Genomic DNA, 57,671 nt, shown 5'->3' with positions numbered 1-57,671 from the left:
AGTGGTTTTGCCTGCACCGTTGCCGCCGAGCAAAGACACGATGCCTTGCTCGGGCACCTGAAGGGACACGCCCTTGAGCACCAAGATGACGTGGTTGTAAATGACTTCAATGCCATTGACGTTCAGAACAATGTTTTTGTCGCTCATGGACTGTGCCTTTTCAAATTCTGGGGGTTCAAGCCAAATGAAACTGCTGCACGCAAGGGTTTCATTTGGCAGCTGCTGGCGGACAGTCGCCCACTGCAGCTGACCACCTGCCGCTTGCGCGGCAGGTGTGGTTTCAGATCAAGACTGGCAATCCGTAGCGGCGCGGCGAGTAAGTTTTTTCTCGGCGGCGTACTTGTCTGCAGACGCTTTGACCAAGGGCTTGATGATCTGCTCATCGGCCTGCAACCAATCCGATGCCCAGACAAACTTGCTGCCATCCCAGGTGTGAACACGAGCCCATGCAGAGCCCATGTGATCAGCACACGATGTGGAAACCGGACGCATAACCCCCTTGAAACCCAGGCCATCCAATTTGGCCTGAGTCAAGTTCAGGTTTTCATAGCCCCAGCGCGCTTGTTCACCGGTCATGACCTTGCCTTTGCCAAAACGCTCTTGTGCTTGGCGAACGCCCTCCACCGCCAACATGGCACCCACCACACCGCGCATGTACAGCACTTCGCCCACTTCGGCTTTGGGTCCAGTACCCTGACCTTTGTCGTGCACTTTGGCCAAGATTTCTTTGGCCACTGCAGAGTTTGGCTCAGCGCCATGTTGCATCATCACGGCGTTGTAACCCTTGGCGGCAGCACCGATGTCCTTGAGATCAGGCTCAGCACCCGACCACCAAGTGCCAAACATTTTTTCGCGTGGATAACCGGTCGCAACCGCTTCCTTGATCGATGTGGCCGTCATGACGCCCCATGTTTGCAACATCACGTAATCAGGACGCTGCTGACGGATTTGCAACCAAATGGCTTTTTGCTCAACGCCAGGCGCTGGAATTGGCAACAACTGCAAAGTGAAACCATGCATGGCCGCGCGCTCTTGCACGATGGGCAACAACTCTTTGCCAAACGGACTGTCATGGTACCCAACAGCAATTTTCTTGCCCTTGAGGTTGTCCCAACCACCCGCTTGCTTGGCGATGTGCTGCAACAAAACGTCACCGGCCACCCAGTAGTGGCCAGTCAAGGGGAAGTTCCACTTGAAGACACCCCCATCGGCAGAGTCGCTGCGGCCATAACCAGAAGTGATCATGGGAATTTTGTCAGCCGGGATTTTCTCGGTCAGCGCAAAGGTGATGCCAGTTGACAAGGGCTGGAACACGGTCGCACCACCGTGCTTGCCTTTGAGGCGCTCATAGCACTCCACACCGCGGTCGGTCGCATAGGCTGTTTCACACTCTTCCACCAAGGTTTTGACACCGTTGATGCCGCCGCGAAGGTTGACCAACTTCATGTAATCGGCATAACCGTTTGCAAAAGGTGTGGCATTGGGCGCGACAGGACCTGTTCGGCCCGTCAAGCTTGGGAAAAACTGAACTTTTTCTTGCGCCATGACTGCTGTGGTGGTGACCACAGCAGACAAGCCTGCGCAAGCCAAAGTGGCCAACATCGCTAACTTTTTGAGTTTCATGGAACTGTCTCCTTCAATCGTGTTTAAAAAAAATCAATGGGCCCATCATTTGAAAAGTGATGGTGCGCAAGCCGAATTCCAGGCAGTCGACTTAAGCACACCAGCGCTATTCAGTGCGGGAAGGGCCACAACCGCAACTTCTGCTTGGCAATGCTCCAGAGCTTGGCCAGGCCATGAGGCTCGGCAATCAAGAACCAGACAATCAAAGCACCAAAAATCATGTATTCGACATGGGAGACCAAGGCCGTCGAGATTTCAACCCCGAAAAGCGCCCCCACAGCCGGCAAAAACTGGTTCAGGAAAATGGGCAACACCACAATGAAGGCCGCGCCAAAGAAACTGCCCATGATGGAGCCCATGCCGCCGATGATGACCATGAACAGCAACTGAAAGGATCGGTCAATCGAGAACGCCGCAGGCTCCCAGGAGCCCAAGTGCACAAAGCCCCACAGGCCGCCGGCCACCCCCACGATGAACGAGCTGACCGCAAAAGCGGTGAGCTTGGCGTAAACAGGGCGAATGCCAATGACCGCCGCCGCCACATCCATGTCACGGATCGCCATCCATTCCCGGCCAATGGCCGAGCGCACCAGGTTTTTGGCAAGCAAACCAAACACCACCAAGAAGCTCAAGGCAAACAGGTATTTGTCAACCGGCGAATCAATGACCCAGCCCAACACTTGGAAATCAGAGACCGCCACAGAGCCAGAAGAGCTGTTGTTTGTGAACCAGCTGATGCGGCTGAATGCCCAATCGCAAAAGAACTGCGCAGCCAAGGTGGCCACTGCCAAATAAAGGCCCTTGACGCGCAAGCTGGGAATCCCAAAGAAGATACCCACCAATGTGGCGAAGAATCCCCCTGCAAGCAAGGCCAAAATGACCGGCATGCCCTCGATGCGCACATAGGTGTTGTAAGCCATGTAAGCGCCCACGGCCATGAAAGCCCCTGAGCCCAGGGAGATCTGACCGCAATAACCCACCAGAATATTCACCCCCAAAGCCGCCAAAGCCAGGATCAAAAAGGGAACCAAAATAGCGCGAAACATGTATTCATCGGCCAAAAAGGGAACACCCAAAAAGGCAAAGGCGATCAGCGCCAAGACGACCCAACGGTCTTGCGCGATGGCAAATATCTGCTGGTCTTTGCGGTAAGAGGTCTTGAACTGACCGTTTTCTCTGTAAAACATGGCGTCTCTCCTTACACGCGGTCGATGATTTTTTCGCCGAACAGTCCTTGTGGACGGAACAACAAAAAGACGAGGGCCAGCATGTATGCGAACCAAATTTCAATGCCACCGCCCACATAGGGCCCCAGGTAGACCTCGGACAGCTTCTCACCCACACCAATGATCAGACCGCCAATGATGGCACCCGGCACCGAGGTCAAGCCTCCCAAAATGATCACCGGCAAAGCACGCAGAGCCACCGTGGTCAGCGAAAACTGCACCCCCAATTTGGAGCCCCAGATGATGCCGGCCACCAAGGCGGTGATGCCCGCCACAAACCAGACGATCACCCAAATGCGGTTGAGTGGAATGCCAATCGATTGGGCCGCTTGGTGGTCATCGGCCACCGCACGCAGGGCGCGACCGGTACCGGTTTTTTGGAAAAACAGCGACAAGACCACGACAAGCAAAGCAGCAATGCAGGCTGCATAGACATCTTCCAAGCTGATCAAAACGCCACCCGGAAACACCGACTCAAACAGGAAAACGGGTTCTTTCGGCATGCCGACATCGATCTTGTAAATCGCACTGCCAAAAATGGTCTGGCCCAAACCGTCCAAAAAGTAAGTGATGCCCAGCGTGGCCATGAGCAAGGTGACACCTTCTTGGTTGACCAGGTGGCGCAGCACCAAGCGCTCGATCAGCCAAGCCAACACAAACATGACTGCAGCCGCCAGTAAAAAAGCAATCAGGTTGCCCAAGAACTTGTTGTCCAAGCCCAACCAGCCCGGGATCCACTCGGAAAAACGGGCCATGGCCAAAGCGGCGAACAACACCATCGCGCCTTGCGCGAAATTGAACACGCCCGAGGCTTTGAAAATCAAAACAAAACCAAGCGCCACAAGCGAGTAAAGCATGCCGGCCATCAGACCGCCAAAAAGTGCTTCGAGAAAAAATGCCATGGTGTATTCTCCTCAGTGACTGGTGCCCAGATAGGCACTGATCACTTCTTCGTTGTTGCGCACTTCTTCGGGAGTCCCGTCGCCGATTTTTTTGCCGTAGTCCAGCACCACCACGCGGTCCGAGATGTCCATCACCACGCCCATGTCGTGCTCGATCAGCACGATGGTGGTGCCGAACTCGTCGTTCACATCCAGAATGAAGCGGCACATGTCCTGCTTTTCTTCCATGTTCATACCGGCCATGGGTTCGTCGAGCAAGAGCACCTTGGGCTCCATGGCCAAAGCGCGGCCCAGGTCCACCCGCTTTTGCAAACCATAAGGCAGCTGACCCACCGGTGTTTTGCGGAACGCCTGAATTTCCAGAAAGTCGATGATGTGCTCGACGAATTCGCGGTTCTTTTCTTCTTCGCGCTGGGCGGGGCCGATGCGCAGGGCCTGCATGAACAGGTTGCTCTTGATGTGCAGGTTGCGGCCGGTCATGATGTTGTCGATCACGCTCATGCCCTTGAATAAGGCCAAATTTTGGAACGTGCGGGCAATGCCCATCTCGGCCACTTGGCGGCTGTTCATGTGGTCAAACTTTTGACCACTGAAGGTGATGCTGCCCTCTTGCGGCGTGTACACCCCGTTGATGCAGTTGAGCATCGAGCTCTTACCCGCGCCGTTGGGGCCGATGATGGCCCGCACTTCGTGCTCGCGCACATTGAACGAGATGTCGGTCAGCGCCTTGACGCCGCCGAATCGCAAACTGATGTTGTTGACGTCCAGAATGACGTCGCCGATTTTCTTGGTCATGCTGCGGCCTTCACGGGTGTGAATGTTTTGGCGTCGGAAATCTGGAGCGTGGCGCTGACACTGCCGGTGCGACCATCTTCGAACTTGACCACCGTCTCGATGTACTGCTCGGTTTTGCCTTCGTAAAGACCATCGACCAGCGGTTTGTATTTGTCGGCAATGAAGCCACGGCGAACCTTGTTGGTGCGCGTCAACTCGCCATCGTCGGCGTCCAGCTCTTTGTGCAGGACCAAGAACCGGCTGACTTGGCTACCGGCCAGCAAAGTGTCTTCGGCCAGATCGGCATTGACCTTTTCCACGCATTCTTTGATCAGTTGGTACACCTCGGGCTTTTGCGCCAGATCGGTGTAACCGGCATAAGGCAGGTTGCGGCGCTCGGCCCAATTGCCCACGGCGTCAAAGTCGATGTTGAGCATCACACACACTTTTTCGCGCTGGTCACCGTAGGCCACCACCTCCTTGATGTGCGGGAAAAACTTGAGTTTGTTTTCGACATACTTGGGCGCAAACATCGCGCCGTCGTTGGCACCGCCCTGGATGCGGCCCACGTCTTTCACGCGGTCAATGATTTTGAGGTGGCCGTGGCTGTCGATAAAGCCCGCGTCGCTGGTGTGGTACCAGCCGTCGGCCGTCAGCACTTCGTCGGTGGCTTGTTGGTTTTTATAGTAGCCCTTGAGCAAGCCGGGCGACTTGACCATGATCTCGCCGTTCGCGGCCACCTTGATTTCCACACCCTTGCACGGCACGCCCACCGTGTCGGCTCGCGCCTGGTTGTCAGGCTGCAGGCACACAAACACAGCGGTTTCGGTGGAGCCATACAGCTGCTTGATGTTCACGCCAATCGAGCGGAAGAAGGTGAACAGGTCGGGGCCAATGGCCTCGCCTGCGGTGTAGGCCACGCGCACGCGGCTGAAACCCAGGTTGTTGCGCAAGGGGCCATAAACCATCAGGTTGCCCAAGCCATACACCAAACGGTCCATAAAGCCGACCGACTGGCCGTCCATCAAGGCCGGGCCAACTTTTTTGGCCACACCCATGAAGTAGTGAAACAACTGGCGCTTGAAACTGCCCGCGTCTTCCATGCGGATCATCACGCTGGTCAGCATGCCCTCAAACACCCGGGGCGGCGCGAAGTAATACGTCGGGCCGATTTCTTTCAGGTCGATGGTCACCGTGGCCGATGACTCGGGGCAATTGACCACATAGCCACACACCAGCCACTGGGCGTAGCTGAAGATGTTCTGGCCAATCCAGGCTGGCGGCATGTAGGCCAACACGTCTTCGGCGCTGGTCAGCTTGTCGAACTCTGCGCCCGCGTCGGCGCGGTTGATCAGGGAGCCATGGGTGTGCACCACGCCCTTGGGGTTGCCGGTGGTGCCCGAGGTGAAGAACATCGCCGACACATCGGTGGAGGTCGATTTTTCGACTTCTTCCTTGAAAAACTGTGGATGCTGCTGGGCAAATACGCCACCGGCTGCGATCAGCTCTTCGAGCGAGCCCAGACCATCTTCGGTGTATTTGCGCAAGCCGCGCGGGTTGTCATAGACGATGTGGGTCAATTGCGGGCACTGTTCACGCACTTCCAGCATCTTGTCGACCTGCTCTTGGTCTTCCACCACACAAAAACGCACTTCGGCGTTGGTGATCGGGAACACGCATTCGGCGGCGGCAGCGTCTTGGTACAGCGGCACGGGAATGGCGCCCAGCGACTGCGCGGCCAGCATGGTGGCATACAAGCGCGGGCGGTTGGCGCCCACCACAATCAGGTGCTCACCGCGTTGCAAACCCGCTTGGTGCAGACCACAGGCGATGGACTCGACCAGTTGCGACAGCCCAGCCCAGCTGGTGGCCTGCCAAATGCCATAAATTTTCTCGCGCAGTGCGGGCGCTGTGGGGCGCTCGGCAGCGTGCTTGAGCATCAAGCGGGGAAACGTTGTTTGCATGAGCTTTCCTGTCTCCAATAACGGTGCATTGAATGCAATGCGACTGAACTTGGGCACGATCGTAGGCATTCGTTTGACGCCAAGTTGTCGTTTGGACGACAATTCAGGGAAGACCCCTAGACCAACTGACCGTCAGCTGACACATCGACAAGCACCATGGCCAAAGAAAACAGCGTCCACCAGCGCCGCCGCGCACCCACCCCGGCCGAATTGCAGGACATCCCCTGGCTGGGCTTGTTGCGCCACGAAGAGCGCCTGCAAATCGTGCCGCAGTTGGTGGTCAGCGACCCCCAAACCGGTGACCATGTGTGCCGCGTGGCCCGCCCTGTGACGTATTGGTTTGGCGTGATTTCGGGCCTGCTGAAAATGAGCACCGACAACGCCAGCGGCCAAACCATGACCTTCACCGGCATACCGCCTGGCGGCTGGTTTGGCGAGGGCACGGTCCTCAAGCGTGAGGTTTACCGCTACAACATCCAGGCGCTGCGGCCCAGCGTGGTGGCGGGGCTGCCGCTGGACACCTTTCACTGGCTGATCGACCATTCACTGGGCTTCAACCGTTTCATCATGCAGCAGCTCAACGAGCGCTTAGGCCAGTTCATTGCAGCGCGCGAAATGGACCGCATGACCAATCCCGAGCTGCGCCTGGCGCGCCATTTGGCGGCCTTGTTCAACCCGGTGCTGTTTTCCGGCGTCGGCGAGGTGCTGCGCATCACCCAGCAAGAGCTGGCTTATCTGGTGGGTTTGTCGCGCCAACGCGTGAACGAAGCGCTGCGCGTACTCGAAGCACACCAGCTCATTCGGGTGGAGTACGGCGGTCTGCGGATTTTGGATTTACAAGGCCTGCGCCAATCCCAGTTAGACGGCCCGACACGCAAGGCATGACCGCATTCTTTCAAACGCCAAAAGAAGAGACAATCGACCCACTTCTTTTGCGCACTCTTAATTCATGACCCAGCCCCTCGCATTCAAACGCGCCCCCCGCCCCGAAGGCAAAGGCGAAGCCGCTGCACCCAGCGGCACCTCGCGCCTGAACAAGCGCATGGCCGAGTTGCGCATGTGCTCGCGCCGCGAAGCCGACGCTTGGATCGAGCAAGGCTGGGTCCAGGTCAACGGCCTGCCCGCCAGCATGGGCCAGCAGGTCACCCTGTCAGACCGCATCACCATCGACAAAGCCGCCGAGCAACAGCAAGACCGGCAAGTGACTATTCTTTTGCATAAGCCCATGGGCTATGTGAGCGGCCAAGCCGAAGACGGGCACGAGCCCGCCATCACCTTGATCAACCCGCGCAGCCACTGGGGCGGCGACCCGTCCAAGCTGCGTTTCACCCCGCCGCACCTGCGCGGCTTGGCCCCGGCAGGGCGCTTGGACATCGACTCCACAGGTTTGTTGGTGCTGACGCAAGACGGCCGGGTGGCGCGCCAGTTGATTGGCGAAGACTCGGAGATGGAAAAGGAATACCTGGTGCGCGTGGCCTACACCGGCCATGAAAACACCGCCGCCGCCTCGGCTGCGTCGGCCACCTATGGCGGCAAGGCCAACCAGCTCACCGTGATTGGCGACTTCGACCGGGTCAGCGCCAACGTGCAAGCGGTTTTCCCGCCAGCCCAATTGGAGCGCCTGCGCATCGGCCTGAGCCTGGACGGCAAACCCCTCAAGCCCGCCAAAGTAGACTGGCAAAACCCCGAGCAGCTGCGCTTTGTGCTGACCGAAGGCAAAAAACGCCAAATCCGCCGCATGTGCGAGCAAGTGGGCCTGAAAGTCGTCGGCCTCAAGCGCATCCGGATGGGTGGCGTGCAATTGGGGCAAATGCCAGCTGGGACTTGGCGGTATTTGGGGCCGAACGAATCGTTTTGACCTCTTGAAATTCACCCACGACGCCCCAAGCTGTGGGGCGTTCTTGTTTTCTGATCTTTTTTACTGTTGAACCGCTATGAGCAAACAAACCCATGCCTTTCAGGCCGAAGTTGCGCAACTGCTGCACCTGGTCACCCACTCGCTGTATTCCAACCAGGAAATTTTTCTGCGCGAGCTGATTTCCAACGCCTCGGACGCCTGTGACAAGCTGCGCTTTGAAGCGCTGAACAACAACGGTCTGTACGAAGACGCGCCCGAGTTGCAGGTGCGCTTGTCTTTTGACAAAACGGCCAAGACGCTCACCATCACCGACAACGGCATCGGCATGACGGCGCAAGAAGCCATCGACCACCTGGGCACGATCGCCAAGAGCGGCACCAAGGACTTTGTGAGCAAGCTGAGCGGCGACCAAAAGTCGGACGCGCAGTTGATCGGCCAATTTGGCGTGGGCTTTTATTCGGGCTTCATCGTGGCCGACAAGATCACCGTGGAAACCCGCCGCGCGGGTGCAACGCCTGCCGAAGGCGTGCGCTGGGTCAGCGGCGGCACGGGCGACTTTGAAGTCGAGACCATCACCCGCACAGAACGCGGCACCAGCGTGATCTTGCATCTGCGCGAAGAAGCACTTGACTACGCCAATGCCTGGAAACTCAAAGAAATCGTCGGCAAATACTCCGACCACATCAGCCTGCCCATCTTGATGGAAAAGGAAGCGTGGCAAGACGGCGAACTGATCGACCCGAATGATGAAAAGGCGGGCCGCCAACCTGGCGGCATGGTCAAGACCGGCGAGTGGGACACCGTCAACAAAGCCAGCGCCCTGTGGACCCGCCCCAAGAAAGACATCACCGACGAGCAATACGCCGACTTCTACAAGCAGATCAGCCGCGACTTTGAGGCCCCGCTGACTTGGACGCACAACCGCGTGGAAGGCAGCACCGAATACACCCAGCTGCTCTACATCCCCAGCAAAGCCCCGCAAGACCTGTGGAACCGCGACAAGAAAGCTGGCATCAAGCTCTACGTCAAGCGCGTCTTCATCATGGACGATGCCGAAGCACTGATGCCCAGCTACCTGCGTTTTGTAAAGGGCGTGGTGGACTCGGCCGACCTGCCCCTGAACGTGAGCCGCGAACTGCTGCAAGAAAGCCGCGACGTCAAAGCCATCCGCGAAGGCTGTACCAAGCGTGTGTTGTCCATGCTGGAAGACTTGGCGAAACACGACAAGGCACCTGAAGCCAGCGAAGAAGTCACCGACGTGTTGAGCGACGAGGATAAAGCCAAGCTCGGCCAGTATTCCAAGTTCTACGCCGAGTTTGGCGCTGTGCTGAAAGAGGGCCTGGGCGAAGACTTTGGCAACCTAGCCCGCCTGTCCAAGTTGCTGCGTTTTGCGTCATCGACCCACGACACCGTGAGCGTCAGCTTTGCCGACTACAAAGCCCGCATGAAAGAAGGTCAGGACGCTATTTACTACATCACCGCCGACACCCTGGCCGCCGCCAAGAACAGCCCACAGCTCGAAGTCTTCAAGAAAAAGGGCATCGAAGTGCTGCTGATGACCGACCGCGTGGACGAGTGGGCGCTCAACTTTGTGCACGAGTTTGACGGCACGCCGCTGCAAAGCGTAGCCAAAGGCGCGTTTGACCTGGGCAAGCTGCAAGACGAAGAAGAAAAGAAAGCCGCCGAAGACGCGGCCGAAACCTTCAAGCCCATGCTGGCCAAACTGAAAGAAGCGCTGAAAGACAAAGCCGAAGACGTGCGGGTGACCAGCCGCCTGGTCGACAGCCCCGCCTGCCTGGTGGTGACCGACGACGGCATGAGCATGCAACTGGCTCGCATGCTCAAGCAAGCTGGGCAAAGCGCCCCTGAAGTCAAGCCCGTGCTGGAGGTCAACCCCGAGCACCCGCTGGTGAAAAAGCTCGACGGCTCGGTGCACTTCCACGACCTGGCCCACATCCTGTTTGACCAAGCCCTGCTGGCCGAAGGCGGCATGCCCGCAGACCCGGCGGCTTATGTGACGCGGGTGAATGCGCTGCTGAGCTGATTTTCAGCCATCCGCACTCAAGGGCCAGCCAAGCTGGCCCTTTTTTTGTTGCACCACACCAGTAACCCACAAGACAAGCCCACCCGCAGTCATCGGCTAAATTGACTTGATGAAATCCCTCCCCGCCGACCCGTCTCTCATCGATTCCCGCCAAGCCGCCTGGCGTTTGCTGGCCACGCTGGGGTTGGTGGTGCTGGGCAACAGCAGCATGTACATCGTCTCGGTGGTGCTGCCTGCGGTGCAGACCGAGTTTGGCGTGGGCCGGGCCGACGCCTCGCTGCCTTACACCTTGATGATGATTTGCTTGGGGCTGGGCGGCCTGATCACCGGCCGATTGGCCGACCGGCATGGCTTGACCCCGGTGCTGTGGGTCGGGGCATTGGCGGTGTGTGGTGGCTTTATCTGGGCCGGCATGTCAGGCAGCATCTGGGCCTTTGGTCTGGCGCATGGGCTGATGGGACTGATTGGCAGTTCATCGACCTTCGCCCCCCTTATGGCCGACACCGCTTTATGGTGGAACCGCCGACGCGGCATCGCGGTGGCCATTTGCGCCAGCGGCAATTACATCGCGGGCACCATCTGGCCGCCCATTGTTCAGCACGGCGTGGAGACTGTGGGCTGGCGGCAGACCTACATCATGCTGGGTATTTTTTGCGGCGTGGGCATGTTTTTGCTGGCCATGTTGATGCGCCAGCGCCCGCCGCTGGTGAACCTGACACCGGCCAACGCCAGCACCGTGCCCGTGGACCGCAGCCGCCCCTTTGGCCTGAAACCTGCGCTTGCGCAGGGCCTGCTGTTTGTCGCCGGTGTGGCCTGCTGTGTGGCCATGTCCATGCCACAGGTGCACATCGTGGCTTATTGCTCTGACCTGGGTTTTGGCGCGGCACGCGGGGCTGAAATGCTCTCGCTCATGCTGGCCAGCGGCATCGTCAGCCGGTTGGTGTTTGGCATGATCAGCGACCGCATTGGCGGCATCCGCACTTTGCTGCTGGGCTCTTTTTTGCAAGGCGTGGCGCTGCTGATGTTTTTGCCTTTTGACGGCTTGGTGCCGCTGTACCTCGTCTCGGCCATGTTCGGGCTGTTTCAAGGCGGCATCGTGCCTGCCTACGCCATCATCGTGCGCGAGCACTTCGACCCCAAAGAAGCGGGGGCCCGCGTGGGTTCGGTGATCATGGCCACCTTGTTGGGCATGGCGCTGGGCGGCTGGATGTCGGGCTGGGTGTTTGACATGACGGGCAGTTACCACGCCGCCTTTTTGAATGGCATCGCCTGGAACTTCCTCAACCTGTGCATTGCCAGTTGGTTGTTCTGGCGGGTGCGTCGGGCTGAACGCGGCGCACCGACTCGCGTTTGAATCGTTCGCGCTTCGCCGACACAGGCTGGGCAACCCAGCCACAAACTGAGCAGGCTCAATGCCAGCGGATTGACCGACGCCACACGCTCAACAGCAGCAAGGCCAAAGCCAGGCCTGCAGCCCAGGGCAGCAGGCCCATGGTGCTCGCCCAAATGGCTTCAGGCTTTGAAGCGCCTTGCGCCACAGCCCGACTTTGCAACCGTTCCATGAGCCACAGCCAAACCATGGCCGCACCCACGATGCCGACGGTGCGGGTCACCAGGGTCAGGCTGCCCGACAGGCCCCGCGCTGAGTCGGGCAAAGTGGCCACGACCTGGTCGGCGTAGACCACCTGAAACACCCCCAGGCCCAAACCCTGCAGCAGCAAGGCCAAGGCCATGAAGGGCCAGGCTTGCGCCATTGGCACCGCACCGATCGAGGCCAAACCCAAGGCCATGATCCCTTGCGCTGCGAGGCCCGCAGACTGCAAATCCATGCGGCGCAGCAGCATTGGGGCCACGCCCGAACCGGCCAGCACCCCCAGCGCCCAGAGGGACAGCATGGCACCACTGGCCGTGCCACCCCAGCCAGCCGCTGGCAAGGCGTAGGGCAAGCAAAGGGCAATCGTGAAACCGCAAAACTGAACCCCCACACTGAGCAGGTTGATCCAGGCGAAATCGGCATCGCGCCGCAATAGGCCCCACAGCCCCCGCACGCTGCCCGCCTGGCTGGCAGCGCTGGGCGTGCTCAGTGTCTGCGCCCGCAGGCGACGCACCAACCAAGGCGTGCACAACCAGGCCAACAGCACAATCGGCGCCCGAAAACCGTACACCCCGGCCCAACCCCAGTGCAGCATGCTCAGGCCGCCGAGCAAAGGGGCCAGCACACCCGCCGCCGCAAACATGGCGCCATACACCGACAGCGCCTGCGTGCGTTGCCCGGCGGCCAGCAAGCCCATGGCCAAGGCCGGAGCGCAGGACAAGGTCAGCGCCACCCCGATGCCCTGCAAAACCCGCCCGGCCAGCAACCAACCATAAGACGGTGCCGCCGCACAGGCCACCAAGGCCAGCGCCGACAGCACCAAGCCCCAGCGGAACACGCGCAAGTGGCCCAGGCGGTCCCCCAGCACCCCGCAAAACAACATCAGGCTGCCGTAGGTGATGACATAGCACAGCGCCACCCAGCGGATGTCGGGGGTGGCCAAGGCGAAGGCTTCGGTCATGGCGGGAAAGGCCATGTTGACCGCGAAGTCGAGCGGAGCGATCGCGGCGCCGCAGCCAACGATGGCAAAACCCAGGTATGGCGTAGGGGGACGGGGCGTTGTCAATTTGCTCACACCACCAGCGGCGCTTCCTGCATCTGCTCGATTTGCTCTTGCAGCATCAGCACTTGGCCGCGCCAGTAATCGGGTGTGCCAAACCACGGAAAGTTGACCGGAAAAATCGGGTCTTCCCAGCGCCGCGCCAGCCAGGCGCTGTAATGGATCAACCGCAGCGTGCGCAGCGGCTCAATCAGGTTCAGCTCGGCCCGGTCGAAGTCGCGTATCTGTTCATAACCATCGAGCAAGGCCGAGAGTTGTTGCGTGCGCTGAGCACGGTCTCCCGACAGCAGCATCCAAAGGTCTTGCACGGCGGAGCCCATGCGGGCATCGTCTAAGTCCACAAAGTGTGGGCCACCACCGGGCAGATCGGCAGGTGTCCACAAAATATTGCCCGGATGGCAGTCGCCGTGCAGGCGAATCAGGCGGCGGTCCGCTGAGCCTTCCGCCATTTTTTCTTGCACCAACGCCAGCGCCGCAGCGAAGGCCTCCCGCCATTCGCGCTCGACCTCCAGCGGAACCATCTGGTGCGATTGCAGCCACTCGGCGGGCTCGAGCGCAAAGGTCTGCACATCGAGCGTAGGGCGGTGCGCAAAGGGCTGGGCCGCGCCCACGGTGTGGATGCGGGCCAGAAAACGGCCAATCCACTCGAGCACCTCAAAATCATCCAGCTCGGGCGTGCGGCCGCCGCGCAAGGGGCTGACCGAAAAATCAAACCCGGCACTTTGGTGCAGCGTCTGGCCGTTCAGCACCAATGGTGGCACCACCGGCACTTCAGCCGCCAGCAGCTCAGCCGCAAAGTCGTGTTCTTCTTGAATCTGTTCTCGGCTCCAGCGCCCAGGCCGGTAAAACTTGAGCACCACCGCCGCGCTGCCTTGCACCGGCTCGTCCAGGTGCGCACGGTACACGCGGTTTTCGTACGAGCTGAGCGCCAGCAAACGGCCGTCGGGCCACAGGCCCAAGTCTTGTAATGCGTCCATCACCCGGTCCGGGGTGAGTTCAGCGTAAGGGTGCAAGGCGTTCGGTTCGGTCATGCGCCGATTGTGGGGCACGGCCAGTGGCAGCTCAGCTTGGCCCGGCATGTCTGCCGGGCGACTTCAACCCCCGGTGAAACGGGCTGCGCGTTTTTCCACAAACGAACGCACACCCTCGGCCGCATCGTCGCTGTTGGACAGCGTTCTTTGCACCGGAATGAAGTCGTGCATGGCCACCAGCGGGCCGTGCTCCAGCGCCTTGAGCACGTTTTGCCGCGTGGCCACCACCGCCAGCGGCGCTTGCGCGGCGATCTGCCCAGCAATGCGCATGGCCTCGGGCAGCAGGCCCGCCGCAGGCACCACCTTTTGCACAAAGTTCAGGCGCAGCGCTTCGGCGCTGTCGAACACATCGGCCGTGAGCAAATGCAACAGCGCATTGCCCATGCCCGCACGCTCGGCCATGCGCAAGGTCGCACCGCCCGTGGCCATGATGCCGCGCTGCACCTCCAGCTGCGAGAACCGGCAGTCGTCGGCCGCCACCACGATGTCGGCCGCCAGCATCAGCTCGATGCCCAGCGTGTAGGTGATGCCCTGTACCGCCACCACCATGGGTTTGACGCGTCGCCGATACCCCTCCATGCCCAGGTTCAGGGGATCCACCAGGCCCAGCGGCACCGACTTTTCGCCGCGCTTCATCAGCGGTGCGATGGTGGGCAAGTCCAGCCCGGCGGTGAAGTGGTCACCCGCCGCACACAACACGCCCACGCGCAGGGCAGGGTCGTCGTCGAGCCGGGTGTACGCCTCACCCAACTCGCGGAACATCTTGGGCGTGAAGCCGTTGCGCTTGGCGGGGCGGTTGATGCAAATTTGAAGGACTGCACCGTGCACGGTGCAGTCGATCTGGCCTTCGGGGTGGGCGGTGGTGTTCATGGCTGCATGCTAGAGCGCGGCGCCCGGTAGGGCTTTCACACGGGTGACAGGCCGACACGATCACACCCTTTGCGCAAAGCGAGCGTCATGGATTGCGTCATGACGAGCCAAGCGTGGACATCCATGGCTGTGCATGCGACGCCAACGAACTGCCGCGTCGCTGCCGGCGGGGCTGTTCAGTAGGTGTAAACGCCCTGCCCGGTCTTGCGGCCCAAACGACCCGCAGCCACCATTTCTTTCAGCAGCGGGCTGGGGCGGTATTTGCTGTCGCCGAATTCCTTGAGGTAGACCTCCATCACCGCCAAGCACACATCCAGGCCGATCATGTCGGCCAGCGCCAGCGGGCCAATCGGCTGGTTGCAGCCGAGCTTCATGCCCGCGTCGATGGCTTCGGCTTCTGCCAGGCCCTCGCCCAGCACAAAGAAGGCCTCGTTGATCATGGGCACCAAAATACGGTTGACCACAAAGCCAGGGGCGTTCTTCACCGTGATGGGCGTCTTGCCCAAGGCCAGCGCCATGTCGTGCACGGCGTCGTGGGTGGCGTCGCTGGTCTGCAGACCACGGATGATTTCGACCAGCGCCATCATGGGCACGGGGTTGAAAAAATGCATGCCGATGAAGCGGTCCGCACGCTGCGTGGCGGCGGCCAACTGGGTGATCGAGATCGACGAGGTGTTGGACGCGATGATCACGCTGGGGGCCAACAGGCCGTCGAGCTGCTTCAAGATCTTGACCTTGAGCTCGTGGTTCTCGGTGGCCGCTTCGATGACCAGTTGGGCACTTTTCAGGTCATCGTAATTGCTGGAGCCCTGAATGCGGGCCAGCGCAGCGGCCTTGTCGGCTTCGCTGATTTTTTCTTTGCTGACCAATCGGTCCAGGCTCTTGGCCACGCTGGCCAGGCCCTTGGCCACGGCCGCGTCCGAGATATCGACCATCACCACCTGAATGCCCGTCACCGCACAGGCCTGTGCGATGCCATGGCCCATGGTGCCTGCGCCAATGATGCCTACGGTCTGGATGCTCATGTTCTTCAATCCTTCGAAATGGGTGGGGAAACTCAAAGCGAGGATCTTAACGGGCCCAGCCCTGACCACAGACTCAGAACCTGCGCTGCGCCTCCAGCCCCAGCAAGAGTTTGCGGCCCGGGCCGGGTTCAAAGAAGCGGAAATTGCCATCGTTGACGATGACCGAGCCCACATGGCGGCGGTCGGTCAGGTTGTCCACCCGAATGAACTCGCGCAGCGTCCAATCCCCCCGATCTTGCTTGAAGTGCACGCCCAAGTTGAACAAGGTGTGACCTGCCGCCGAATCGCTGTTTAGGTCATTGACCATCACCCGGCCCGCATGGCGTGTCTCAAAAACCACGCGGCTGCCCAGCCAGCCCGTGTCCCAAGCGGCTTGCACAAACACTTGCTGAATGGGCAAGCCGGGGAGGCGGTTGCCTGCGGACACCGGCACCCTTGGAAAAGCGACTGGACAACCTACGCGAGCGCAGGTCAGAAATGCATCGCGGTATTCGGCCTGCATCCAAGTCAGCGCAGAAACCAAACTCACAGGGCCATGGCGCCAGTCACCCGACAGCTCCAAGCCTTGGCGCTGAGTGCGTCCGGCATTTTGGAAGGTGGCACGGCCACCCGAGTTGTTTTGCACCACGATCTCATCGTCTGTACGGATGTCAAAGACTGTGGCGGTCCAGCCCAAGCGCTCGGCACGACCCCGCAAGCCAAATTCGGCGCTGGTGCTGCGGGCGGCATTGAGCTGGGTGTTGAAGCCGGAGACCTTGTCGGTGCGGTAAGCCACCTCGTTGAGGGTCGGGATTTCGTAGCCTTTGCCCACACTGGCAAAGGCCTGCAAAGCTGGGCTCCACTGCCAGCGCACGCCCACCACCGGCAAGGTGGCCTGGAAGGTCTTGCGATCACTGTCGTCACCGTTGCCGAGGAATCGGTCCGAGGACTCGTATTCAGTTTGCGTCTGGCGCACCCCGACCATGAGCGTCAGGTCTTGCGTACGCCATTCGGCTTGCACATACGGGTCCATCGTTTGGGCGCGGTTGACCTCGTCGCGACGCAGCTTGCCCTGCACGCCAATAGCTGTCGGATTGGCAGAAGTACCCGTGAAATTTTCAAAACCTTTGCGCACATCGCTTTGGTGGTCAGATGCCAAACCGGCACTGAGCGACAAGCGCCCGCCTTGCCAGTCACGCGCATTTCGCCAGCGGGCATTCCAGCCCCAGTAATCACGGTCCAGATCGATCACACCACCGGAGCTGCCCACGTTGTTTGCACCGGCTTGAGAAGTGAGTGGGATTGACTGGTACTGCATCAATTGCCGCTGCCCGCCGTAACCCATCAATTCCAACTTGTGCCCGCCCCCCAGGGCCTGCTCAAAAGCCAAGCCCAATTGGGTTTGGGCCACCGATTTACGGGTGTTGAAGTTGATGGCGCCGGGGTCTGTTTTGAACACGCCGCTGTCCAGATCCTTGCGCTCCAAACCCTGTGGGTCCAACGCAAAACTGCTGTGCTGGTTGAACACCAACACCGTGCGCCCACCCTCGTGCGGGCGCGAGAGCTTCAGGTTGGCATTGGTCCGGTCGGCCGCCGACTGCGGCCGCGTGCCGTCGGTTTCAAACCGGCTCACATCCAGCGCATAAGACCAACCTGGCTCTTTGGGGGCGCCTGTTTTGCCCGTCGCCTGCGTTGACAGCCGCCACAAACCATCGGACCCCGCGACCATCCCGGTACGCCATTGGGCCGGGTGCTGCCCCTCTTCGGTGTACAGCAGCAACGCGCCCCCCGACGAAGAACCATACAGCGCCGCCATCGGGCCGCGCACCACTTCAATGCGGTCGGCACCGCCCAAAGGGAAATTGGCCACCTGCCCCGAGCCATCGGGGGCGCTGGCCGGGATGCCGTCGACAAACAAACGCACACCGCGCACGCCAAAGGTGGCACGCGCCCCATAACCTCGCACCGAAATTTGCAAGTCCTGGGCGTAGTTTTGCCGGTTGCGAATCACCAAGCCAGGCACACGACCCAAGCTTTCGGACAGGTTGACTTGGGCCTGGCCCTCGCGCAGTTCCTCGCCGTCAACCACATCGACCGACGCCGCACCGCGCCAGACGCCACCCCCTGTGCGTTCAGCAGAGACGACCACCGGCGACAAGGCCCCGGCATCGGCATCGGCCACGGCCGCTGGCTGAGGCACCGCCTGCGCCTGCGCTTGCGCTTGCGCGCCAGCGGCAGACAACAGGACAATGGCCCAGGCCACAGGCGCAAGCCGTACGGGACGGGTGCGGTTCTGGCTGGATGGGGGAGAAAGGGTCATGGGAGCAGCGTTCATGATCGTGGGCGGTTGTATCGGGCATGGAACAAGGGCGGATGGCTCAAGGGCTTGGGCCCGCTCACACCCTTTTTTGATTTTTTTCCTGCGAAACTTGGAGCTGTATCGACGCCAAAAAGACAGCGTTTTCCACTAAGCTGGCTTGAGAATTTGCGCTTGGATGCCATTAGCGAGGTGGGCCCACTTCAATGGGGATGGATGCGTACCAAGCGGCCAGATTTTCTATTTCCTTGTCGGTCAAGGGCTTGGCCATCACCGCCATGACCTCATTGGCCCGTTTGCCGCTGCGGTATTGCTTGAGTTGCTCTTCAATGTAAATGGCCGGTTGACCGGCCAGGTGGGGCGCATTGGGCATGGTGGACAAACCCAAAGCACCATGGCAGGTCACGCACATGCCGGCCTTGATCTGACCGGCTTTGGCGTCTGCCGCTTGGGCCTGACAAGCCAGCCCCGCGCTCATGGCCAAAACCAAACTGATGGCTTGAAAACTTTTTGCGCTTGCTGAAAACATGTTCAACCTTTTCATCCTTGAAAAAAAGGCATCCGCAAAGCGCGGGTGCCTTCATCGATCAAGGCATCAGTTGCCGTAAGTCACGCGGTAAATCGCACCCACAAAGTCGTCCGAGATCAGCATGGAGCCGTCTTTCATGACCGCCACATCCACCGGGCGACCGATGTAAGTACCGGTTTCAGGGCTCAACCAGCCTTCGGCAAACACCTCGGACTTGTCGGCCGTGCCATCGGCTTTGAGCGAAACGAAGTTGATGAGCGCGCCGCTGGCAGGGCTGCGGTTCCACGAACCATGTGAGGCCACAAAGATGCCACCACGGTATTTGGCGGGGAACTTGTTGCCGGTGTAGAAAGTCATGCCCAACTGTGCCTGGTGGGCCGGAAACTCCACCTGAGGGAACACCGCGTTGGCGGGCTCTTTCATGTCCTTCAAATCTGGCGCGGCCGATGTGCCAGCCACTTTGAATTTGCCGTTCCAGTAGGGGTAGCCAAAGTGCTCGCCCTTTTTGGTAGAGCGGTTCAACTCACCCGGCGGCACTTCATTGCCCAAACCGTCGGTTTGGTTGTCGGTCCACCACAGGCTGCCGTCTTTGGGGTTGAAGTCTTGGCCCACCGAGTTGCGCATGCCGATGCTGTAGACCTCGCGGCCACTGCCGTCAAAGGGGTCCATGCGCACGATGCCACCAATGCCCAGGCGGTTGAATTCATCGACCTTGTCACGCGGCTGCACGTTGAAAGGTTGGCCCAGCGTGACGTAAAGCTTGCCGTCAGGACCTACGCGGCAAGTGCGCGCACCGTGGTTGTACGACTCGTGCTCGGTCGGGATCAGTTTGCCTTGGGGCACCACCTCGATCACCGCGACATCTGGGCCTTCATAGAAGAATTCAGCGGCTGGGAAGTTCAGCACGCGGTTGTGCTCGGCCACGACCAGGAAACCATCCTTGGTCCAGCACACGCCATTGGGCACCTTGAAGTTGAGCGAGGGCGCAAACGACTTCACCTCGTCGGCAATGCCGTCGCTGTTGCGGTCGGTCACCGCCCAGACGGTGGTTTTGCGTGTGCCCACGAACAGCATGTTGGTGGAGGGGGCAATCGCCATGTGGCGCGCATCGGGCACCACGGCAAACAACTCGATCTTGAAGCCATCGGGCATCTTGATTTTTTTCAGGTTGTTGCGAATGGCGTCGGCATTGCGGCCGGTTTGCGGCACCACGGGGATGTTCAGATCGGTCGTGGCGACCTTCATCTGCTTCATCGTGTTGAGGTTGTCTTTGCCAGGCTGGGCATGCACCCCAGTGGCCAGCGCGGCTGCAAGCAAAGCAGCACTGAGTCGGTTCAATTTCATCGTCATCTCCCGTTGTTGATCTGTTAAGTTGATGGCTTGTCGTCGTTTGATAAAACTATTACAAAAGAATTATCAAATGCTAATTTATGTCATCAAAAACTCAAAAATACTGGTGATAACCCGCATTTCTCACGGAAAAACAAAACTCAAACCTGAAAAAAATTCCCCCATTTTTTGAAAAAAATTAAATTCCCATTTTTCAGAAGCTCTTTTCGGAAACAGCGATCCCTTGTCGCTCATGCAACACGGTCCACATTTTTCCAGTGTTTTTGTCATCTCTGCCGGCCAAGCGTCAACTGCGAAAACGCTTGCGCGTCAAGGCCAACGCAATCCAAAACGACACCCCCGCAAATCCCGCCAGCACCAACACCAGGCGCACGGGCTCGTCGGGCCAGCGGTCCAAGAACATCGGGCGCACCAAATCCACCGCCACCGACAGCGGCAGCCAGTCGGCGATCACGCGCACAAAGGCGGGCAGTTGCTCACGCGGGAAAAAGATGCCCGAGAGGAACATCATGGGCGTGAGGAACAGGGTGAAGTAGTAGGTAAAAAAGTCGTATCCCTTGGCCAACGCGTTGAAGATGAGCGCCATGCAGCTGAAGGTGATGCCCACGCCCAGCAGCACAGGCCAAGCGACCAGCAGCTTCCAGCTGTGGCTGATGTCCAGCACCAGCATCACCAACAGAATGGCCGTAACGCTGAACAGCGCCTTGAATGCGGCCCAGAGCATTTCAGCCAACACCACGTCGTCCAACCGCACCGGGGCGTTCATGATGCCGTCCCAGGTTTTTTGTACGTGCATGCGCGAGAACGCCGAATACAAGGCCTCAAACGTGGCGGCGTTCATGGCGCTCATGCAGATGCTGCCGCTGGCCAGAAACAGGATGTAGGGCACTTTTTCGCCGCCCATCTCGACCTGCCCGATGAGCGCGCCCATGCCGTAACCAAAAGCCACCAGCCACATGAGGGGTTCGGCGATGTTGCCCACCAGACTGGGGATGGCGAGCTTTTTCCAGACCAGCCAGTTGCGCTGGAACACAGGCCACCAGCGCATGGACAGGCGGGGCGCGGCCCAGATGTTGTTTTGGATTTGACTCATGGTTTAGCCTTCTTCCCGAATCTGGCGTCCGGTCAACTTCAAAAACAGGTCTTCCAAATTAGAAGGGCGGTGCAAGGTGCGCATGGCGGGCCACGCCTCCAGCGCGTGCATGAGTGCGCGGCTGTCCTGGGTGTAGAAGAAAACGGTCTCACCACTCACCTCGACCCGACCCGCCAGGGCTTTCAAGCCCGCTTCTTGCCCCAGCGCCACCGCGCCTTGCCCAAACACTTCCACCACCTCGGGCTCCAGGTGCTCGGCGATCAGGTCACGCGGCTTGCCCTCGGCGATCTTTCGGCCTTGGTCCAGCACCAAAAGGCGCGAGCACAGGCGCTCAGCCTCGTCCATGAAGTGGGTGGTGAGCAAAATAGATTTACCTTCTTGCAGCAGCAGCTGCAGCCGCTCCCACATCAGGTGGCGCGCCTGCGGGTCCAGACCCGTGGTGGGCTCGTCCAGCATCAGCAGTTGCGGCTGGTTGATGAGCGCGCGCGACAGGCTCAATCGCCGTTTCATGCCGCCCGACAACTCGCCCGGTTTGGCTTTGGCCTTGTGGCTGAGCGCACCAAACTCCAGCAGTTGCGGAATGCGTTCGCGGATCACGGCGTCGGGTATGCCGAAGTACCGACCAAACACCAGCAGGTTTTCTTCTGACGTGAAGTCCGGATCCAGCGTGTCGGATTGCGCCACAACGCCCAGGCGGGCTTTGATGGCAAGGGCATCACCCGGCATTTGCAGACCATCGAAGTAGCGGATCTCACCGCCGCTCGGCTCAGACAAACCCAAGCACATGCGCAGCGTGGTGGTTTTGCCCGCGCCGTTGGGGCCGATCACGCCCAGGCATTCGCCGGGCTGGATGTGGAAAGACAGGTCATTGACCACGGTGGCTTCGCCGTAGCGCTTGACCAAGTGTTCGACCGAAAGCAAGGGGTTGTTCATGGCGGGATTGTGCCCGTGGCGGCATGCCTGAGCAGGTTTGCGGGTGACCGATAAAATCATGAGCTTCTTTTTGTACCGCGCCTGCGACCCCTTCATGTCAAGCACCCCTTCTTTTTCGGACCGCCTGGCCGTCCTGCCGCAGTACCTGATCCCCAAACAAGCCCTGACCGCCTTTGCAGGCTGGGTCGCGGGCAGCCAATGGGGCGGCGTGACCACCGGCATCGTCAACTGGTTTGTGCAGCGCTACAACGTGAACATGATGGAGGCTGCCAATCCGGACACGGCCAGCTACAAGAGCTTCAACGCATTTTTCACCCGCCCACTGCGGGGCGATGCCCGGCCTTTGGCGTCGGCGGCATTTGTTTCCCCAGTCGACGGGGCCATCAGCCAGTGCGGCCCAGTGGTGGGTGACCAGGTGTTTCAGGCCAAGGGCCACGGCTACAGCACCCGCGCCCTGGTGGGCGGCGATGCGGCGCTGGCGGCGCAATTTGAGAACGGCGAATTTGCCACCCTTTACCTCAGCCCGCGCGACTACCACCGCATCCACATGCCTTGCGCAGGGCGTCTGACGCGCATGGTTTACGTGCCGGGCGATTTGTTCTCGGTCAACCCCACCACCGCACGCGGCGTGCCCGGGCTGTTTGCCCGAAACGAGCGGGTGGTGTGCGTGTTTGAGGGCGAGCACGGCCCCTTTGTGGTGGTGCTGGTGGGGGCGACCATCGTGGGCAGCATGGCCACTGTGTGGCACGGCGTGGTCAACCCGCCGCGCCCAGGCACCGTGCGCGAATGGACCTACGAGATGGGCAGCATCACCCTGGCGCAAGGCGAAGAGATGGGTCGCTTTTTGCTTGGCTCCACGGTGGTGATGCTGTTCCCGCAGGGCGTGATTCAGTTCAACCCCGACTGGACACCGACCCGCCCCATCGTGATGGGCGAGGCCATGGGCGCACTCAACTCAAGCGCTCACGCCTGAAACCGGCGTCTGTTCAGGCCTAGGCTTCTTTTTGCTGGCGCGCCAGCACGTAGCGGCGCATGGCCACCGCAGGGGCGTCGGCTGCCACCGAAAACTCGTACAAGTCTTCAGCGGGTGTGCTGGCCAAGGCAAGCTCTTGCAGCGCCAGGCCGTCCACATCTTCCTGAAAAGCCACAAACAGCTGATCGTGCATGAAGCGGGTGGTGCCTGGATCGTTCAGCGCAAAGTCTCGCCCGTGCACGATGAAATAGTGCGTGCTGGTGGCGGTCGCCGGCGTGGGCATGTGCGCGGTGCGGATGCGAAACTGCGGCCGCTGCGCCTCGGGCAGATGGCAGTCGTAAAACAGCACCGACACCTCGTGCAGGCCCAGACTGCGAAACTCGGAGCGCACGATGCGGGCCGCCTGGCCCTGACCCGTCAGGCCGGTGGGCACACCCCACACAGGCGGCAGCGTGGTCGGCACCACGTTGCGCAGCAAGGCAAATTGGCCATCTCCAATTTCGGTCTCAAAAGCGGCTTTGGCGTAATCGGGCGTGCCAAAACTTTTGGCGTGCAAAAAGCTCAGATGCGTCAAATCCAGCAGGTTTTCATGCAAGCGCACGTAGTTGGCTTGCAGACTCAAATAGCCCTGCGAGCGCTCCCACTGGGCGTCTGACATCCAGTCTTGCGGCGGCAGTTTGGACAAGTCAGCCTGCTCAGCCTCACCCATCCAGATCCAGACCACCGCGCCGCGCTGAATGGTGCGGTAGGCCCGGATGCCCATGTGGGTGGGGCAGCTTGACTGGGAAGGCACCTCGATGCAATCGCCCTCGGTATTGAAGCGCAGACCGTGGTAGCCGCAGACGATGGTGTCTTGATCCAGCGTGCCCGCCGACAGCGGCATGGAGCGGTGCGGGCAGCGGTCTTCCAGCGCCACCACGCGGCAGTCGCTGGCGCGGTAAAACACCAAACGGCGGCCCAGCAGCGTGCGGGCCAGCAGTTGGTCTTTGATTTCCTCACCAAAGGCGGCCACGTACCAGTCGTTCATGACAAAAGGGGTGTGGCGATCAGCCAGGCGCTGTGAGGCGTTTTGTGCGGCGGTGATGACGCTGATGGGGGGGCGTGTCATGGGGTCAGTCTCCTGGGGGCGGCCTGGCTCGTACGCTGCGAACGGCCTGCACGCCGAAGTTTAGGGCACGGAATTTGGCTTGGGCTGTCCCGTGAGCGCCTTCAACCGTGGCAACATCTGGGCATGTTGCCTTCATTTGCTCACCCTTCGCACACCCCGATCAGCCCTGCACATCCAGCCCAAGCCATGGTCCTTGCTGCCGGACGCGGAGAGCGCATGCGGCCTTTGACCGACAGCACCCCCAAACCCTTGCTGCGCGTGCGCGGCCAGCCGCTCATGCAGTGGCCCATGCAGGCCCTGGCCCGTGGCGGCTTTGTGCGTCAGCTGGTCAACACCGCCTGGCTGGGCGAGCAAATCCCGGCACATTTCGGTGAACGGGTTCACTGGGCCGGCTTGCCCGAGGTGCACATCCGTTATTCGCATGAAGGCCAGGACTTTGGCCGTGCACTGGAGACCGCCGGTGGCATCGTGCGGGCCATGCCTGGCTTGGACACGGTGTTCTGGGTGGTGGCCGGCGACGTGTTTGCGCCCGATTTCGTGTTCAGCGACCCGGCCCTGCAACGCTTTGCCACCAGTGCTGCCCTAGCGCACTTGTGGCTGGTGCCCAACCCCATGCACAACCCGGGCGGCGACTTCGGCCTGTCGGCTTCAGGCCAAGTGCTCAACCTGCCCCCGGGCGCAGCGGGACGTGACCACACCTTCAGCACCATCGCGCTGTACAAACAAGCCTTTTTCGCGGACTGCGGGGTGCCCACAGGCAACCCCGAGGGCGTGGCGCTGGCGCTCGCCCCCTTGTTGCGGGCGGCCATGGACCAGGGGCAAGTGACGGGCGAGGTTTACGCAGGCGACTGGACCGATGTGGGCACCCCGCAACGGCTGTTTTTTTTAAATCGATACAATAGACTACCAATTAAAAAATTAATTGGTATTCATTAATTTAAAACCTCTTAAAAATGACAACCCAACTTAAACTGGCCTCGATGGCCATTTCCATCGCACTTTTGGCGGCCTGTGCTACCCGTCCTGAAAGCATTTCCGCATCTTTTGTGTCGCACGAAAAGTACTCTGGCCGTGACTGCACCCAGTTGAACATGGACATGTCCAATGCCCGGGCTGAATTACAAAAGTTCTCTTCCATGCAAGACACCAAAGCCAACATTGATGCGGCGACCGTGTTTTTTGTTTTAGTGCCTGCTAGCAAGCTCTCCGGCGACCATGCTGGTGATGTGGCCAAGTGGAAGGGCGAAGTGGAGGCCGTGGACACCGCCATGACCAAGGCGGGCTGCAAAAAGTCAACTCCGGTCTGAGCGATTCTTATCCTTGTCAACGGATTGACCCAGCCCTGGATCGGTCGTGCTGGCGACGGAGTCAAAACTTCAGGGTTAGCCGCCTGCATGCGCACAGGCTCTCCTACAATGTGAAGATGAATTCTCACACCATCTGCACACAGCGCCGCGCCCGTCTCGCCGCCCAACTGGGCGCTGGCGGCATCGCCATCATCCCCACCGCGCCCGAGCGCCAGCGCAACCGCGACAGCGATTACCTGTACCGGCATGACAGCTACTTTTATTACCTGACGGGTTTCACCGAGCCGCATGCCACGCTGGTCATCACGGCCGAAGGCGACTGCACCTTGTTTTGCCAGGCCAAAGACCTTGAGCGCGAGATCTGGGACGGCATTCGCCTGGGGCCAGAAGCCGCGCCGGCCGTTTTGGGCGTGAACCGGGCTTTGCCCATCGGCGAGTTGGCCGCGCAAATGCCCAAGTTGCTGGAAAATAGCAGCACCGTCTGGTACCCCTTTGCCATCCACACCGGGCTGGAAAGTCTGGTGAGTGGCTGGCTGCAATCGGTGCGTGCGCGGGTGCGCTATGGCGCTTTGTGCCCTGAGCAGCAGCGCGACCTGTGCAGCCTGCTCGACGAGATGCGCCTGGTCAAAGACCCGCACGAGCAAGACACCATGCGCCGCGCCAGCACCATCAGCGCACGCGCCCACATTCGTGCCATGCAGCGAAGCGCCGCCATGTTGCGCGCCGGGCAAGAAGTGCGCGAATACCACCTGGACGCCGAGCTGCTGCACGAGTTCCGCCAAAGCGGCTCGCAATACCCGGCTTACGGCTCCATCGTGGCAGGCGGTGCCAATGCCTGCGTGCTGCACTACCGCGCCGACACCGCTTTGATCAAAGACGGCGATCTGGTGCTGATCGACGCGGGTTGTGAGCTGGACGGCTACGCCAGCGACATCACACGCACCTTTCCGGCCAACGGAAAATTCACCGGACCGCAACGCGCCTTGTACGACCTGGTGCTGGCTTCGCAAGATGCGGCCGTGGTCGCCACCCGTGCCGGCGCCCGCTTTGTGGACCCGCACGAGGCCACCGTGGCCGTGTTGGCGCAAGGCCTGCTCGATGTGGGCTTGCTCGACAAGAACAAGGTGGGCAACGCGCAAGACGTGATCGCCAACCGCAGCTATTTTCAGTTTTACATGCACCGCACCGGCCACTGGCTGGGCATGGACGTGCACGACTGCGGCAGCTATGTCGAGCCCTCGCAGGTGGGTCAGATCAGCGAGCGGAAAGACCCGTTGAGTGGAGAATTGATCAAGGACCGCCCCAGCCGAATCCTGCAGCCGGGCATGGTCCTGACCATCGAGCCCGGCCTTTATGTGCGCCCAGCACCGGGCGTCCCCGAGCCCTTCCACCACATCGGCATCCGCATCGAAGACGATGCCATCGTGACCGCCACGGGGTGCGAGCTGATCACGCGCGGCGTGCCCGTCAAGGCCGACGAGATCGAAGCCTTGATGCGCGGCTAAAAGGCCCATGCAGCCGACTTTGCGACCCGGTTTGTCGGGCACGCTGCGCGCCATCCAGACCGGCCAAGTGCGCCCCTTGATGGTGGGTAGGCGCAAGCTGGTGTCGGCGATTGGCAAAACCAACGTCTCAGGCCCCATCGAGGTCACGGTACTGGGCTTGGCCGGTGACGCGCAGGCTGATTTGTCGGTGCATGGTGGCCTGAGCAAAGCGGTGTACGCCTTGCCGTCAGAGCACTTGCCGTGGTGGCAAGCACAGCGGATGGCCCAGGGCGCGACGATGTTTGAAGAAACCTTGGCTCCGGGTTATTTGGGCGAAAACCTGAGCTTGCAAGGCCTGCTCGAACAAGACCTGTTCATCGGCGACCGTCTCGATTTTGGTGCTGTCATTTTTCGCATCACCCATCCGCGCGAGCCCTGCGGCAAGTTCAACGCCGTCATGGATTACGCCCTGGCCGCCAAAGACATGGTGCAAAGCGGGCGTTGTGGTTTTTATCTGGCGGTAGAACAACCCGGCTTTCTCCAAGCCGGCGCCACATGCCAAGTGCTGGCGGGCGCTCGCTCGACCCGCGTGACCGAGGCCTTGCGACACAAAGCCTGGAAGCATTAGCGCTGATCCCCGCCATTTGTGCGCGAAAGTCAAAAGCCAACTCACTGGAGAAGGGCATTGGCCAGACTCAAAGGTTTGAATCCCGGGTCTACAATGAAAATATTTCCCGCTGTCGCCTTGCGCGTTGCGTTGACCCTTCCTTTCTAAGCATCTTGCCTGCTGAACCCCAGCAGCCCTGACAGCACATCCCTACAACGGAGCCCCACCCCATGACCAACAAGGTCCAAGCCGAAGAAAAACGTGCCCAACTGCGCAAAGCCGCCCTCGAATACCACCAGTTCCCCACCCCCGGCAAAGTGGCCATCGCCGCCACCAAACAACTGGTCAACCAGCACGATCTGGCCTTGGCCTATTCGCCCGGCGTGGCAGCCCCCTGCGAAGAGATCGTCAAAGACCCCGCCAACGCCTTCAAGTACACCAGCCGGGGCAACCTGGTGGGCGTGGTGACCAACGGCACCGCCGTGCTGGGCTTGGGCGACATCGGCCCGCTGGCCAGCAAGCCGGTCATGGAAGGCAAGGGCGTCTTGTTCAAGAAGTTCTCGGGCATCGATGTGTTCGACATTGAGATCAACGAAAAAGACCCGGACAAGCTGGTCGAGATCATCGCGTCACTGGAGCCGACGTTTGGTGGCATCAACCTCGAAGACATCAAGGCCCCCGACTGCTTCTACATCGAACGCAAACTGCGCGAGCGCATGAAGATCCCGGTCTTTCATGACGACCAACATGGCACCGCCATCGTGGTGGGCGCGGCCATTTTGAACGGCCTCAAAATCGTCGGCAAAGACCCCAAGAAAATCAAGCTGGTCACCTCCGGTGCAGGCGCAGCGGCCTTGGCTTGTCTGGGTTTGTTGGTCAAGCTGGGCATCCCGCGCGAAAACATCTGGGTCACCGATTTGGCGGGCGTGGTCTACGAAGGCCGCACCGAACTGATGGACGAAGACAAGATCCAGTTTGTACAAAAAACCGATCACCGCACGCTGCGCGAAGTGATGATCGGTGCCGACGTGTTCCTGGGTTTGTCGGCCGGTGGTGTGCTCAAGCAGGACATGGTCAAGTCCATGGCCGCCACCCCGCTGATTTTTGCGCTGGCCAACCCCAACCCCGAAATCGACCCTGAAGACGTCAAAGCAGTGCGAGACGACGCCATCATGGCCACCGGCCGGACCGACTACCCCAACCAGGTCAACAACGTCCTGTGCTTCCCCTACATTTTTCGGGGTGCGTTGGACTGCGGCGCCACCACCATCACGCTGGAAATGGAAATTGCGGCCGTGCACGCGATTGCCGAGTTGGCGCAAGCCGAGCAAAGCGAAGTCGTGGCAGCCGCTTATGTGGGCGAGCCCCTGGCGTTTGGCCCAGAGTACCTGATCCCCAAGCCATTTGACCCGCGCTTGATGATGAAAATCGCCCCTGCGGTGGCCCAGGCTGCATTCGATTCTGGCGTGGCCTCTCGCCCCATCACCGACATGGACGCTTACCGGGAAAGGCTGCAAGGCTTTGTGTACGCCTCCGGCACCATGATGAAGCCCATCTTCACGGCCGCCAAACGTGCCCTGAACAAGCGCATCGCCTACAGCGAAGGCGAAGAAGAGCGCGTGCTTCGCGCTGCCCAGATCGTGGTGGACGAAGGCATCGCCCGCCCCACGCTGATCGGCCGCCCGGCCGTGATCGCCGAGCGCATCGAAAAATTCGGCCTGCGCTTGAAAGAAGAACTGGATTACGACATCGTGAACGTGGAAGACGACCACCGTTACCGCGATTTCTGGCAGACCTACCACCGCATGACCGAGCGCAAGGGCGTCACCCAGCAGATCGCCAAGATCGAAATGCGCCGCCGCCTGTCGCTCATTGGCGCCATGTTGCTGCACAAAGGCGACGTGGACGGCATGATCTGCGGCACCTGGGGCGCCAACCCCATGCACCTGAGCTACATCGACCAAGTCATTGGCAAGCGCGCAGGTGTCAACACCTTCGCCTGCATGAACGGCTTGATGCTGCCAGGGCGTCAGGTGTTCATGGTGGACACCCACGTCAACTACGACCCCACCGCCGAGCAGCTGGCCGAGTTCACCGTCATGGCGGCCGAAGAAATGCGCCGTTTCGGTATCCAGCCCAAAGCCGCTTTGTTATCGCACTCGAACTTCGGCTCGTCCAACGAGCCCAGCGCCATCAAGATGCGAAACGTGCTGGACTTGCTGCGCATAAACGCACCTTGGCTCGAAGTGGACGGCGAAATGCACGGCGACGTTGCCCTGGATTCGGCGGCACGCCAAGCCATCATGCCCAACAGCCGCTTGGCGGGCGATGCCAACTTGTTGGTTCTGCCCAACATGGATGCGGCCAACATTGCCTACAACCTGCTCAAGACGGCTGCGGGTGGCAACATCGCCGTTGGACCGGTTCTTTTGGGTGCGGCCAAACCCGTGCACATTTTGACGCCCAGCACCACGGTACGCCGGATCGTCAACATGACGGCGCTCACCGTGGCCGATGCCAACGCGGCTCGTTGACCGTTCTAACAGGTGTGCGTACTCACATGTTCTTTGAATGAGCAAACTGTCTTTGCCTATTTAACGGGCAATCGCTTGCATTTTTATCGCATTTGATACACACTAGCGCCTTCGAGTTTTCGGGTAAACCCGGATGCTCCTGAAAGGTGTATTCATGAGGGTGGCACAACAAGCCTTGGCCCGTCGGTACTGGTTCGCTGTGCTGATGGGCTTTATTTTGCTGGCATGCACATTTTTGGTGCAGGCACGGTCACCCCAAGAGGCGCAACTTCAAACCACTTTGTTGGTCACTGATTTGCCCCGTGAAGGCCAGACAACCTACCAAAATATCCGCAAGGGTCGTCCTTTTCCCTACGAAAAGGACGGTACGGTGTTTGGCAACCGCGAGCGACTCTTGCCACGCGAGGCGAGGGGTTACTACCTCGAATACACCGTCAGGACACCCGGCTTGCGTCACCGTGGAGCCCGTCGCATTGTCTGCGGCGGCCCTGTGCCCACAGAACCGAAAGCCTGTTATTACACCGAAGACCATTACGCGAGCTTTCGCATGATCGTTGACAGACCCTGATTTTTTAGTTTTCAAGAAAGACCACGGAGATGGACATGCCGACACTTAAAGACCAAGAGGCGCCCCTGAAGGGCGTGCGGTCGAACATCGTGCAATCGATTCGCGCGTACCGCGTGAGCGATTTGCAAGAAGCCGCCCAAGGCCTAGGCCACCACTTTTTGTATGCCAACCTGGCCGAAGCCCAGAGCAAACAAGATGTGCTGGACCTCATTGGTGCGCAATTCACACTGCCCTCGCACTTTGGCAAGAATTTTGATGCCTTGTACGACTGCATGACCGACCCCTTGCACAAGTCGGGCCAACAGCCTGGCTTTATTGTGGTGCTGGAGCAAATTCCTGCTCACGTCAAGTTTGACAAGGAAGCCCGCGAGCAATTGCTGGACATCTTCCGCGACACGGCCGATTACTGGGGAGACCGGAAGATACCCTTCCGATGCTTCTATTCTTTTCTGTAGCCCGTTCTGCGCAAAACAGCCAAGCAGGACGGGCGATGGAGGCACAAACCGAGGACGCCATGGTGGTCGACTCGATCGAAGATGGCGAAAAAATGCCCACCGACAAATTGGTGGACGTGTCGCCCTTGGCGCTGCGCATGAGCAGCCCATTCAACGCAGGATATTGGCTCGCCGCCGCCTGATGTTCTGAATGCCCCTTGAATGGGACCAGAATGACAAAAGCCCCGCAGTGCGGGGCTTTTTCATGGCAATTCATCGTCCTCTGTCATCCCGGCCCCCGAGCCGAGATCCACGATGTTCACCTCGGCAGACAAAACGGCCATGGACCTCGCATCCCGTGAGCGGTGACCGATCTTTTTTCAGTGTTCAGACCGCCTGCGCCAAGGCCACGAACTCGGCCACGGGGACTTCTTCAGCGCGGCGCTGCAAATCAAACTGCCCGGCAAAACCCTTTTCATCTAACCACTTGCCCAGGGTATTGCGCAAGATTTTGCGGCGCTGGCTGAAGGCCACCTGCACCAAGGTTTCCAGCGTTTTGAAGTGGACCTCTGGCGGCTGGGCCAAAGGCACCATGCGCACCACGGCGCTGTCCACGCGTGGCGGTGGATCAAAACTCTCGGGCGGCACAAACAACACGTTGGCCATGTCGTAGCGCCACTGCAGCATGACCGACAGGCGGCTGTAGTCCGAGGTGGCGGGTTGGGCCACCATGCGGTCGATGACTTCTTTTTGCAGCATGAAGTGCTGGTCTTCGATCACGTCGACCTGCGCCAGCAGATGGAACAAAATGGGCGTGGAGATGTTGTAGGGCAAGTTACCCACCACCCGAATTTTGCGCAGGGGTGCCGTCGTGGCCTTGGCCAACATTTGCGCTGCCAGCGCCCGAAAGTCGACCTTCAGCACATCCGACTCCACCACCGACAGCTGCGGGTGTTCGCGCAGACGCACCGCCAAGTCACGGTCGAGCTCAATCACCGTCAGATGGCCCAGGCGCTCAACCAGCGGCTGTGTGAGCGCAGCCAGACCGGGGCCGATCTCGACCATGGGCTGACCTGCCACAGGGGCAATCGTGTCCACAATGGCATCGATGATGCCGCCGTCCGTCAGAAAGTGCTGGCCAAAGCGTTTGCGGGCGATGTGCCTCATTGCACAGGCTCGCGCAATTCGACGTAGGCGCGGCCGCGTACATCCTCGGCCCAAGCGACATAGGCTTCGTCAAGTTTCTTTTCACGCAAGACATTGCGCGCCAGCGCGCCTTGCTCGGCTTCGCTCAAGGGGGCATCGCGCCGATCGGTCACCTCGATCAGGTGCACCCCAAAGCGCGAGACCAGCGGCTCGGCCACCTGACCGGGGCGCAGGCGGTTCATGGTCTGCTCGAACTCGGGCACAAACATGCCGGGGCTGGCCCAGCCCAAATCACCCCCCTGGGCAGCGCTGCCGTCTTGCGACAGGCGTTTGGCCGATTCCGCGAAGTCGGCCTTGCCCGAGACAATGTCCTGACGCAAGGCGCTCAGCTGCGCCAGCGCTTGGGCCTGGGTCAGCTGTGGCGTCAAGCGCAACAAAATGTGCCGCGCACGGGTTTGCGTGCCCATCAAAGTGGCGGGGGGCTGTGGGCGCTCCAGCACTTTGAGCACATGAAAACCTGCACCCGAGCGCAACACCTCGGACACACCGCCCACAGGCAATGCCGCAACGGCCTGCACAAACAGCTCGGGATAACGCTCGACCGGGCGCAATCCCAATGCCCCGCCATTGGCCCCTCGGTCGGCTGTTTGCGAGAAGGTCTTGGCCAACTCGGCAAAGTTGTCGCCACTGCGTGCGCGGCGGGCCACATCACGCGCTTGGGCCTCCAGCGGCTTGGTTTGTTCTTCGGTGCTGTTTTCCGGCACGGCGATCAGGATCATGGCCAGATTCAGATCGGCTGGGGCGCGTGCAGTCTGGGCCTTGAGCTGTTCTTGCAAAAACTGCTCGACCTCGATGTCGCTGATTCGGATGCGCGCGTCCACTTCCCGCTCACGCACGCGGTTCAGCAGCAGCTGGTTGCGCAGCTGCTCGCGAAAGGTGCTCAGGGCCACGCCTTCTTGTTGTAAGCGCTGGCGCATGGCTTCGCGCGTGAGCTGGTTGTTGCTGGCCACACCGACCTCGGCTTGGTCCAAAGCGTCTTCGTCGACCACGATGCCCGCGTCTCGGGCTTGCTGGAGCTGGGCTTTGTCATTGATGAGTTGCTCCAGCGCCAGTTGCTTGGCCTCAGGGGCGGCAACAGGCCGGCCTTGCGCCTGCGCTTCGCGCTGAAGGCGCAGGCCCAGGGTCTGCACCTCCTGATGGGTGATGGGTTCGGAGTTGACCACGGCGACAATGAAGTCGACCGAGCGTATGGCCGCAGGACGTGACGCAGCGGAGGCCGGGGTTTGGGCAGACACATTCAGGGGCACCCAGGCTGCGGCCAGGCAGACCGAGGCGCAGGCAAACCACAAGGCGCGAACAGGAAACTGGTATTTATTCATAGTGCTGGAAACGGCTTGGTTCAACGGTGGAGTCTCGCAAGTTTTGGTAACGGGGGATGTTGTTGCGCAGGGCATTGAGTGGGCTGGCCCCGACACGGGCCAGACCAATGAATTCAAGCTGGAACAGCAAACGGCTGGTCGCGGTGCTCACCGTGCTCTGGATGCGCTCGAAAGCGATGCGCCCAATCCAGCAGCCGCCATCGTATTCCAGACCCAGAAGGCTGTCGACCATGCGGCCTTCGGTCAAGCTAAAGTTCAGGCGGCCCACGCTGTACCACCGGTCCGGGCCCAGACCCTGGCCGGGTGTTCGGCTCCAGGCACTTTCCGCAGCCGCATCGCGCCGGCCCAGCAAGTCGCTCAGTGGCCATTGCCAGCCCATGTCGATCTGCTCACTCACGCCCTGATTCAGACGGTAAGCCGCATTCAGCACCCGGTAAGGGCTGGGACTGTAGCGGGCTTGCAAGGTACTGCGGCTGGCGCGGTCAGTCTGGTTATTGACCTGCACTGTGGCATCGAGCGCCCAACGGTCATCCCAGCGCACGCCAGCGCCCAACAACAAATCACTCAGACCCGCAGCCGCAGCGGACTGGCCGGGCAGCACCACTTGTTGGTCAGAAAAACGGATGCGCTGGGCCATGCCCACACGCAACATCTCAGCCCCGTTGTCGGCATCAAAAAAACGACTGGTGACACCCAGGGTCAAGGCGTCGTTGTCCACCAAACGGTCGTGGCCCACGTAGGCGTTTTCGCTGTAAATGGTCGACAAATTGAAATCGGTTGCGCCCGTGTCGTACACCGGCAAAAGGCTTTGGTCCCGAAACGGCGTGCGCGCATAAAAAGCGCGTGGCTCCAGCGTTTGCGTCACGCCCCGGCCAAACCACTGGGTCTCGCGCTCGTACACCAGGCCCGAATCCAATGAGAGGGTGGGCAACACCCGGTTCGCAGAACGCCCCCCCGAATCGAGTGCTTGGTCAAGTTGGTAACGGGTGGCATGCAATTGCAGTTTGGGCGTGACGAAGCCCCAAGGGCGGATCCAGGGGCGGCTGACTTGCGCCAGCACAAAGCTGCGCTCGCCATTGCGAGACACGGGTCGCACCGCATTGCTGGCCAAAGGGATGCGGTCGTAGCTGGCCTCAAAGCGGGTGGTCTCGGCCTGCACAGACCAGTCCAGGCCATCGGCTTGCCACTGTCCATAGCGGAGCCCGATTTGGGGCGCACGGTCATAAGGCGGGGTGATGGGGGCGTTGAAGTCTTGCAGGGTTTGCCAGCGCTGAACCTGCGCGCTCATGCTCAGGTCGCCACGGCCCCAGCTCAAGACCCCTGTGGATGGCAAAAGGCGCTGGGTCAAGACCAGGCCAGAGCGCGGAAAATCTCGCCAATAGTTGTCGTCGCTGACCCGGTTCAGGTTCAGGCCCAAACCGATGCGCCCCACGCTGTCCAGCCCTGTATCCAGACTGCCGTTGTGCTGGCTGGACCAGCCCCAGCGGGCTTGGTTGCGCAGGCTGTCCTTGGGCATCAGGTTCAGCCGGGCCAGGCCACTGTAGTCGGGCTCCAGGTAACGGAATTCAGTGTCCACCGCCACGCCACGCTTGCTCATGAGGTGGGTGGTGACGTTGGCGTCGCGGTTGGGTGCGATGTCGAAGTAGTAGGGCTGGGCCAGCTCCACCCCGTTGGTGCTGGTGATGCCCATCACGGGCGGCAACAGGCCCGACTTGCGCTCGCTGGTCATCGGGAAGGTGACGGCAGGAATGGCCAGCACTGGAAAGTCTTGAAAGCGCAACAGCACCCCTTCAGCCTGCACGGTGGACTCTTCTTCGTCCAGGTTCAAGCGGGTGGCCTTGAGCACCCATGCAGGCAACCATTCAGGCCCGGGCGTGCGCCTGCAGGTGGTGTAACTGGCTTCGCGCACGGTGGCGCGCCGCTCATCGACAAACTCGATCTGCGCCGCCTGACCGTAGGCACCGCTTTTGTAAAGTTCAAAAGTGGGCTGCGTCAGCTTGCCTTGGAAACTGTCAACCTGCAGTGTGAGCTTGGGGCCGGTCAACAAACTGCCCGGTCGGCTCAAGCGCACCTGGCCTGTGGCCTCGACCACGTCATGGCTTTGGTCATAGGACAGTTGCCCTGCCTGAATGCTCACACCCGGCTTGCGGATGCTGGCCTCGCCCTCGATCACCATGTCCAAATCAGGCCTCACACGCAGGCGCTGGCCTTGCAGGTACATCGCCCCCTCTTGCTCCTGGCGCTGCGAAATGGCTTCTTCCAGCAGGGGGCTGCTGCGCAAGACCAGGCCTGCGGGCGCCGTTGCGGCTCCCCCCGGCGTTTGGGTCTGCGATTGGGCCTGCGCCCCAGCCAGCGTGACACTTTGCACCACGAACAGCACCGCCCACGCCACAGACCGCAAAGGGAGATGGGCCACCAGCGGCTGCAAACAAAGGACAGGGAAAAGGGGCACGAGGATGGGGCAGAGTTTGGACACGCGAGTGGTACAGGCAAAGCGCTTGTTGCGGGCTTTGTAAAATGGGATTATCCATGAGCCACCTCACCCAGCCCCCCACTTCAGCCCCCAACCCAAGCCAAGCCGACAGCGTCATCTGGACCGATCCGGCCCGGCACGTGGTTTTTGACCGCTGGTTGTCCGGTTTGGCCAGCGCTCATGGCCTTTTGCCCGCCAGTTTGCGCGTGGCCTCGGCCGACGCCAGCTTTCGCCGCTACCTGCGGGTGGACAGGCACCAGGGCGGCAGCCGCATCGTCATGGACGCCCCGCCCGACAGGGAAAATTCAGAGCCCTTCGTGCGCATCGCCGCCTTGATGCAAGACGCCGGTCTGCAGGCCCCCGAAGTGCTGAACTGGGACCCGGCCCACGGCTTCATGCTGCTGAGTGATCTGGGTGACGCCACCCTGATGTCGGCCATCGACCCCGAGCGCCCACAGGCCAACCACGGCCTGTACATGCAGGCCGTGGACGTGCTGGTGCAGTGGCAACTGGCTTCGCGCCCCGGTGTGCTGCCGCCTTATGACGCCGCCCTGCTGCACCGGGAACTGAGCCTGTTTCCGGACTGGTATTTGGCCCAGCACAGGGGGGTGCAACTCGAAGGCAAAAACCGCGACGTGTTGGACCATGCCTTCGCCCTCATCGTGCAGCGCAACCTGGCCGCGCCCAGCGTGTATGTCCACCGCGACTTCATGCCCCGCAACCTGATGATGCCATTTCAAAATGAGCAGCTCGGTGTGCTCGACTTCCAGGACGCGGTCTATGGCCCCATCAGCTACGACATCGCCAGCCTGATGCGCGACGCGTTCCTGACGTGGGACGAGGACTTTGTACTGGACATCACCATCCGTTATTGGGAAAAAGCCCGCAAAGCTGGGCTGATGGACTTTGAGGACTGGCACAGCGACTTTGGCGCTTTTTACCGCGCTGTCGAATGGATGGGGCTGCAGCGCCACCTGAAAGTAGCCGGTATTTTTGCCCGCCTGACGCTGCGCGACGGCAAGCCCAAATACCTGGCCGATGCACCGCGTTTTCTGCATTACATCCGCACCACCTGCGACCGCTACCGCGAACTGGGCCCACTGCTCAAACTGATCGACGACATCGAGGGCACCACCCCACAAGTGGGTTTTGCTTACGGGCGCATGTGAGCATGCCCCGCTTTTATTGCCCCTCCCCCTTGGCCACCGGCTTGGCCCTGAGTCTGCCACCGGGCGCTGCACGCCATGTGCAGGTGCTGCGCCTGCAGCCGGGCGATGCCATCACCTTGTTCAACGGCGAAGGTGGCGAGTTTGAAGCCACCGTGACCCGCATGGGCCGCAGCGATGTCGAGGTCAACGTGGGTGCGCACCACGCCATCGAGCGCGAAGCCCACCGTGCGGTGCACTTGCTGGCGGGCATCACGGCCAACGAGCGCATGGACTGGCTGGTCGAAAAAGCCACTGAACTGGGTGTGGCCAGCATCACCCCGCTGGTGGCCGAGCGCAGCGTGCTCAAGCTCAAAGGCGAGCGGGCCGAGAAAAAACTGGCGCATTGGCAAGGCGTGGCGGTGGCCGCGGCCGAGCAGTCTGGGCGCAACCGCGTGCCCCCGATCCACCCGGCCGTGACACTGACCGAATGGCTAAAAAAGTCCACACCTGGCGAGCGCTGGGTCTTGTCCTTGTCTGAGGGCACGCAGCCTGTACCCCGCCAAGCCAGCCCAGCGCCAGTGACCGTGTTGAGCGGCCCCGAAGGCGGTCTGAGCCCTGCCGAAGAAAGCGCCGCATTGGCCGCAGGTTTCGCACCGGTTTCGCTGGGGCCGCGCGTGTTGCGCGCCGAAACAGCCCCCTTGGCGGTTTTGGCCCTTTGCACTTGACATTCGCCTGCACAATGCCCCGTTGGCGACTTGGGCCAAGCCAACTGCGTTAGAATGCGCACTTCCGAGGAGCGTTGCAGCGCCCCCTGACTTGCCAAACAAGTCGGCAGCGGGGCGTGAGGCTCGGAAAACTTCAACAGCAACGACGCTCATCCACACGACGTGCGGTGAGCCTGTTTTTCCCCATCAGTGCTTTTCCCATGCGTGTGGTTCATTCACATGACTTGGAGCTTTTCTCATGAATGCACGTATGCCTTCCACCCTCAACGCCGACTGCGTGATCGCCGACATCGGCCTGGCCGACTGGGGCCGCAAAGAAATCAAAATCGCCGAGACCGAAATGCCTGGTCTGATGGCCATCCGCGAAGAATTCAACAAGGCCCAGCCGCTGAAGGGCGCACGCATCACCGGTTCGCTGCACATGACCATCCAGACGGCTGTGCTGATCGAGACCTTGCAAGCCCTGGGCGCCGACGTGCGTTGGGCCTCATGCAACATCTTCTCGACCCAAGACCACGCCGCCGCCGCCATTGCCGCCAAGGGCACGCCGGTGTTTGCCATCAAGGGCGAGACCTTGGCCGACTACTGGGACTACACCCACCGCATTTTTGACTTCGGCGCCGCAGGCACCGAAGGCGAAGGCCCGAACATGATCTTGGACGACGGCGGCGATGCCACCTTGCTGATGCACTTGGGCAAGCGCGCCGAAACCGACGCGTCTTTGATCGCCAACCCCACCAGCGAAGAAGAGACTTGTCTGTTCAACGCCATCAAGGCCAAGTTGGCCGTGGACCCCACTTGGTACAGCCGCAAAGGTGCGCACATCATCGGTGTGACCGAAGAGACCACCACTGGCGTGTTGCGCTTGAACGAGATGGCCGCCAAAGGCAACCTGATGTTCCGCGCCATCAACGTGAACGACTCGGTGACCAAGAGCAAGTTCGACAACCTGTACGGCTGCCGCGAATCTTTGGTCGATTCGATCAAGCGCGCCACCGACGTGATGATCGCCGGCAAAGTGGCCGTGGTCGCCGGTTATGGCGATGTGGGCAAGGGCTCGGCCCAAGCCTTGCGCGCCTTGAGCGCCCAAGTCTGGGTGACGGAGATCGACCCGATCAACGCCCTGCAAGCGGCGATGGAAGGTTTTAAGGTCGTGACCATGGAATACGCCGCCGACAAGTGCGACATCTTCGTCTCGGCCACCGGCAACAAGAACGTGATCCGCTACGAGCACATGGCCGCCATGAAAGACGAAGCCATCGTCTGCAACATCGGTCATTTTGACAACGAAATCGATGTCGTGTCCTTGGAAAAGCTGCAGTGGGACGAGATCAAGCCACAAGTCGACCACGTCATCTTTCCTGATGGCAAGAAGATCACCCTGTTGGCCAAGGGCCGCTTGGTGAACCTGGGTTGCGCCACCGGCCACCCCAGCTTTGTGATGTCTTCTTCGTTTGCCAATCAGACCATCGCCCAGATCGAACTGTTCACCAAGCAAGACCAGTATGACAACGGCAAGGTCTATGTGCTGCCCAAGCACCTCGATGAAAAAGTGGCCCGCCTGCACCTGAAAAAGGTCGGCGCGATGCTCTCCGAACTCAGCGAGGAGCAAGCCGCTTATATCGGTGTGTCCAAGAACGGTCCTTACAAAGCCGACACTTACCGCTATTGAAACCCAACGCATGCGCATTGACCAACTCCTCGTGGAGCGCGGCTTGGCCGCTTCCCGTTCTCAAGCTCAACGACTGATTGCTGGGGGCGTGAAGTGGCAGTTGCCCGACGGAAGTTGGCGTGCCATCGTTAAAAACCGCGACGAGGTGCCCGATGGCGCGGCCCTGGAGTTGCTGGACGACGCCGAGTCGCGCTATGTCTCGCGCGGCGGCCTCAAGCTCGAAGGGGCCTTGAAGGCCACGGGCGTGCAAGTGCAGGGCCTGCGCTGCCTGGACGTGGGGCAAAGCACCGGCGGCTTCACCGACTGCTTGTTGCAGCAGGGCGCGGCCGAAGTGGTAGGCATTGACGTGGGCCATGCCCAGGTGCACCCGCGCATCCGTGAAGACGAGCGCGTGGTCTGCATCGAAGGCGTGAACGCCCGTGAGCTGGCGCCTGGCGACGAGCGCGTGCCAGATGCGCTGAAGGGCTTTGACTTGATGGTGGGCGATGTGTCGTTCATCTCGCTCACCCTGGTTCTGCCGGGCGTGGTGCATTTGCTCAAACCCACAGGACAGTTGCTGATGCTGGTCAAGCCGCAGTTCGAGTTGCAGCCAGGACAGGTGGGCAAGGGCGGCATCGTCAAAGACGACACCCATTTTCCGTTCATCGAAAAGCGCGTGCGCACGGCTTTGTCCGAGCTGGGCATGCAAGTCACCGCGTGGCTGGACAGCCCCATTGAAGGGGGCGACGGCAACCACGAATTTTTTGTGCAGGCCTGCTGGCCTGACCCAGCGGCAGTGGCACCCGCGCGCGAAAAAGCGCGCGAAGCCCACGAGGCCGATCTGGCCGCCTTGGCGTATGCCAAGGCCAACGACTACTGAATTGAAAGTTGAAGTGATGTCTGGTTTGAAACTGCCCATCAGCCTGGAATTTTTCCCGCCCAAAACACCCGAAGGCGCAGACAAACTGCGCAGCGTGCGCGAACAGCTGTACAGCCTGCAGCCCGAGTTTTGCTCGGTGACCTACGGCGCTGGGGGCTCCACACAAGAGGGCACTTTTGCCACCGTGGGTGCGATCCTGGCCGAGGGCGTGCCTGCGGCCTCGCACTTCTCGTGCATTGGCGCGACCAAAGCTTCGGTACGCGCCGAGTTGGCCACGCTCAAGGCCATGGGCGTCAAGCGCCTGGTGGCCTTGCGGGGCGACTTACCCAGCGGCTACGGTGCGGGTGGCGAGTTCCATTACGCCAGCGATCTGGTCGCCTTCATCCGCGCCGAGACGGGTGACGACTTTCACATCGAGGTGGCGGCCTACCCCGAAATTCACCCGCAAGCCAAATCGCCCGAAGCCGATTTGCAAGCCTTTGCCACGAAGGTGAAGGCCGGCGCCAACTCGGCCATCACGCAATATTTCTACAACAGCGATGCGTATTTCCGCTTTGTGGACGACGCCTACAAACTGGGTGTCGATGTGCCGGTGGTGCCGGGCATCATGCCCATCACCAGCTCGGCGCAATTGCTGCGCTTTTCTGACGCCTGCGGAGCCGAGATCCCTCGCTGGATCCGTTTGCGCTTGCAAGCCTATGGCGACGACACCGACTCGATCAAGGCCTTCGGCCTGGACGTGGTGTCTGACCTGTGCGAGCAACTCATCAACGGCGGCGTGCCCGCCATCCACTTCTACACCATGAACCAAAGTGCGGCCACGCTGGCGGTGCTCCAGCGCCTGAAGGCACTGGCCCACTGACGCGCTGCGGCATGCTGGACCTGAAGGATTGGCCACGCCCCCCTCGGCCCTGGCTGGGGGTGTTCACCGACATCGATGACACCCTGACCACCGAAGGCGCGATCACGGCCGATGCCTTGCACGCCCTTGCCGCGCTGAAACAAGCGGGTCTGATGGTCATCCCCATCACAGGGCGCCCCATGGGTTGGAGCCGGGACTTTGCCCAAAACTGGCCGGTCGATGCATTGGTCGCTGAAAACGGGGCTGCGGCCTGGATACCCCAAGCCAACGGCGCGCCCCGGGCCATCTACCAGCAAAGTGCCGCCGTGCGGGCAGCCCATCGGACGCGCTTGCAAGCGGTGGCGGCGCGCATCGTGCGCGAGGTGCCCGGTGCCACTTTGGCCCAGGACAGCGCTGGACGGGAAACCGACATAGCGATCGACCACAGCGAGTTCACGCATTTGCCGCCGCAAGCCATCGCCCAGGCGGTGCAACTCATGCGCAGTGAAGGCATGAACGCCACCGTCAGCAGCATCCACATCAACGGCTGGTTCGGTGAGCACCACAAACTCTCGGGGGCCCAATGGATCGTCCAGCAATTGTGGGGACGGGCACTGGATGCCGATACCGCGCGCTGGGTTTATGTGGGAGACTCCACCAATGACCAAGTGATGTTCGAACACTTTACGTTCAGTGTGGGTGTGGCCAATATCCGCCGCTTTGAAGCCCAACTGACGCATCGGCCTCGTTACATCACCCCCAGTGAACGCGGTGCCGGTTTTGCCGAACTGACCCGGCACTTGCTGACGCACCTGAGCTGACCTGCCCGGTTTCAAACACCCCCATCGCGGCCATTGGCGCGATGCTCACCCCCACCGACTGGACTTGCGCATGATCGCCCCTCCCCTGTTGACCTGGTCTGAAAAAGACGCCAACCGCTCCGCCATTTGGCGCTCCGACCAAGTCATGCCCAAGCATGTGGTGCTGGCCGGCGACACCATGACCGCCGACACGGCCTACCGCCTGGCTTGCGCGGGCACGGGCTTGCTCTGGCGCAGCGATTTTCAAAATGCGCGGCAAATGTTGCAAGCGCTGACACGGCGCATCGACAAACCCAAAAAGGTGCGCGTCAAAAAATCCAACACACAGGCACCCGCCCTGCCGGGCGCAGCCTTCCATACCCATCGACAAGCACAAGCCCAACGCACCCGCATCTTGAGCCAAGTTTTGATTGAGCTGAACAGCGACTACGGCATAGATCTGCGCCGCGCACCCGATGCCAAAGCGGCCTGCCTGCAAGCCTTTGGCCCCGCCAACGGGCAGGCCTCGGTCGTCTCGCTGCGCAGCCTGCAAGGGGCGATTGGCGCATTCGAGTGGCGCAAGAACGGTGTCGAGGTGCCCGCCATGGGTGAGGCCTTGCGCATTTACCCGCATTACGGCGTTTTTTCTCCGGTTCGGGGCGAGTATGTGGAACTGGTGGCCAAAGCCCGTTGGCCACCCGCCATGGCCACACACCCGGTGGCGTTTGACATCGGCGTGGGCAGCGGCGTTTTGTCTGCGGTCCTGTCCCGCCGTGGTGCCGCCCAAGTGATCGGCACCGACCTGTCCGAACGTGCTTTGGCTTGCGCCCTGGACAATTTGCAACGCCTCGGTCTGCAAAACCAGGTTCAACTGGTTCAAACCGACCTGTTCCCCGAAGGTCAAGCGGCCGTGGTGGTCTGCAACCCCCCTTGGTTGCCCGCACGGCCCACCACCTTGCTGGAGCAAGCCGTCTACGACGAGGGCAGCCAGATGCTCAAGGGCTTTTTGACAGGCTTGCCCGCCCACCTGTGCGACGGCGGCGAGGGTTGGCTGATTTTGTCCGACTTGGCCGAACACCTGGGCCTGCGCACCCGCGTGGCCTTGCTGGGCTGGATCGCCGACGCGGGCCTTCAGGTGCTGGACCGCTTGGACGTGAAGCCGGTACACGCCAAAGCGCAAGACGCCAGCGACCCGCTGCATGCGGCCCGCTCGGCCGAAGTCACTTCACTGTGGCGGTTGGGTGTGGCTGCGGCGGGCTGACCCCAGCCTACAGCCTCACACCCGCGCCAACACCGGGCCCAGCGCCACCCCGGTGTGGGTGCCCAAAATCACCAAGGCCTCAGGCGTCATGGCGGCCACAATGCGGCCCCCGGCGTTGCCCCCTTCCGGGCCCAGGTCAATCACCCAGTCGGCTTCGGCGATCACGTCGAGGTCGTGCTCGATCACGATCACGCTGTGGCCCGCGTTGACCAAGCGGTGCAGCACGCTGATGAGCTTGTCCACGTCGGCCATGTGCAGGCCCACCGTGGGCTCGTCCAGCACATACAAAGTGTGCGGCGCTTTGTTGCCGCGTTTGCCCACCTCGTCGCGCACCTTGGTCAGCTCGGTCACCAACTTGATGCGCTGGGCTTCGCCGCCACTGAGCGTGGGCGAAGGCTGACCCAAAGTCAGGTAACCCAAGCCCACATCCTTGAGCAACTGCAGCGGGTGCGCGATGCTGGGCATGCTGGCGAAAAAGTCCACCGCCTCGTCGACCTCCATTTTCAACACGTCGCCAATGCTCTTGCCACGCCAAGTCACCGCCAAAGTCTCGGGGTTGAACCGCGCGCCTCGGCAGGTTTCACAAGGCACTTTCACATCGGGCAAAAAGCTCATCTCGATGGTGCGCATGCCCTGGCCTTCGCAGCTGGGGCAACGGCCTTCACCGGTGTTGAAGCTGAAGCGCCCAGCGGCATAACCCCGCGCCTTGGCCTCCAGCGTTTCTGCAAACAACTTGCGGATCGTGTCCCAAAAACCAATGTAGGTGGCAGGGCAAGAGCGAGGTGTTTTGCCAATCGGGGTCTGGTCGACTTCGAGCACACGGTCGATCGTCTCAAAGCCCTGCACATCGCTGCACGCCGTCAAAGCCACGCGCTGGCCCGCGTCTTGCGCCGTGCGCCCGGCAAAGGTGGAACGTTGGCTGACCAGGGCCTGCACATTGGCCAGCAACACGTCGCGGGCCAAGGTGGATTTGCCCGAGCCACTGACACCCGTGACGGCCACCAAGCGCTTGAGGGGCACCTGCACATCGACCTGACGCAGGTTGTGCAGGTTGGCACCCGTGAGGGTGAGCCATTGCATCGGCGACGCCAATGTCTCGACATGGGGTGATGGGCTGGGCGACGATTTTGGCGTACCCCCGCCATATGAGGCGTTCAGCCCATTGCCCCGTGTCGAGACTGACACCGACCTGCGAACTTGCATCGGATGCTTCATCGCATGCAACAAATAGCGCCCCGTTTGCGAATCGGCAGACGCCGTGATGTCGGCCACCGAGCCCTCAGCCACCAAACGGCCACCGCGTTTGCCGGCACTCGGGCCAATGTCGATGATGTGGTCGGCGCGGCGGATGGTGTCTTCGTCGTGCTCGACCACCACCAGGGTGTTGCCCTTGTCGCTCAGGCTTTGCAAGGCGTTGAGCAAAATCCGGTTGTCACGCGCATGCAGGCCAATGGTGGGTTCGTCCAACACGTAGCACACGCCTTGCAAGTTGCTGCCCAATTGCGCGGCCAGGCGAATGCGCTGCGCCTCACCGCCCGACAGCGTGGGCGCACCCCGGTCGAGCGTGAGGTAACCCAGGCCCACTTCTTCCAGAAACTCCAGACGGCTTTGGATCTCGGGCACCAGGTCACGGGCGATGTCGGCGTCGCGACCAGTCAGGTGCAGCTTGTCAACCCAGCTGCGCACATCGGTGACCGACAAACTGGCGATGTCGGTGATGCGCCAGCCCTGTCCCGGCGCTGCGCCCAGCCGAACGGCGCGTGCTGTGGCATTCAGGCGGGTGCCTTCGCAACGGGGGCAAGCCACATTGGCCAGGTCTTCGATCTCGGGCTCGGCAAAGGTTTGCTCGCGGCCCTTGTTTTTATCGTCTTGCACCGAGTCGTCAAACACTTGGCGCTCGTCTTTGCTCAGCTTGACGCCCGTGCCCACGCAGTCGGGGCACCAGCCGTGCTTGCTGTTGTACGAGAACAAACGCGGGTCCAGCTCGGCATACGAGGTGTCGCACGCGGGGCAGGCCCGCAAGGTAGAGAACACGCGGTGCTGCCCGATGCGGGCGGTGGACTCGCCACTGAACATCGCTTCGCGCAGGCCGTCCAGATCGCTCAGCACATGGACCACGCCTTTGCCGTGTTCCAGTGTTTTGCTCAGGGCTTGGCGCAGCGCGGTTTCATGGCTCGGCAACACATCCAGACTGACCACAGGCAATTCGATGTTGTGCTCTTTGAAGCGGTCGATGCGCGGAAAGCCTTGCGTGGGCAAAAACTCGCCGTCCACGCGCAGGTGGGTGTAGCCGCGCGGCCGCGCCCAGTCGGCCAGTTCGGTGTAAACGCCCTTGCGGTTCGTCACCAGCGGGGCCAACAGACCGATGTGCTGGCCTTTGAATTGCGTCATGAGTTGCGCGACGATGCTGTCGGGCGTTTGCGGCTGCACGGGTGTGTTGTCGTGCACGCAATGCTGAATGCCCAGCTTGACGTAGAGCAAACGCAAGAAATGCCAGACCTCTGTGGTCGTACCCACGGTGGATTTGCGGCCGCCTCGCGACAAGCGCTGCTCAATCGCCACGGTGGGCGGGATGCCATAGACCGCATCAACTTCGGGGCGACCTGCGGGTTGCACGATGCTGCGGGCATAGGCGTTCAGGCTTTCCAGATAGCGGCGTTGGCCTTCGTTGAACAGGATGTCAAAGGCCAACGTGGATTTGCCCGAGCCACTCACGCCGGTGACCACGTTGAACTTGCCGCGTGGAATGTCCACGCTCAGGTTTTTGAGGTTGTGCTCTTTGGCGTTGACGATTTGGATGTTGTTGTTCAAAACAGGCGGCCGACGAGCAACCGGAGCCAGCAATGTGGCACCAACCCCGCCTCGAACCTTAGCAAGCGAGGTTGCGGTGTCAGAGGGTGACGATTTTGGCGCACCCCCGCCGTATGAGGAACCCGCTGACACCGCAGCCTCGCCCCCACCAAGGTACAAATCCGCACCCAAACGCTCAGCCACACCCAACACCTCCCCCATGGACTCGGCATAGTCGCGCAATGCCAGCCCCGTGTGCGATGTCGCGTGCTGGCGCACATCTTCGGGCGTGCCCTCGGCCACAATCAGGCCGCCGGCATAGCCGCCCTCAGGCCCCAAATCGATCAGCCAATCGCTGGCACGGATCACGTCCAGATTGTGCTCAATGACGATGAGCGAATGCCCAGCTTCGAGCAGCTTGCGCAAAGCGCGCATCAGCTTGGCGATGTCGTCAAAGTGCAGACCGGTGGTCGGCTCGTCAAACATGAAAAGCGTGCCCTTGCGCGCTAGACTCTGGCGGCTCTTGGACGCACTTTTGGCGGCCTCGGCCAGAAAGCCCGCGAGTTTGAGGCGCTGCGCCTCGCCACCCGACAAGGTGGGCACGGGCTGGCCCAAGCGCACGTATTCCAGACCTACATCCACGATGGGCTGCAGGGCACGGATCACGTCGCGGTCTTGCGCAAACAAAGCGGCGGCTTCACTCACCGTGAGGGCCAGCACGTCGGCCACGTTCAGGTGACGCACTGCGCCGCCAATGGCTTGGCGTTCGACGGTGATTTCCAAAATCTCGGGGCGGTAGCGCTTGCCATCGCAATCGGGGCAACGCAAATAGACATCGCTCAAGAACTGCATCTCCACATGCTCAAAACCCGAGCCGCCACAAGTGGGGCAACGGCCATCGCCGCCGTTGAAGCTGAACTTGCTGGCGGTGTAGCCGCGCTGGCGCGACAGTGGCGCAGTGGCAAAAATCTCGCGGATCGCGTCCCATGCGCCCACATAGCTCACGGGGTTGGAGCGGGCGGTTTTGCCAATCGGTGATTGGTCCACAAACACCACATCGCTCAGGTGGTCGGCGCCCAGCAGGCGGTCGTGCGCGCCGGGTGTTTCGGTGGCTTTGCCAAAGTGGCGCATCAGCGCCGGAGCCAACACGTCTTGAATCAAGCTCGATTTGCCCGAACCACTGACGCCGGTAATGGTGACCAAGCGCTGGAGCGGAAAGTCCACGCTGATGTTTTGCAGGTTGTGCTCGCGCGCGCCTTCCAGAATCAAACGCGGCGTGCTGTCGGTGACCATGCGCTTGAAGCCCAAGCCGACTTGCTTGCGTCCTCCAAGGTATGCGCCCGTCAGCGTATCGGCGTTGCGCAGGTCGGCGGTACTGCCGTCAAACACAATTTGCCCCCCGCGCTCGCCCGGGCCAGGGCCCATGTCGATCATGCGGTCAGCGGCCATCATGACGGCCGGGTCGTGCTCGACCACCACCAGCGTGTTGCCCGCGTCGCGCAGGCGGTGCATGGCCAAGGTGATGCGGTGCATGTCACGCGGGTGCAAGCCAATGCTGGGTTCGTCCAGCACAAAAAGGGTGTTGACCAGGCTGGTGCCCAAGGCGGTGGTGAGGTTGATGCGCTGCACTTCACCGCCGCTGAGCGTGCGGCTTTGGCGGTCGAGCGTGAGGTAGCCAATGCCCACGTCACACAGGTATTTGAGGCGGGTGGTGATTTCTTCCAACAGCAGTTGCAGGGCTTTTTGTTCGGCACTGGGGCCTTGGGTTTTTGCCTGGCTTGCTTCGGTGGTTTCTTCGGAGGTTTGGTCTGCATCAGAGCGGGGGGCGGGCTCCTCATACGGCGGGGGTACGCCAAAATCGTCGCCCGCCCCCCGCTCTGACGCAGACCTTGTGGTGGATCCAGCGTTTTCCGACTTCTCATGCCCAGAGGCCGACACCCGATCAAAAAACAAACGCAACCGGTCCAGCGGCATGATCATCATGTCGTGCAAACTCAGACCCGGCAGCGCCTCCAACTGACCACGCGTCCACTTCACACCTGCGGGCATGAAACGCTTTTCGACAGGCAACACCCCATCGGCATCCGAGTGGCTGCCAATGCGCCAGAGCAAACTCTCGGTCTTCAACCGCGCCCCTTGGCAACTGGGGCACTCGGTGTAACTGCGGTACTTGGACAAGAGCACACGGATGTGCATCTTGTAGGCCTTGCTCTCCAGGTACTCAAAAAAGCGCTTCACGCCGTACCACTGGTGGTTCCAGCGGCCCTTCCACTCGGGTGAGCCGTTGATCACCCAATCTTGCTGCGCCTTTGTCAGCTTGTCCCAAGGCGTGTCACGCGGAATGCCGGCGGCCTCAGCGTGGCGCATCAGATCGTCCTGGTTTTCTTGCCAGGCGGGTGTTTGCAGCGTCTTGATGGCCCCGGCTCGCAAGGTGAATTTGGGATTCGGAATGACGAGGCCGTAGTCGACCCCGATCACACGTCCAAAACCCCGGCAGGTCTCGCACGCGCCCACGGCCGAGTTGAAGGAAAACATCGACGGGATCGGGTCGGTGTAGCGCTGGTCGCTCTCGGGGCAATGCAGGCCTGTGGAAAAACGCCAGAGGTCAAAGGCGGGCTCTGAGGAAGAAGATAAATTGGGATCTGACCCCAATTTCTCCACGTACACATTCAGGCGGCCGCCGCGTTTGAGGGCCACTTCGATGGCTTCGACCACGCGGGCTTTTTCGGCGGTGCCGATGCGAAAACGGTCGGCGACCACGTCCAGCACTTTGCGCGGGCCGGTGGGGGTGGCCACTTCGCGCTCGGCTTGCACTTTGGTGAAGCCGCTGGCCGACAACCATTGCTCAACCTGCTCGGCGCTGGTGTTCGCGGGCAGCTCGACCGGAAAGGTCAAGTAAAGGCGCGGGTCACCCGCTTGCGCGGAACGCTGGGCCAGTTCGGCATAAACCGTATCGGGGTTGTCGGTGCGCACGCTTTTCGCAGTGTCTTTGTCAAACAACTGGCCCAAGCGGGCAAACAACAACTTCAGGTGGTCATTCAGCTCGGTCATGGTGCCCACGGTGGAGCGTGAGCTGCGCACCGGGTTGGTCTGGTCGATCGCAATCGCCGGAGGCACGCCTTCGACCTTGTCGACTGCCGGCTTGTCCATGCGGTCCAAAAACTGACGGGCATAGGCGCTGAAGGTCTCCACATAGCGGCGCTGGCCTTCGGCGTACAGCGTGTCAAACACCAGACTCGACTTGCCCGACCCGCTGGGGCCGGTGACCACTGTCAACTCGCCGGTGCGGATGTCCAAATCGATATTTTTGAGGTTGTGCTGACGGGCACCACGGATGCGGATGAGACCTTGGGACATGGACGGGCTTTTTCGGGTGGGGGCCAAACATTCTAGGGCGCAGGCTGTGACATTTCTGCGGCCCAAAAGAAAAGCCACGCGGCTGCGTGGCTTTGGGGCGATCGCCAGAGCCTGAAGCCCTGGGATGCTGGTGCGCTTACTTGGCTGCGCTGGCGTCTGCGGCCGGTGCAGCAGGTGCAGCAGCATCGGCCTTGGCGGGTTCCACATGCACGGCGTCTGCGCCGTGCTTTTCACCGCTCATGTCCAGGCTGTCACCGCCTTGGCTGATCACATACAAAGCCAAGGCCGCAAAGATCACGAAACCCACAACAATTTTCCACATCATTCATCTCCAAAAGAAAGAAGGCCCTCCATGCAGGGAAGGCCCAAATTGAGCACCCGAGTCACCCCGGGTTGCTGACAGCGAGGTTCAGTCGTTGGCGTAAATGTCCACGTCTTTGGTTTCTTTGATGAACAAACCACCGATCACGACGGTTGCACCGGCGATGATGATGGGATACCACAAACCGTTGTACATGTTACCGGTCTGGGCCACGATCGCGAAAGCAGTCGTGGGCATCAAACCACCGAACCAGCCGTTACCGATGTGGTAGGGCAAGGACATCGATGTGTAACGGATGCGGGTGGGGAACATCTCGACCAGCATGGCAGCGATAGGACCGTAGACCATGGTCACCAACAACACCAAGTAAGTGAGGATGATGACAACGGTGACTTTGTCGAACTTGGCCATGTCAGCTTTGACAGGGTAGTTGGCGGCCTTCAAAGCAGCGCCCAAGTTGGATGCCAGCAAGGTCGTACCGGCGGTCTTCTCGTTGCTCAGGTCTTTGACCGACTTGCTCGCAGCTTCGATGGCCTTGGCATCTTTGGGTTCAACCGCGTTCAGAGCCGCCAGCTTTTCCTCGGCCTTGGCCTTGGCAGCAGCAATGTCTTCAGCGGCGTACTTGACGTTCACCAAAGTCTCGCCCACTTTGATCACGGCAGGGGTGCCCGCAGGCGCTGCAATGTTTTCGTAGGACACCGAAGCACCTGCCAAACGCTGTTTAGCGATGTCGCAAGAAGAAGTGAACTTCTTGGTGCCTGTGGGGTTGAACTGGAACGAGCACTCGGCTGGATCGGCAGTCACCGTCACCTTGGCCGACTGCTGAGCAGCATACAGGTCAGGGTTAGCCGCTTTGGTCAACGCCTCGAAAACCGGGAAGTAAGTGACCACGGCCAACAAGCAACCGGCCAAGATCAGTGGTTTACGACCGATTTTGTCCGACAGCGAGCCGAAGACCACGAAGAAAGGGGTGCCGATGATCAAGGAGATCGCGACCATGATGTTGGCGGTGGCGCCGTCCACTTTCAAGGCTTGTGTCAAGAAGAACAAAGCGTAGAACTGACCGGAATACCAAACCACGGCCTGGCCCATCACTAAGCCGAACAAGGCCAAGATCACGATCTTCAGGTTTTTCCACTGACCGAAAGATTCGGACAGAGGGGCTTTGGAGGTCTTGCCTTCGGCTTTCATTTTCACGAAAGCAGGCGATTCGTTCATGCTCAAACGGATGTAGACCGAGATGATCAGCATGATCACCGAGACCAGGAACGGAACGCGCCAGCCCCAATCAGCAAAAGCTTCTTCGCCGATGATGGTTCGCGTGCCCAAAATCACCATCAACGACAAGAACAAGCCCAAAGTTGCAGTGGTCTGGATCCAGGCCGTGTAAGCACCGCGCTGACCCGCTGGGGCGTGCTCGGCCACGTAAGTAGCGGCACCACCGTACTCGCCACCCAAAGCCAAGCCTTGCAGCAAGCGCAGGCAGATCAGGATGACAGGAGCGGCCACGCCAATGCTGGCGTAGTTGGGCAAAATGCCCACGATGAAGGTCGAGACACCCATGATCAGGATGGTGACCAAGAAGGTGTACTTGCGGCCGATCATGTCGCCCAAGCGGCCGAAGAAGATCGCACCGAAAGGCCGCACGATGAAGCCGGCAGCAAAAGCCAACAGCGCGAAGATGAAGGCAGAGCCTTCGTCCAAGCCACTGAAGAATTGCTTGGCAATGATCGCGGCCAATGAGCCGTACAGGTAAAAGTCATACCATTCAAAAACGGTACCCAGAGAAGAGGCAAAAATCACCTTCTTCTCTTCCGCCGTCATCGGGCGCGCTGCTGTTGTAGCCATGAAGCTGTCTCCAAAAAGAGTTCTCAACATGAGAACGTGCGCCGATTCTTGACGCTGGCACTTGCCCACGTCTGACAGGCAGCCAACATGGGCTTACATGCCGAGTGTTTACCCTTGGTATTTTTTTCGCATTGCGGGAAAATTCCATTTCCAAGGGTAATTACCCCATGCTGTTTGCTGCGGCAACTTGAGCGCCCTCACCCCATTTGCACACGAGCCTCTTTTGCGGCCTCAAAATTGAACTGTGCATTCGGGTCGTCATCCCTGCCGCCAACCCTTCGCCTCATCCATTACAGTCAGACGCACAGCGAAACTCGCACAAGCCATCAGCAGACCCCACGAACAACATCATGAACGACAACACCTTTGACTACATCATCGTTGGCGGCGGCACCGCAGGATGCCTGCTGGCCAACCGCCTGAGTGCCGATGCCAGCAAGCGCGTGTTGTTGATCGAAGCTGGCAAAAAAGACGATTACCACTGGATCCACATCCCCGTGGGCTACCTGTACTGCATTGGCAACCCGCGGACTGACTGGATGTACCAAACCGAAGCCACCGAGGGCCTGAACGGGCGCAGCTTGCGTTACCCACGCGGCAAGGTGTTGGGCGGTTGCTCCAGCATCAACGGCATGATTTACATGCGGGGCCAATCACGCGACTACGACCAGTGGGCGCAGATCACCGGCAACGACGCGTGGCGCTGGGACCAAGCCTTGCCCTACTTCAAGCTGCACGAAGACCACTACAACGGCGCCAACGAATTTCACGGGGCCAAAGGGGCCAAGTCCGAATTGCTGGCCCCCACCGATTTGCCCCAAGGGGGCTACCTTCACACGCTGCGCGGGCGCAACACCGGTGGCGAATGGCGCATTGAAAAGCAACGTCTGCGCTGGGACGTATTGGACGCGTTTTCGCAAGCCGCCCAGCAAGCGGGCATTCCAGCCACCGACGACTTCAACCAAGGCAACAACGAAGGCGTGGCTTACTTTGATGTGAACCAGCGCAGCGGCTGGCGCTGGAACACGGCCAAGGCCTTTTTGCGCCCCACCTGCTATTCGCGCCCCAACTTTGAGTTGTGGAACAAAGCCCAGGTGAGCCAACTGCTGATCGAAACTCAGCCCAACGGCGAAAAGCGCTGCACGGGCGCGCGGGTCTGGACAGGCCTTGAGATGGTCGAGGTCAAAGCCACGCAAGAGCTGATTTTGAGTGCGGGCAGCATCGGGTCTGCACAAATTTTGCAGCTGTCGGGCATCGGACCTGCGGCTTTGCTGCAAGGTGTTGGCGTTGAAGTGCAACATGAGCTGCCCGGGGTGGGCGCCAACCTGCAAGACCATTTGCAGATCCGCTCGGTCTACAAGGTCAACAACGCCAAGACCCTGAACACCCTGGCCAACAGCCTGTGGGGCAAGGCGATGATCGGCCTGGAATACGCCTTCAAACGCACCGGCCCCATGAGCATGGCACCCAGCCAGTTGGGCGCATTCACCAAGAGCGATCCGTTGCAGCCGCACGCCAATCTGGAATACCACGTTCAGCCCTTGAGCCTGGATGCGTTTGGCGAGCCGCTGCACAGCTTTCCGGCCATCACGGCCAGTGTGTGCAACCTGAACCCGACCAGTCGGGGCACAGTGCACATCAAGAGCCCGCGTTTTGAGGACGCCCCGGCCATTGCGCCCAATTACCTGGCCACGGCCGAAGACCGCAAGGTGGCCGCCGACAGCCTGCGCGTGACGCGCCGCATCATGGCGCAAGAGGCGATGAAGCCTTTTCAGCCCGAAGAGTTCAAGCCCGGCATGCAGTACCAAACCGATGAAGAACTGGCCAAACTGGCCGGTGACATTGCCAGCACCATCTTCCACCCGGTAGGCACCACCCGTATGGGGCGAGACGACGACCCGATGGCCGTGGTCAATGGGCGCTTGCAAGTGCGCGGTATTGCGGGCTTGCGTGTGGTGGATGCAGGGGTCATGCCCACCATCACCAGTGGCAACACCAACAGCCCGACGCTCATGCTTGCAGAAAAAGCAGCGCACTGGATTGGTGAAGATTTCGCCAACACCTAAGCCGTCTTGATGTCATGACGTTCATTCGCAAGAAACGCATTTTGACTGCCGTCCTCTTGCTGGTCTGGCTGTTGGTGAGCTTCGGGCCCAGCTTTTTTGCGCGCGATTTATCGGTGATTATTCGGGGTTGGCCTTTGTATTTTTGGATGGCAGCGCAAGGCTCCATCTTGTTTTTCATCTGCATCGTTGTCATTTACGCATGGCTCATGAACCGCTGGGAAGCGCAAGAGGCCGCTGCAGGCAGGCCCATCCCCAAAGGCTGAGCGCGCGCTACTTTTCCGCCGTTGAGATGGGTTAATCGTTTGTCAACCCCCAAAAATCGCCCTCTGTTTTATCAGTGTTTTCCCTTGAATTTAGAGCGCCTCAACATCTGCAAGCCAAGCAAAACTGTAAGGTAGCCGTCAGGCTCAACAACTTTTCCCAATGAAGCGCCTGAATCCTTGCGGAAAAATTTTATTCACTCACTTTCTATAGGGATTTAAGTCTGATTAGGTGGACAACAAGCCAATTCATAAAATCCAAAAAGTTTTCTTGATCTGCGTCAATAAGGTCTTATGTTGCTTGCCATTGTCATCGCCAAAAGTCTGATTGAACTGTCTTTGATGTTCATCATCGGGCGTTTCTTGCTGGGATTGCTGGCGGGCGCCAAACGCGACACCAATGTTTTTTGGCAATTGCTCGACGTGGCTTCCAAGCCCGCGCTTTGGCTCACCCGCAAGATCAGTCCCAAACTCATCCTGGACCAACACATTCCTTTGGCCACCAGCAGCTGGCTTTTGATCGCTTGGGTGGTGGTGGTGCAATTGAAAATAGAACATTGCCTTGAGATGGGCATCGCGGCATGTCAGTGAAAACACATAGTCCATCAGCCCCATCGAACACCTCCAGCCGAGGTCGGTGTTTTTGGCTGCGTTTGCAAGCCAAGGCGCTTTTGGTCTTGGGCCTGCGCAGCAAAGCCCACGCGGTGTTTCAAGACATCCTCGAGATCCATCCCCACGATGTCTTGGCCCTGAACAGCTTGGGTTTCAAAGAGTTGAACGATCGGCGCTTGGTTCAGGCCTTGGGGTTTTTTGAGCGCGCCTTGGTGCTCACACCGCACCTTGCCAACGCCCACTTCAATGTGGGTTTTGTCTGCGAAGAATTGGGACGAAGCCAAGAAGCCGAACACGCCTTCAGAGCGGCCATTCAGATTGACGAAAAAATGGACCGCGCTTGGTATGGCCTGGGCTTGGTGTTGGTGCGTCAGCGCCGCTTCGAAGAATCTTTGCTGGCCTTCAAGCGCAACACCGAATTGCAATCCATGAGCCCCTACGCCTGGTACCAAATGGCCCGTGTGCACATGGAAATGCACGAGCCCGAAAAAGCACTGGAGGTCATGCGCCATTTGAATGGGTTCGAGCCCAAGGTGGCCGCCCAACTCGAGCGGGAAACAGGGCTCAAATTGGACAGGCCTGTGTGAACACAACACCCACGGGTGTTGGATGAGAAATTTAAATGTGACAGTCGGTAGTTTGGTTTTTCAACAAGAAGGAGATGACGATGCAGCTCACTGCAAGGCACCAGGAATACTGGGGCAAAAACTTAAGGATCACGGGGCTGTTGCTGGCCTTATGGTTCTTCGTCACGTTCGTACTTTTGTACTTTGCGCGTGATTTGACGTTCAACTTTTTTGGCTGGCCGTTCTCGTTTTGGGTCGCTGCCCAAGGCGCACTGATCGTGTACTGCCTGATCATTTGGTACTACGCACGCTACATGAACAAGCTTGACAAGGAATATGGCGTTTCAGAAGGAGAAGAAGCATGAGCGTTTTCGGCGGCGAAGGCCAAACCCAAAGCCAGTTTCAGAAATCTCTGAACAAGGTTTTCCTTTTCTACGGCGGGGGCTTTGCGGCTTTCGTCATCGTGCTGGCTGTCCTTGAGCAAATGGGGATGCCCAAAGAGTACATCGGTTACGCCTTCCTGGCGGCCACCGTGCTCTTGTACGGCGGCATTGGTGTGATGAGTCGCACCAACGATGCAGCCGAATACTATGTGGCGGGCCGACGCGTGCCCGCCATCTACAACGGCATGGCCACCGGCTCTGACTGGATGTCGGCAGCGTCCTTCATCGGTATGGCCGGTACGCTCTACCTGACCGGTTACGGCGGTTTGGCCTTCATCTTGGGCTGGACCGGCGGTTACTGTTTGGTGGCCTTGTTCTTGGCACCTTACCTGCGTAAGTTTGGCCAGTTCACGATTCCCGACTTCTTGGGTGCACGCTACGGCGGCAACATGGCGCGTCTGATTGGCGTGTTTGCGGCCATCTTGGTGTCCTTCGTGTACGTGGTGGCGCAGATCTTCGGCGTGGGCCTGATCACTGCCCGTCTGACCGGTCTGTCTTTCGACGTGGGCGTTTATGTGGGCTTGGCCGGTATCTTGGTTTGCTCGTTCTTGGGCGGCATGCGCGCTGTGACATGGACCCAGGTGGCCCAATACCTGATCCTGATCGTCGCCTACATGATCCCCGTGGTCTGGTTGTCGGTGAAACACACCGGTATGCCTGTGCCTCAGATCTCTTATGGCTACTTGCTTGAAAAAGTCACCGCCAAAGAAGAGCAACTGCTGAAAGACCCCAAAGAACTCGAAGTTCGCGGTATCTTCAAAGCACGTGCTGATGCAGCCGCTGAAAAGCTCAAAGATGTGCCAGCAGCCATGGCCGCTGACAAAGAAGCCGCCACCAAAAAGCTGGAAGAGCTGAAGGCCACCAACGCACCGGCAGCTGACATCAAGGCCGCTGAAACCGCCTTGACTGGTCTGCCCAAAGACGAAGCGGCTGCCAAAGCGGCCTACACCGCTGCGCGCGCTGCGAATGCACCCCGTGCAGCACCGCCCCTGCGCCATGCTGAGCCTTTCCCAGGCAAAGACGAAGCCGCCCAGAATATTGCCCGCAAGAACTTCTTGGCACTGGTTTTCTGCTTGATGATCGGTACGGCTGCTTTGCCGCACATCCTGATGCGCTTTTACACCGTGCCTTCGGTGCGTGAAGCGCGTGAGTCGGTGGCCTGGTCGCTGTTCTTCATCTGTTTGTTGTACCTCACAGCGCCTGCTTTGGCGGTGTTGGTCAAGTTCGACATCTACACCCTGTTGGTCGGCACGCCGATGGACCAGTTGCCGGGATGGATTGCACGCTGGAACGTGGTGGACCCCTCACTGATGTCTGTGGCTGACATCAACAAAGACGGCATCTTGCAGTTGGCAGAGATCCGCTTGGGCGGTGACATCGTGGTCTTGGCCACACCTGAAATCGGCGGCTTGCCGTTCGTGATTTCCGGTTTGGTGGCAGCGGGTGGTTTGGCTGCGGCCTTGTCCACAGCCGACGGCTTGTTGCTGACCATTGCCAACGCTCTGTCGCACGACCTGTACTACAAAGTGATTGACCCCAACGCCTCGGCCAGCCGTCGCGTGGCGCTCTCCAAAGTCATTTTGGTGTTCGTGGCTTTGGCGGCGGCTTATGTCGCATCGCTGCGCATGGCGGACATTTTGTTCCTCGTGTCTGCGGCCTTCTCGTTTGCTGCGGCAGCCTTCTTCCCTGCATTGACCCTGGGCATTTTCTGGAAACGTGCCAACAAATGGGGCGCCTCGCTGGGCATGGTGGCGGGTTTGGGCATCTCGTTCTACTACATGGTCAAGACCCATCCTTGGATGTACGGCTTGTTCCACAATGGTTCGCTGACCCCTGAAATCCTCAAAGCCAACACCTGGTGGGACATTGCCCCCATCTCAGCGGGTATCTTCGGTGTGCCCCTGGGCTTTGCGGTG

Annotated in this window: 48 protein-coding genes and 1 riboswitch (2 of these 49 cut by a window edge); of the genes, 26 read left to right on the top strand and 22 right to left on the bottom strand. The window is 60.3% G+C overall.

Translation table 11 applies throughout. From position 1 onward, the window contains the following. From Q0O99_RS02850 to Q0O99_RS02825, 6 genes are all read right to left on the bottom strand, one after another. A protein-coding gene (locus Q0O99_RS02850; protein WP_108355205.1) for an ABC transporter ATP-binding protein crosses the window boundary here: on the bottom strand, positions 1-147 show its start. 663 nt of this gene lie to the left of the window's left edge; 147 of the gene's 810 nt are visible here — the first part of the coding sequence; its start codon is at positions 145-147; its stop codon lies beyond the left edge, outside the window. A gap of 138 nt (positions 148-285) precedes the next feature. Further along, a complete protein-coding gene (locus Q0O99_RS02845) occupies positions 286-1,623 on the bottom strand; it encodes an ABC transporter substrate-binding protein (RefSeq protein ID WP_293748340.1) in 1,338 nt (445 codons plus the stop codon). 110 nt (positions 1,624-1,733) lie between these two features. Further along, positions 1,734-2,810 carry a branched-chain amino acid ABC transporter permease gene (locus Q0O99_RS02840; protein ID WP_293748337.1) on the bottom strand — a complete coding sequence of 359 codons (1,077 nt, stop codon included), beginning with the start codon at positions 2,808-2,810 and terminating at the stop codon, positions 1,734-1,736. A gap of 11 nt (positions 2,811-2,821) precedes the next feature. Beyond that, on the bottom strand, positions 2,822-3,751 hold the full coding sequence (locus tag Q0O99_RS02835) for a branched-chain amino acid ABC transporter permease (RefSeq protein WP_293748335.1): 930 nt from the start codon (positions 3,749-3,751) through the stop codon (positions 2,822-2,824). A gap of 12 nt (positions 3,752-3,763) precedes the next feature. After that, positions 3,764-4,546 (bottom strand): ABC transporter ATP-binding protein, encoded by a 783-nt coding sequence (locus tag Q0O99_RS02830; protein WP_293748333.1) that lies wholly within the window; start codon positions 4,544-4,546, stop codon positions 3,764-3,766. After that, entirely contained in the window at positions 4,543-6,489 is a 1,947-nt protein-coding gene (locus Q0O99_RS02825; protein WP_293748331.1) for a long-chain fatty acid--CoA ligase, read from the bottom strand. Before Q0O99_RS02825 ends, Q0O99_RS02830 begins: the two co-directional genes overlap by 4 nt. Positions 6,490-6,645: 156 nt before the next feature. Between Q0O99_RS02825 and Q0O99_RS02820 the strand changes: the two genes are divergently transcribed. From Q0O99_RS02820 to Q0O99_RS02805, 4 genes are all read left to right on the top strand, one after another. After that, positions 6,646-7,374, top strand: a complete 729-nt coding sequence (locus Q0O99_RS02820; protein ID WP_293748329.1) for a Crp/Fnr family transcriptional regulator — start codon at positions 6,646-6,648, stop codon at positions 7,372-7,374. Between the two features lie 64 nt (positions 7,375-7,438). Next, positions 7,439-8,347 carry a pseudouridine synthase gene (locus tag Q0O99_RS02815; RefSeq protein WP_293748327.1) on the top strand — a complete coding sequence of 303 codons (909 nt, stop codon included), beginning with the start codon at positions 7,439-7,441 and terminating at the stop codon, positions 8,345-8,347. A 76-nt stretch (positions 8,348-8,423) separates the two neighbouring features. Next, positions 8,424-10,391, top strand: coding sequence for a molecular chaperone HtpG (gene htpG, locus Q0O99_RS02810; RefSeq protein ID WP_293748325.1), 1,968 nt, complete (start codon positions 8,424-8,426; stop codon positions 10,389-10,391). A 109-nt stretch (positions 10,392-10,500) separates the two neighbouring features. Further along, the gene (locus Q0O99_RS02805; RefSeq protein WP_293748323.1) at positions 10,501-11,745 is read left to right on the top strand and encodes an MFS transporter; all 1,245 of its coding nucleotides are present in this window, start codon (positions 10,501-10,503) and stop codon (positions 11,743-11,745) included. A gap of 55 nt (positions 11,746-11,800) precedes the next feature. Here the strand turns inward: Q0O99_RS02805 and Q0O99_RS02800 are convergent, their stop codons facing one another. From Q0O99_RS02800 to Q0O99_RS02760, 9 genes are all read right to left on the bottom strand, one after another. After that, positions 11,801-13,060, bottom strand: coding sequence for an MFS transporter (locus tag Q0O99_RS02800; RefSeq protein ID WP_293748320.1), 1,260 nt, complete (start codon positions 13,058-13,060; stop codon positions 11,801-11,803). Next, positions 13,057-14,076, bottom strand: coding sequence for a serine/threonine protein kinase (locus tag Q0O99_RS02795; protein ID WP_293748318.1), 1,020 nt, complete (start codon positions 14,074-14,076; stop codon positions 13,057-13,059). The genes Q0O99_RS02800 and Q0O99_RS02795 overlap by 4 nt, the downstream gene beginning before the upstream one ends. A gap of 63 nt (positions 14,077-14,139) precedes the next feature. Further along, a complete protein-coding gene (locus tag Q0O99_RS02790) occupies positions 14,140-14,946 on the bottom strand; it encodes a crotonase/enoyl-CoA hydratase family protein (protein ID WP_293748316.1) in 807 nt (268 codons plus the stop codon). Positions 14,947-15,122: 176 nt separating this feature from the next. Then, entirely contained in the window at positions 15,123-15,971 is an 849-nt protein-coding gene (locus Q0O99_RS02785) for a 3-hydroxybutyryl-CoA dehydrogenase (RefSeq protein WP_293748314.1), read from the bottom strand. A gap of 73 nt (positions 15,972-16,044) precedes the next feature. Next, positions 16,045-18,270, bottom strand: a complete 2,226-nt coding sequence (locus Q0O99_RS02780) for a TonB-dependent receptor (RefSeq protein WP_293748311.1) — start codon at positions 18,268-18,270, stop codon at positions 16,045-16,047. Positions 18,271-18,451: 181 nt separating this feature from the next. Further along, positions 18,452-18,796 carry a cytochrome c gene (locus Q0O99_RS02775; protein ID WP_293748309.1) on the bottom strand — a complete coding sequence of 115 codons (345 nt, stop codon included), beginning with the start codon at positions 18,794-18,796 and terminating at the stop codon, positions 18,452-18,454. A gap of 66 nt (positions 18,797-18,862) precedes the next feature. Then, complete coding sequence (locus Q0O99_RS02770) at positions 18,863-20,146, bottom strand: PQQ-dependent sugar dehydrogenase (RefSeq protein WP_293748307.1); 1,284 nt, start codon at positions 20,144-20,146, stop codon at positions 18,863-18,865. Between the two features lie 286 nt (positions 20,147-20,432). Continuing rightward, positions 20,433-21,239, bottom strand: a complete 807-nt coding sequence (locus tag Q0O99_RS02765) for an ABC transporter permease (RefSeq protein ID WP_293748305.1) — start codon at positions 21,237-21,239, stop codon at positions 20,433-20,435. A gap of 3 nt (positions 21,240-21,242) precedes the next feature. Then, entirely contained in the window at positions 21,243-22,172 is a 930-nt protein-coding gene (locus Q0O99_RS02760; RefSeq protein ID WP_293748303.1) for an ATP-binding cassette domain-containing protein, read from the bottom strand. Between the two features lie 94 nt (positions 22,173-22,266). On the opposite strand from Q0O99_RS02760, the gene asd reads away from it, so the two are divergent. Beyond that, a complete protein-coding gene (asd, locus tag Q0O99_RS02755) occupies positions 22,267-23,145 on the top strand; it encodes an archaetidylserine decarboxylase (protein WP_293748416.1) in 879 nt (292 codons plus the stop codon). 19 nt (positions 23,146-23,164) lie between these two features. Here asd and Q0O99_RS02750 read toward each other — a convergent pair whose 3' ends face one another. Beyond that, entirely contained in the window at positions 23,165-24,253 is a 1,089-nt protein-coding gene (locus Q0O99_RS02750; RefSeq protein ID WP_293748301.1) for an aromatic ring-hydroxylating dioxygenase subunit alpha, read from the bottom strand. A gap of 186 nt (positions 24,254-24,439) precedes the next feature. Between Q0O99_RS02750 and Q0O99_RS02745 the strand changes: the two genes are divergently transcribed. The 8 genes from Q0O99_RS02745 to Q0O99_RS02710 all read left to right on the top strand — a co-directional run bounded on the left by Q0O99_RS02745 (position 24,440) and on the right by Q0O99_RS02710 (position 31,390). Continuing rightward, a complete protein-coding gene (locus Q0O99_RS02745) occupies positions 24,440-25,189 on the top strand; it encodes a sugar phosphate nucleotidyltransferase (RefSeq protein ID WP_293748414.1) in 750 nt (249 codons plus the stop codon). 17 nt (positions 25,190-25,206) lie between these two features. After that, the gene (locus tag Q0O99_RS02740) at positions 25,207-25,560 is read left to right on the top strand and encodes a hypothetical protein (RefSeq protein ID WP_293748299.1); all 354 of its coding nucleotides are present in this window, start codon (positions 25,207-25,209) and stop codon (positions 25,558-25,560) included. 116 nt (positions 25,561-25,676) lie between these two features. Further along, positions 25,677-27,065 (top strand): aminopeptidase P N-terminal domain-containing protein, encoded by a 1,389-nt coding sequence (locus Q0O99_RS02735; RefSeq protein WP_293748297.1) that lies wholly within the window; start codon positions 25,677-25,679, stop codon positions 27,063-27,065. Positions 27,066-27,072: 7 nt separating this feature from the next. Then, complete coding sequence (locus Q0O99_RS02730; RefSeq protein WP_293748295.1) at positions 27,073-27,672, top strand: MOSC domain-containing protein; 600 nt, start codon at positions 27,073-27,075, stop codon at positions 27,670-27,672. A gap of 209 nt (positions 27,673-27,881) precedes the next feature. Beyond that, on the top strand, positions 27,882-30,185 hold the full coding sequence (locus Q0O99_RS02725) for an NADP-dependent malic enzyme (RefSeq protein WP_293748293.1): 2,304 nt from the start codon (positions 27,882-27,884) through the stop codon (positions 30,183-30,185). Between the two features lie 154 nt (positions 30,186-30,339). Then, on the top strand, positions 30,340-30,753 hold the full coding sequence (locus Q0O99_RS02720) for a ribonuclease domain-containing protein (RefSeq protein WP_293748291.1): 414 nt from the start codon (positions 30,340-30,342) through the stop codon (positions 30,751-30,753). A 29-nt stretch (positions 30,754-30,782) separates the two neighbouring features. Continuing rightward, positions 30,783-31,208 (top strand): barstar family protein, encoded by a 426-nt coding sequence (locus Q0O99_RS02715; RefSeq protein ID WP_293748289.1) that lies wholly within the window; start codon positions 30,783-30,785, stop codon positions 31,206-31,208. Further along, positions 31,187-31,390, top strand: coding sequence for a hypothetical protein (locus Q0O99_RS02710; RefSeq protein ID WP_293748287.1), 204 nt, complete (start codon positions 31,187-31,189; stop codon positions 31,388-31,390). The genes Q0O99_RS02715 and Q0O99_RS02710 overlap by 22 nt, the downstream gene beginning before the upstream one ends. A gap of 184 nt (positions 31,391-31,574) precedes the next feature. Here the strand turns inward: Q0O99_RS02710 and rsmA are convergent, their stop codons facing one another. From rsmA to Q0O99_RS02695, 3 genes are read right to left on the bottom strand one after another with little or no spacing between them, the layout of a single operon-like run. Next, positions 31,575-32,354 (bottom strand): 16S rRNA (adenine(1518)-N(6)/adenine(1519)-N(6))-dimethyltransferase RsmA, encoded by a 780-nt coding sequence (gene rsmA / locus Q0O99_RS02705; RefSeq protein WP_293748284.1) that lies wholly within the window; start codon positions 32,352-32,354, stop codon positions 31,575-31,577. After that, the gene (locus Q0O99_RS02700; RefSeq protein WP_293748282.1) at positions 32,351-33,736 is read right to left on the bottom strand and encodes a peptidylprolyl isomerase; all 1,386 of its coding nucleotides are present in this window, start codon (positions 33,734-33,736) and stop codon (positions 32,351-32,353) included. Before Q0O99_RS02700 ends, rsmA begins: the two co-directional genes overlap by 4 nt. Next, positions 33,705-36,128: an LPS assembly protein LptD gene (locus tag Q0O99_RS02695; RefSeq protein ID WP_293748281.1), complete on the bottom strand. Its 2,424-nt coding sequence runs from the start codon at positions 36,126-36,128 to the stop codon at positions 33,705-33,707. Before Q0O99_RS02695 ends, Q0O99_RS02700 begins: the two co-directional genes overlap by 32 nt. A gap of 113 nt (positions 36,129-36,241) precedes the next feature. On the opposite strand from Q0O99_RS02695, the gene Q0O99_RS02690 reads away from it, so the two are divergent. The 7 genes from Q0O99_RS02690 (at position 36,242) to Q0O99_RS02660 (ending at position 43,491) form a co-directional block, all read left to right on the top strand. Next, complete coding sequence (locus Q0O99_RS02690; protein WP_293748280.1) at positions 36,242-37,354, top strand: phosphotransferase; 1,113 nt, start codon at positions 36,242-36,244, stop codon at positions 37,352-37,354. 2 nt (positions 37,355-37,356) lie between these two features. Then, positions 37,357-38,058 (top strand): 16S rRNA (uracil(1498)-N(3))-methyltransferase, encoded by a 702-nt coding sequence (locus Q0O99_RS02685; RefSeq protein ID WP_293748278.1) that lies wholly within the window; start codon positions 37,357-37,359, stop codon positions 38,056-38,058. A 60-nt stretch (positions 38,059-38,118) separates the two neighbouring features. Continuing rightward, a riboswitch (S-adenosyl-L-homocysteine riboswitch) is annotated at positions 38,119-38,216 on the top strand. Between the two features lie 80 nt (positions 38,217-38,296). Then, on the top strand, positions 38,297-39,730 hold the full coding sequence (gene ahcY / locus Q0O99_RS02680) for an adenosylhomocysteinase (protein ID WP_293748276.1): 1,434 nt from the start codon (positions 38,297-38,299) through the stop codon (positions 39,728-39,730). 10 nt (positions 39,731-39,740) lie between these two features. Beyond that, positions 39,741-40,589, top strand: a complete 849-nt coding sequence (locus Q0O99_RS02675) for a TlyA family RNA methyltransferase (RefSeq protein ID WP_293748275.1) — start codon at positions 39,741-39,743, stop codon at positions 40,587-40,589. Between the two features lie 16 nt (positions 40,590-40,605). Beyond that, complete coding sequence (metF, locus tag Q0O99_RS02670; RefSeq protein ID WP_293748273.1) at positions 40,606-41,451, top strand: methylenetetrahydrofolate reductase [NAD(P)H]; 846 nt, start codon at positions 40,606-40,608, stop codon at positions 41,449-41,451. Positions 41,452-41,462: 11 nt separating this feature from the next. After that, entirely contained in the window at positions 41,463-42,251 is a 789-nt protein-coding gene (locus Q0O99_RS02665) for an HAD-IIB family hydrolase (RefSeq protein ID WP_293748270.1), read from the top strand. Between the two features lie 70 nt (positions 42,252-42,321). Continuing rightward, on the top strand, positions 42,322-43,491 hold the full coding sequence (locus Q0O99_RS02660) for a class I SAM-dependent methyltransferase (RefSeq protein ID WP_293748268.1): 1,170 nt from the start codon (positions 42,322-42,324) through the stop codon (positions 43,489-43,491). Between the two features lie 15 nt (positions 43,492-43,506). Here the strand turns inward: Q0O99_RS02660 and Q0O99_RS02655 are convergent, their stop codons facing one another. The 3 genes from Q0O99_RS02655 to Q0O99_RS02645 form a co-directional block, all read right to left on the bottom strand. Then, complete coding sequence (locus Q0O99_RS02655) at positions 43,507-49,638, bottom strand: excinuclease ABC subunit UvrA (protein WP_293748266.1); 6,132 nt, start codon at positions 49,636-49,638, stop codon at positions 43,507-43,509. 136 nt (positions 49,639-49,774) lie between these two features. Continuing rightward, positions 49,775-49,960, bottom strand: coding sequence for a hypothetical protein (locus Q0O99_RS02650; protein ID WP_293748264.1), 186 nt, complete (start codon positions 49,958-49,960; stop codon positions 49,775-49,777). 87 nt (positions 49,961-50,047) lie between these two features. Further along, positions 50,048-51,808: an MFS transporter gene (locus tag Q0O99_RS02645; protein WP_293748262.1), complete on the bottom strand. Its 1,761-nt coding sequence runs from the start codon at positions 51,806-51,808 to the stop codon at positions 50,048-50,050. 350 nt (positions 51,809-52,158) lie between these two features. Here Q0O99_RS02645 and Q0O99_RS02640 point away from each other — a divergent pair, with 350 nt between their 5' ends. From Q0O99_RS02640 to Q0O99_RS02615, 6 genes are all read left to right on the top strand, one after another. Then, the gene (locus Q0O99_RS02640) at positions 52,159-53,874 is read left to right on the top strand and encodes a GMC family oxidoreductase (protein ID WP_293748259.1); all 1,716 of its coding nucleotides are present in this window, start codon (positions 52,159-52,161) and stop codon (positions 53,872-53,874) included. Positions 53,875-53,888: 14 nt separating this feature from the next. Further along, complete coding sequence (locus tag Q0O99_RS02635) at positions 53,889-54,137, top strand: DUF4212 domain-containing protein (RefSeq protein WP_293748257.1); 249 nt, start codon at positions 53,889-53,891, stop codon at positions 54,135-54,137. A 291-nt stretch (positions 54,138-54,428) separates the two neighbouring features. Continuing rightward, positions 54,429-54,725: a hypothetical protein gene (locus tag Q0O99_RS02630; protein ID WP_293748255.1), complete on the top strand. Its 297-nt coding sequence runs from the start codon at positions 54,429-54,431 to the stop codon at positions 54,723-54,725. Beyond that, positions 54,716-55,333, top strand: coding sequence for a tetratricopeptide repeat protein (locus tag Q0O99_RS02625; RefSeq protein ID WP_293748253.1), 618 nt, complete (start codon positions 54,716-54,718; stop codon positions 55,331-55,333). Before Q0O99_RS02630 ends, Q0O99_RS02625 begins: the two co-directional genes overlap by 10 nt. An 80-nt stretch (positions 55,334-55,413) precedes the next feature. Further along, positions 55,414-55,677: a DUF4212 domain-containing protein gene (locus Q0O99_RS02620; protein WP_293748251.1), complete on the top strand. Its 264-nt coding sequence runs from the start codon at positions 55,414-55,416 to the stop codon at positions 55,675-55,677. Next, on the top strand, positions 55,674-57,671 hold the 5' portion of the coding sequence (locus tag Q0O99_RS02615; protein WP_293748249.1) for a sodium:solute symporter family protein. 117 nt of this gene lie beyond the right edge of the window; the window shows 1,998 of its 2,115 coding nt (coding positions 1-1,998); its start codon is at positions 55,674-55,676; the stop codon falls past the right edge of the window. Before Q0O99_RS02620 ends, Q0O99_RS02615 begins: the two co-directional genes overlap by 4 nt.

Origin of the sequence: Limnohabitans sp. Rim8 (assembly GCF_945901735.1) — a bacterium.
In the GTDB taxonomy this organism is placed as follows: domain Bacteria; phylum Pseudomonadota; class Gammaproteobacteria; order Burkholderiales; family Burkholderiaceae_C; genus Limnohabitans_A.
Note: the sequence above shows the minus strand (reverse complement) of the source record. Positions and strands in the feature narration are given on the sequence as shown.

Excerpts from the sequence above, each read along its gene's own strand:
- Q0O99_RS02730 (WP_293748295.1), top strand. The coding sequence starts at position 27,073 with ATGCAGCCGACTTTGCGACCCGGTTTGTCGGGCACGCTGCGCGCCATC.
- metF (WP_293748273.1), top strand. The coding sequence starts at position 40,606 with ATGTCTGGTTTGAAACTGCCCATCAGCCTGGAATTTTTCCCGCCCAAA.
- Q0O99_RS02735 (WP_293748297.1), top strand. The coding sequence starts at position 25,677 with ATGAATTCTCACACCATCTGCACACAGCGCCGCGCCCGTCTCGCCGCC.
- Q0O99_RS02715 (WP_293748289.1), top strand. The coding sequence starts at position 30,783 with ATGGACATGCCGACACTTAAAGACCAAGAGGCGCCCCTGAAGGGCGTG.
- Q0O99_RS02765 (WP_293748305.1), bottom strand. The coding sequence starts at position 21,239 with ATGAGTCAAATCCAAAACAACATCTGGGCCGCGCCCCGCCTGTCCATG.
- Q0O99_RS02745 (WP_293748414.1), top strand. The coding sequence starts at position 24,440 with ATGGTCCTTGCTGCCGGACGCGGAGAGCGCATGCGGCCTTTGACCGAC.
- Q0O99_RS02770 (WP_293748307.1), bottom strand. The coding sequence starts at position 20,146 with ATGACGATGAAATTGAACCGACTCAGTGCTGCTTTGCTTGCAGCCGCG.
- ahcY (WP_293748276.1), top strand. The coding sequence starts at position 38,297 with ATGAATGCACGTATGCCTTCCACCCTCAACGCCGACTGCGTGATCGCC.
- Q0O99_RS02640 (WP_293748259.1), top strand. The coding sequence starts at position 52,159 with ATGAACGACAACACCTTTGACTACATCATCGTTGGCGGCGGCACCGCA.
- Q0O99_RS02740 (WP_293748299.1), top strand. The coding sequence starts at position 25,207 with ATGACAACCCAACTTAAACTGGCCTCGATGGCCATTTCCATCGCACTT.
- asd (WP_293748416.1), top strand. The coding sequence starts at position 22,267 with ATGTCAAGCACCCCTTCTTTTTCGGACCGCCTGGCCGTCCTGCCGCAG.
- Q0O99_RS02635 (WP_293748257.1), top strand. The coding sequence starts at position 53,889 with ATGACGTTCATTCGCAAGAAACGCATTTTGACTGCCGTCCTCTTGCTG.
- Q0O99_RS02650 (WP_293748264.1), bottom strand. The coding sequence starts at position 49,960 with ATGTGGAAAATTGTTGTGGGTTTCGTGATCTTTGCGGCCTTGGCTTTG.
- Q0O99_RS02825 (WP_293748331.1), bottom strand. The coding sequence starts at position 6,489 with ATGCAAACAACGTTTCCCCGCTTGATGCTCAAGCACGCTGCCGAGCGC.
- Q0O99_RS02780 (WP_293748311.1), bottom strand. The coding sequence starts at position 18,270 with ATGACCCTTTCTCCCCCATCCAGCCAGAACCGCACCCGTCCCGTACGG.
- Q0O99_RS02790 (WP_293748316.1), bottom strand. The coding sequence starts at position 14,946 with ATGAACACCACCGCCCACCCCGAAGGCCAGATCGACTGCACCGTGCAC.
- Q0O99_RS02795 (WP_293748318.1), bottom strand. The coding sequence starts at position 14,076 with ATGACCGAACCGAACGCCTTGCACCCTTACGCTGAACTCACCCCGGAC.
- Q0O99_RS02630 (WP_293748255.1), top strand. The coding sequence starts at position 54,429 with ATGTTGCTTGCCATTGTCATCGCCAAAAGTCTGATTGAACTGTCTTTG.
- Q0O99_RS02840 (WP_293748337.1), bottom strand. The coding sequence starts at position 2,810 with ATGTTTTACAGAGAAAACGGTCAGTTCAAGACCTCTTACCGCAAAGAC.
- Q0O99_RS02675 (WP_293748275.1), top strand. The coding sequence starts at position 39,741 with ATGCGCATTGACCAACTCCTCGTGGAGCGCGGCTTGGCCGCTTCCCGT.
- Q0O99_RS02685 (WP_293748278.1), top strand. The coding sequence starts at position 37,357 with ATGCCCCGCTTTTATTGCCCCTCCCCCTTGGCCACCGGCTTGGCCCTG.
- Q0O99_RS02655 (WP_293748266.1), bottom strand. The coding sequence starts at position 49,638 with ATGTCCCAAGGTCTCATCCGCATCCGTGGTGCCCGTCAGCACAACCTC.
- Q0O99_RS02725 (WP_293748293.1), top strand. The coding sequence starts at position 27,882 with ATGACCAACAAGGTCCAAGCCGAAGAAAAACGTGCCCAACTGCGCAAA.
- Q0O99_RS02720 (WP_293748291.1), top strand. The coding sequence starts at position 30,340 with ATGAGGGTGGCACAACAAGCCTTGGCCCGTCGGTACTGGTTCGCTGTG.
- Q0O99_RS02620 (WP_293748251.1), top strand. The coding sequence starts at position 55,414 with ATGCAGCTCACTGCAAGGCACCAGGAATACTGGGGCAAAAACTTAAGG.
- Q0O99_RS02625 (WP_293748253.1), top strand. The coding sequence starts at position 54,716 with ATGTCAGTGAAAACACATAGTCCATCAGCCCCATCGAACACCTCCAGC.
- Q0O99_RS02665 (WP_293748270.1), top strand. The coding sequence starts at position 41,463 with ATGCTGGACCTGAAGGATTGGCCACGCCCCCCTCGGCCCTGGCTGGGG.
- Q0O99_RS02785 (WP_293748314.1), bottom strand. The coding sequence starts at position 15,971 with ATGAGCATCCAGACCGTAGGCATCATTGGCGCAGGCACCATGGGCCAT.
- Q0O99_RS02710 (WP_293748287.1), top strand. The coding sequence starts at position 31,187 with ATGCTTCTATTCTTTTCTGTAGCCCGTTCTGCGCAAAACAGCCAAGCA.
- Q0O99_RS02750 (WP_293748301.1), bottom strand. The coding sequence starts at position 24,253 with ATGACACGCCCCCCCATCAGCGTCATCACCGCCGCACAAAACGCCTCA.
- Q0O99_RS02835 (WP_293748335.1), bottom strand. The coding sequence starts at position 3,751 with ATGGCATTTTTTCTCGAAGCACTTTTTGGCGGTCTGATGGCCGGCATG.
- Q0O99_RS02690 (WP_293748280.1), top strand. The coding sequence starts at position 36,242 with ATGAGCCACCTCACCCAGCCCCCCACTTCAGCCCCCAACCCAAGCCAA.
- Q0O99_RS02660 (WP_293748268.1), top strand. The coding sequence starts at position 42,322 with ATGATCGCCCCTCCCCTGTTGACCTGGTCTGAAAAAGACGCCAACCGC.
- Q0O99_RS02645 (WP_293748262.1), bottom strand. The coding sequence starts at position 51,808 with ATGGCTACAACAGCAGCGCGCCCGATGACGGCGGAAGAGAAGAAGGTG.
- Q0O99_RS02760 (WP_293748303.1), bottom strand. The coding sequence starts at position 22,172 with ATGAACAACCCCTTGCTTTCGGTCGAACACTTGGTCAAGCGCTACGGC.
- Q0O99_RS02830 (WP_293748333.1), bottom strand. The coding sequence starts at position 4,546 with ATGACCAAGAAAATCGGCGACGTCATTCTGGACGTCAACAACATCAGT.
- Q0O99_RS02820 (WP_293748329.1), top strand. The coding sequence starts at position 6,646 with ATGGCCAAAGAAAACAGCGTCCACCAGCGCCGCCGCGCACCCACCCCG.
- Q0O99_RS02775 (WP_293748309.1), bottom strand. The coding sequence starts at position 18,796 with ATGTTTTCAGCAAGCGCAAAAAGTTTTCAAGCCATCAGTTTGGTTTTG.
- htpG (WP_293748325.1), top strand. The coding sequence starts at position 8,424 with ATGAGCAAACAAACCCATGCCTTTCAGGCCGAAGTTGCGCAACTGCTG.
- rsmA (WP_293748284.1), bottom strand. The coding sequence starts at position 32,354 with ATGAGGCACATCGCCCGCAAACGCTTTGGCCAGCACTTTCTGACGGAC.
- Q0O99_RS02815 (WP_293748327.1), top strand. The coding sequence starts at position 7,439 with ATGACCCAGCCCCTCGCATTCAAACGCGCCCCCCGCCCCGAAGGCAAA.
- Q0O99_RS02845 (WP_293748340.1), bottom strand. The coding sequence starts at position 1,623 with ATGAAACTCAAAAAGTTAGCGATGTTGGCCACTTTGGCTTGCGCAGGC.
- Q0O99_RS02805 (WP_293748323.1), top strand. The coding sequence starts at position 10,501 with ATGAAATCCCTCCCCGCCGACCCGTCTCTCATCGATTCCCGCCAAGCC.